Annotated in this window: 52 protein-coding genes and 1 pseudogene; 12 read left to right on the forward strand and 41 right to left on the reverse strand. The window is 66.4% G+C overall.

The window, feature by feature from the left end; all coding sequences use genetic code 11:
• The first annotated feature begins 408 nt into the window (after positions 1–408).
• Both BLA15945_RS14350 and BLA15945_RS14355 read left to right on the forward strand, forming a co-directional pair.
• Positions 409–1,569 carry a porin gene (locus BLA15945_RS14350; protein ID WP_059237216.1) on the forward strand — a complete coding sequence of 387 codons (1,161 nt, stop codon included), beginning with the start codon at positions 409–411 and terminating at the stop codon, positions 1,567–1,569.
• 392 nt (positions 1,570–1,961) lie between these two features.
• The gene (locus BLA15945_RS14355) at positions 1,962–2,435 is read left to right on the forward strand and encodes a VOC family protein (RefSeq protein WP_174992717.1); all 474 of its coding nucleotides are present in this window, start codon (positions 1,962–1,964) and stop codon (positions 2,433–2,435) included.
• A 150-nt stretch (positions 2,436–2,585) separates the two neighbouring features.
• Here BLA15945_RS14355 and BLA15945_RS14360 read toward each other — a convergent pair whose 3' ends face one another.
• On the reverse strand, positions 2,586–3,377 hold the full coding sequence (locus BLA15945_RS14360) for an AadA family aminoglycoside 3''-O-nucleotidyltransferase (protein WP_174992718.1): 792 nt from the start codon (positions 3,375–3,377) through the stop codon (positions 2,586–2,588).
• A gap of 307 nt (positions 3,378–3,684) precedes the next feature.
• Positions 3,685–4,134 carry an HU family DNA-binding protein gene (locus BLA15945_RS14365; RefSeq protein WP_011548077.1) on the reverse strand — a complete coding sequence of 150 codons (450 nt, stop codon included), beginning with the start codon at positions 4,132–4,134 and terminating at the stop codon, positions 3,685–3,687.
• 267 nt (positions 4,135–4,401) lie between these two features.
• Here BLA15945_RS14365 and BLA15945_RS14370 point away from each other — a divergent pair, with 267 nt between their 5' ends.
• On the forward strand, positions 4,402–5,520 hold the full coding sequence (locus tag BLA15945_RS14370; RefSeq protein WP_174992719.1) for an acyltransferase family protein: 1,119 nt from the start codon (positions 4,402–4,404) through the stop codon (positions 5,518–5,520).
• 380 nt (positions 5,521–5,900) lie between these two features.
• Here the strand turns inward: BLA15945_RS14370 and galU are convergent, their stop codons facing one another.
• A complete protein-coding gene (gene galU / locus BLA15945_RS14375) occupies positions 5,901–6,788 on the reverse strand; it encodes a UTP--glucose-1-phosphate uridylyltransferase GalU (protein WP_034185830.1) in 888 nt (295 codons plus the stop codon).
• Between the two features lie 230 nt (positions 6,789–7,018).
• Entirely contained in the window at positions 7,019–7,312 is a 294-nt protein-coding gene (locus BLA15945_RS14380; protein ID WP_174992685.1) for a hypothetical protein, read from the reverse strand.
• 68 nt (positions 7,313–7,380) lie between these two features.
• Between BLA15945_RS14380 and BLA15945_RS14385 the strand changes: the two genes are divergently transcribed.
• Positions 7,381–8,556: an acyltransferase family protein gene (locus BLA15945_RS14385; protein ID WP_174992720.1), complete on the forward strand. Its 1,176-nt coding sequence runs from the start codon at positions 7,381–7,383 to the stop codon at positions 8,554–8,556.
• Between the two features lie 364 nt (positions 8,557–8,920).
• Here the strand turns inward: BLA15945_RS14385 and BLA15945_RS14390 are convergent, their stop codons facing one another.
• The 3 genes from BLA15945_RS14390 to BLA15945_RS14400 are packed head-to-tail and all read right to left on the reverse strand — an operon-like array spanning position 8,921 to position 15,085.
• Positions 8,921–11,383, reverse strand: coding sequence for a glycosyltransferase family 4 protein (locus BLA15945_RS14390; protein ID WP_174992721.1), 2,463 nt, complete (start codon positions 11,381–11,383; stop codon positions 8,921–8,923).
• Complete coding sequence (locus BLA15945_RS14395; protein WP_059237223.1) at positions 11,380–12,846, reverse strand: flippase; 1,467 nt, start codon at positions 12,844–12,846, stop codon at positions 11,380–11,382. Before BLA15945_RS14395 ends, BLA15945_RS14390 begins: the two co-directional genes overlap by 4 nt.
• Before the next feature lie 46 nt (positions 12,847–12,892).
• Positions 12,893–15,085: an NHL repeat-containing protein gene (locus BLA15945_RS14400; protein WP_174992790.1), complete on the reverse strand. Its 2,193-nt coding sequence runs from the start codon at positions 15,083–15,085 to the stop codon at positions 12,893–12,895.
• Positions 15,086–15,553: 468 nt separating this feature from the next.
• On the opposite strand from BLA15945_RS14400, the gene BLA15945_RS14405 reads away from it, so the two are divergent.
• The 3 genes and pseudogenes from BLA15945_RS14405 to BLA15945_RS14415 form a co-directional block, all read left to right on the forward strand.
• Positions 15,554–16,618: an acyltransferase family protein gene (locus BLA15945_RS14405; protein WP_059237225.1), complete on the forward strand. Its 1,065-nt coding sequence runs from the start codon at positions 15,554–15,556 to the stop codon at positions 16,616–16,618.
• Between the two features lie 36 nt (positions 16,619–16,654).
• Positions 16,655–17,701 carry a GDP-mannose 4,6-dehydratase gene (gene gmd / locus BLA15945_RS14410; protein ID WP_059237226.1) on the forward strand — a complete coding sequence of 349 codons (1,047 nt, stop codon included), beginning with the start codon at positions 16,655–16,657 and terminating at the stop codon, positions 17,699–17,701.
• Positions 17,688–18,647 (forward strand): annotated as a pseudogene (locus tag BLA15945_RS14415) (NAD-dependent epimerase/dehydratase family protein); the annotation flags it as partial. The gene gmd and the pseudogene BLA15945_RS14415, both read left to right, overlap by 14 nt.
• Before the next feature lie 132 nt (positions 18,648–18,779).
• Here BLA15945_RS14415 and BLA15945_RS14420 read toward each other — a convergent pair.
• The 13 genes from BLA15945_RS14420 to BLA15945_RS14480 all read right to left on the reverse strand — a co-directional run bounded on the left by BLA15945_RS14420 (position 18,780) and on the right by BLA15945_RS14480 (position 32,952).
• A complete protein-coding gene (locus BLA15945_RS14420) occupies positions 18,780–19,970 on the reverse strand; it encodes an O-succinylhomoserine sulfhydrylase (RefSeq protein WP_059237227.1) in 1,191 nt (396 codons plus the stop codon).
• Between the two features lie 246 nt (positions 19,971–20,216).
• Positions 20,217–21,749 carry an amidophosphoribosyltransferase gene (purF, locus tag BLA15945_RS14425; RefSeq protein ID WP_059237228.1) on the reverse strand — a complete coding sequence of 511 codons (1,533 nt, stop codon included), beginning with the start codon at positions 21,747–21,749 and terminating at the stop codon, positions 20,217–20,219.
• 51 nt (positions 21,750–21,800) lie between these two features.
• A complete protein-coding gene (locus BLA15945_RS14430; RefSeq protein ID WP_027782633.1) occupies positions 21,801–22,295 on the reverse strand; it encodes a CvpA family protein in 495 nt (164 codons plus the stop codon).
• Between the two features lie 6 nt (positions 22,296–22,301).
• Complete coding sequence (locus BLA15945_RS14435) at positions 22,302–23,141, reverse strand: SPOR domain-containing protein (RefSeq protein ID WP_174992723.1); 840 nt, start codon at positions 23,139–23,141, stop codon at positions 22,302–22,304.
• A 29-nt stretch (positions 23,142–23,170) separates the two neighbouring features.
• Positions 23,171–24,481 (reverse strand): bifunctional tetrahydrofolate synthase/dihydrofolate synthase, encoded by a 1,311-nt coding sequence (gene folC / locus BLA15945_RS14440; RefSeq protein ID WP_059237230.1) that lies wholly within the window; start codon positions 24,479–24,481, stop codon positions 23,171–23,173.
• Positions 24,482–24,581: 100 nt separating this feature from the next.
• A complete protein-coding gene (accD, locus tag BLA15945_RS14445) occupies positions 24,582–25,454 on the reverse strand; it encodes an acetyl-CoA carboxylase, carboxyltransferase subunit beta (protein ID WP_059237231.1) in 873 nt (290 codons plus the stop codon).
• Between the two features lie 62 nt (positions 25,455–25,516).
• Positions 25,517–26,332 carry a tryptophan synthase subunit alpha gene (trpA, locus tag BLA15945_RS14450; protein ID WP_174992724.1) on the reverse strand — a complete coding sequence of 272 codons (816 nt, stop codon included), beginning with the start codon at positions 26,330–26,332 and terminating at the stop codon, positions 25,517–25,519.
• A gap of 90 nt (positions 26,333–26,422) precedes the next feature.
• Positions 26,423–27,274 carry a DNA-methyltransferase gene (locus tag BLA15945_RS14455; RefSeq protein ID WP_059237233.1) on the reverse strand — a complete coding sequence of 284 codons (852 nt, stop codon included), beginning with the start codon at positions 27,272–27,274 and terminating at the stop codon, positions 26,423–26,425.
• 9 nt (positions 27,275–27,283) lie between these two features.
• Positions 27,284–28,477 carry a tryptophan synthase subunit beta gene (gene trpB, locus BLA15945_RS14460; protein WP_059237234.1) on the reverse strand — a complete coding sequence of 398 codons (1,194 nt, stop codon included), beginning with the start codon at positions 28,475–28,477 and terminating at the stop codon, positions 27,284–27,286.
• Positions 28,478–28,531: 54 nt separating this feature from the next.
• On the reverse strand, positions 28,532–29,233 hold the full coding sequence (locus tag BLA15945_RS14465; protein WP_059237235.1) for a phosphoribosylanthranilate isomerase: 702 nt from the start codon (positions 29,231–29,233) through the stop codon (positions 28,532–28,534).
• Complete coding sequence (truA, locus tag BLA15945_RS14470) at positions 29,230–30,045, reverse strand: tRNA pseudouridine(38-40) synthase TruA (protein ID WP_059237236.1); 816 nt, start codon at positions 30,043–30,045, stop codon at positions 29,230–29,232. The genes BLA15945_RS14465 and truA overlap by 4 nt, the downstream gene beginning before the upstream one ends.
• Complete coding sequence (locus tag BLA15945_RS14475) at positions 30,042–32,153, reverse strand: FimV/HubP family polar landmark protein (protein ID WP_174992725.1); 2,112 nt, start codon at positions 32,151–32,153, stop codon at positions 30,042–30,044. The genes truA and BLA15945_RS14475 overlap by 4 nt, the downstream gene beginning before the upstream one ends.
• Positions 32,154–32,754: 601 nt before the next feature.
• Positions 32,755–32,952: a hypothetical protein gene (locus BLA15945_RS14480; protein WP_155627210.1), complete on the reverse strand. Its 198-nt coding sequence runs from the start codon at positions 32,950–32,952 to the stop codon at positions 32,755–32,757.
• A gap of 26 nt (positions 32,953–32,978) precedes the next feature.
• On the opposite strand from BLA15945_RS14480, the gene flgE reads away from it, so the two are divergent.
• Positions 32,979–34,223 (forward strand): flagellar hook protein FlgE, encoded by a 1,245-nt coding sequence (gene flgE, locus BLA15945_RS14485; protein WP_059237238.1) that lies wholly within the window; start codon positions 32,979–32,981, stop codon positions 34,221–34,223.
• Between the two features lie 98 nt (positions 34,224–34,321).
• Here the strand turns inward: flgE and asd are convergent, their stop codons facing one another.
• The 8 genes from asd to BLA15945_RS14525 form a co-directional block, all read right to left on the reverse strand.
• Complete coding sequence (asd, locus tag BLA15945_RS14490; RefSeq protein ID WP_059237239.1) at positions 34,322–35,443, reverse strand: aspartate-semialdehyde dehydrogenase; 1,122 nt, start codon at positions 35,441–35,443, stop codon at positions 34,322–34,324.
• A gap of 85 nt (positions 35,444–35,528) precedes the next feature.
• Positions 35,529–35,648: a hypothetical protein gene (locus BLA15945_RS14495; protein ID WP_006756675.1), complete on the reverse strand. Its 120-nt coding sequence runs from the start codon at positions 35,646–35,648 to the stop codon at positions 35,529–35,531.
• 110 nt (positions 35,649–35,758) lie between these two features.
• Positions 35,759–36,826, reverse strand: coding sequence for a 3-isopropylmalate dehydrogenase (gene leuB / locus BLA15945_RS14500; RefSeq protein ID WP_174992726.1), 1,068 nt, complete (start codon positions 36,824–36,826; stop codon positions 35,759–35,761).
• A gap of 79 nt (positions 36,827–36,905) precedes the next feature.
• Positions 36,906–37,556, reverse strand: a complete 651-nt coding sequence (gene leuD, locus BLA15945_RS14505; protein ID WP_059237241.1) for a 3-isopropylmalate dehydratase small subunit — start codon at positions 37,554–37,556, stop codon at positions 36,906–36,908.
• Between the two features lie 67 nt (positions 37,557–37,623).
• Positions 37,624–37,770, reverse strand: coding sequence for an entericidin A/B family lipoprotein (locus BLA15945_RS14510; RefSeq protein WP_059237242.1), 147 nt, complete (start codon positions 37,768–37,770; stop codon positions 37,624–37,626).
• A gap of 3 nt (positions 37,771–37,773) precedes the next feature.
• Entirely contained in the window at positions 37,774–39,183 is a 1,410-nt protein-coding gene (gene leuC, locus BLA15945_RS14515) for a 3-isopropylmalate dehydratase large subunit (protein ID WP_059237243.1), read from the reverse strand.
• Positions 39,184–39,417: 234 nt separating this feature from the next.
• Complete coding sequence (locus BLA15945_RS14520) at positions 39,418–40,176, reverse strand: Tat pathway signal protein (RefSeq protein ID WP_174992727.1); 759 nt, start codon at positions 40,174–40,176, stop codon at positions 39,418–39,420.
• A 32-nt stretch (positions 40,177–40,208) separates the two neighbouring features.
• Entirely contained in the window at positions 40,209–41,030 is an 822-nt protein-coding gene (locus tag BLA15945_RS14525) for a hypothetical protein (RefSeq protein WP_174992728.1), read from the reverse strand.
• A 366-nt stretch (positions 41,031–41,396) separates the two neighbouring features.
• Between BLA15945_RS14525 and BLA15945_RS14530 the strand changes: the two genes are divergently transcribed.
• Both BLA15945_RS14530 and BLA15945_RS14535 read left to right on the forward strand, forming a co-directional pair.
• Positions 41,397–41,717 carry a cupin domain-containing protein gene (locus tag BLA15945_RS14530; protein ID WP_174992729.1) on the forward strand — a complete coding sequence of 107 codons (321 nt, stop codon included), beginning with the start codon at positions 41,397–41,399 and terminating at the stop codon, positions 41,715–41,717.
• A 121-nt stretch (positions 41,718–41,838) separates the two neighbouring features.
• Positions 41,839–42,564, forward strand: coding sequence for a glutathione S-transferase (locus BLA15945_RS14535; protein ID WP_174992730.1), 726 nt, complete (start codon positions 41,839–41,841; stop codon positions 42,562–42,564).
• Positions 42,565–42,585: 21 nt separating this feature from the next.
• Here the strand turns inward: BLA15945_RS14535 and BLA15945_RS14540 are convergent, their stop codons facing one another.
• Together BLA15945_RS14540 and BLA15945_RS14545 are read right to left on the reverse strand one after the other, a co-directional pair.
• Positions 42,586–42,984, reverse strand: coding sequence for a hypothetical protein (locus tag BLA15945_RS14540; protein WP_059237248.1), 399 nt, complete (start codon positions 42,982–42,984; stop codon positions 42,586–42,588).
• A gap of 15 nt (positions 42,985–42,999) precedes the next feature.
• Positions 43,000–44,385 (reverse strand): MFS transporter, encoded by a 1,386-nt coding sequence (locus BLA15945_RS14545; RefSeq protein ID WP_174992731.1) that lies wholly within the window; start codon positions 44,383–44,385, stop codon positions 43,000–43,002.
• Positions 44,386–44,586: 201 nt separating this feature from the next.
• On the opposite strand from BLA15945_RS14545, the gene BLA15945_RS14550 reads away from it, so the two are divergent.
• Positions 44,587–45,501: a LysR family transcriptional regulator gene (locus tag BLA15945_RS14550; protein ID WP_059237250.1), complete on the forward strand. Its 915-nt coding sequence runs from the start codon at positions 44,587–44,589 to the stop codon at positions 45,499–45,501.
• 94 nt (positions 45,502–45,595) lie between these two features.
• On the opposite strand, the gene BLA15945_RS14555 is transcribed toward BLA15945_RS14550, so the two are convergent.
• The 5 genes from BLA15945_RS14555 to BLA15945_RS14575 all read right to left on the reverse strand — a co-directional run bounded on the left by BLA15945_RS14555 (position 45,596) and on the right by BLA15945_RS14575 (position 50,512).
• Entirely contained in the window at positions 45,596–47,128 is a 1,533-nt protein-coding gene (locus tag BLA15945_RS14555; protein WP_174992732.1) for an amino acid permease, read from the reverse strand.
• Positions 47,129–47,230: 102 nt separating this feature from the next.
• On the reverse strand, positions 47,231–47,695 hold the full coding sequence (locus BLA15945_RS14560) for an Lrp/AsnC family transcriptional regulator (protein ID WP_049028515.1): 465 nt from the start codon (positions 47,693–47,695) through the stop codon (positions 47,231–47,233).
• Positions 47,696–47,793: 98 nt separating this feature from the next.
• Positions 47,794–48,552, reverse strand: coding sequence for a dimethylarginine dimethylaminohydrolase family protein (locus BLA15945_RS14565; RefSeq protein WP_059240762.1), 759 nt, complete (start codon positions 48,550–48,552; stop codon positions 47,794–47,796).
• Between the two features lie 209 nt (positions 48,553–48,761).
• The gene (locus BLA15945_RS14570) at positions 48,762–50,012 is read right to left on the reverse strand and encodes a DUF1479 domain-containing protein (protein ID WP_174992733.1); all 1,251 of its coding nucleotides are present in this window, start codon (positions 50,010–50,012) and stop codon (positions 48,762–48,764) included.
• A 110-nt stretch (positions 50,013–50,122) separates the two neighbouring features.
• Entirely contained in the window at positions 50,123–50,512 is a 390-nt protein-coding gene (locus BLA15945_RS14575; RefSeq protein ID WP_059237253.1) for a VOC family protein, read from the reverse strand.
• A 73-nt stretch (positions 50,513–50,585) separates the two neighbouring features.
• On the opposite strand from BLA15945_RS14575, the gene BLA15945_RS14580 reads away from it, so the two are divergent.
• Positions 50,586–51,551: a helix-turn-helix domain-containing protein gene (locus tag BLA15945_RS14580; protein ID WP_059237254.1), complete on the forward strand. Its 966-nt coding sequence runs from the start codon at positions 50,586–50,588 to the stop codon at positions 51,549–51,551.
• Positions 51,552–51,642: 91 nt separating this feature from the next.
• On the opposite strand, the gene gltA is transcribed toward BLA15945_RS14580, so the two are convergent.
• The 6 genes from gltA to sdhC form a co-directional block, all read right to left on the reverse strand.
• A complete protein-coding gene (gene gltA / locus BLA15945_RS14585) occupies positions 51,643–52,944 on the reverse strand; it encodes a citrate synthase (RefSeq protein ID WP_048250513.1) in 1,302 nt (433 codons plus the stop codon).
• Between the two features lie 66 nt (positions 52,945–53,010).
• Positions 53,011–53,283 (reverse strand): FAD assembly factor SdhE, encoded by a 273-nt coding sequence (locus BLA15945_RS14590; protein WP_011355742.1) that lies wholly within the window; start codon positions 53,281–53,283, stop codon positions 53,011–53,013.
• An 11-nt stretch (positions 53,284–53,294) separates the two neighbouring features.
• Entirely contained in the window at positions 53,295–53,996 is a 702-nt protein-coding gene (locus tag BLA15945_RS14595; RefSeq protein ID WP_059237255.1) for a succinate dehydrogenase iron-sulfur subunit, read from the reverse strand.
• Between the two features lie 21 nt (positions 53,997–54,017).
• Positions 54,018–55,793: a succinate dehydrogenase flavoprotein subunit gene (gene sdhA / locus BLA15945_RS14600; protein WP_059237256.1), complete on the reverse strand. Its 1,776-nt coding sequence runs from the start codon at positions 55,791–55,793 to the stop codon at positions 54,018–54,020.
• 3 nt (positions 55,794–55,796) lie between these two features.
• Entirely contained in the window at positions 55,797–56,165 is a 369-nt protein-coding gene (sdhD, locus tag BLA15945_RS14605) for a succinate dehydrogenase, hydrophobic membrane anchor protein (RefSeq protein WP_011355745.1), read from the reverse strand.
• Positions 56,166–56,169: 4 nt separating this feature from the next.
• A complete protein-coding gene (gene sdhC, locus BLA15945_RS14610) occupies positions 56,170–56,586 on the reverse strand; it encodes a succinate dehydrogenase, cytochrome b556 subunit (protein WP_034185792.1) in 417 nt (138 codons plus the stop codon).
• Positions 56,587–56,609: the final 23 nt, after the last annotated feature.

Raw genomic sequence — 56,609 nt, forward strand, 5'->3', positions numbered from 1 at the left:
CCGCAAAACGGCTGCGCATCGCGCTTTCGCACACCCGGCACATCCGCCCGCCCCTTTGCAACCCCGCTGTCCGCCGCGCATTCGCGCGGCGTTGACGCGCTCTTTACACGCCGGCGCGCTCACACCCGCAAACGCAAACGTTTGCACACCCTCGTTTCCCTGCTCAAACCGGTCGAAACAGGAGGGTTGCCGCGTTGCGCACCAACTACCGAAACAATCGCACCGCAGCAATTGTCAACTATTTCATAAATGGAAACAGACACTGATGTGCTTGATATATATGGACTTTTTCACGCTGTTACCTTTTCGAGACACTTTATTTTTTAAGCTTTCTTGCGTGTATGGCACTGAGCTATTCTCCAATCCGCAACAAATAACGATGAATCATTTGCGTGGAGAAACTCAACGATGAAGAAGCTTGCTCTCTCGACCCTCTCGCTCGCCCTGCTGGGCGCCGCTGGCGCTGCCCACGCTCAATCGAGCGTGACGCTGTACGGCGTGATCGACACGTCGATTGCCTATGTTCACGGCAATAACGGCCAAGGCAACAACGCGTGGCAAATGCTGTCGGGCAACCTGCAAGGCAGCCGCTTCGGCCTGAAAGGCGCAGAAGACCTCGGCGGTGGCCTGAAGGCGATCTTCCAGTTGGAAAACGGTTTTGATCCGGGCACCGGCCACCTGAACCAGGGCGGTCGCATGTTCGGCCGTCAGGCATTCGTCGGCCTCGAAAGCAACCAGTACGGCACGCTGACGCTCGGCCGCCAGTACGACCCGCTGGTCGACCTGGTCCAGGCAGTCACGGCAGACAACTACTTCGGCAGCACGTTCGCAACGCCGGGCGACGTCGACAACAACGACAACTCGCTGCGCGTCAGCAACGCGATCAAGTACACCTCGCCGGTGTTCGCAGGCTTCCAGGCTGAAGGCATGTACGCCCTCGGCGGCGTGGCAGGCAAGACGGGCGCAGGCCAGACCTGGTCGGTCGCGGCTGCATACAACAACGGCCCGGTCGGCGTTGCTGCAGGCTACTTCTACGCGAACAACCCGTCGCCGACGACCGCTGGCCTGCGCGGCGGCTGGGGCTCGACGACGTCGGACAACATCGTCGACGGCCCGATCAACGCAGCTTACGTGACGGCGAAGTCGATCGCGATCGCACAAGTTGCTGGTCAGTACGTGATCGGCCCGGTGACGCTCGGCCTCGGCTACAGCAACGCACAGTACAAGCCGGACGCAGCCTCGGGCTTCAGCTCGACCCAGAAGTACAACACGGGCCGCGCGTTCGCGACGTACCAGATCACGCCGCCGCTGCTGCTGGGCCTCGGCTACTCGTACACGAAGGCTAGCGGCAACACGGACGCCAAGTACCATCAGGTTTCGCTGGGCGCGGACTACTCGCTGTCGAAGCGCACGGACGTCTACCTGGTCGGCGCCTATCAGCACGCAAGCGGCACGCAGCTGAACGCAGACGGCACGACGTCGGCAGCGCAAGCTTCGATCGGCTCGTACGGCATCGCCGGCACGAAGTCGCAAGAGCTGGTCGCTCTCGGCCTGCGCCACAAGTTCTAAGAAGTACGTTTCCGGCGTGCATGGCGTCTCCGACGCCTTGCCGCCGATCTGGAAAGCCAGTCCCGGTTTCGGCCGCGGCTGGCTTTTTTTTCGTCCCCCCGGCAGACAGGCCGGCACGCCCTGCGCGGGTCGCCGCGCAAAAACCGGCCCCCGCATACGTCGGCCAGCCGCCAGCGGCACCAGGCGGCTGCTAGGCACCCGAAACACCGTTTCCGGAAGCGCGGGCAGCTCGCCATTTCTCCGCACGACGACTACCATCCGCACTGCCGGCGTCGACCGGCTCGTCCGGTACGACGATTGTTTGCCCCGCGTGTCGATTTCGGCAGGCGTCGTCCGTCGTATCGAAGGCGGCACATGATTTGCCGCGGTCCCATACAGACAGGAGATTCGTCATGACGATTCAGAAGATCACGCCTTTTCTCTGGTATTCGACGGAAGCCGAAGAAGCAGCGGCCTTCTATGCAGGCATCTTTCCGGATTCGCGCATCGTGCGCGTCACGGCCGTGCCGGGCACTGACGGCACGCGGATGGTCGAGTTCGAACTGTTCGGGCAACCGTTCTTTGCCATGAGCCACGCGCGCACGGAGTCGTTCAACCACGCGATCTCGCTGCTGGTCAGTTGCGCCGACCAGGCGGAACTCGACCGCTACTGGAACGCCCTGCTCGACAACGGCGGCATGGCCGACGCCTGCGGCTGGCTGAGGGACCGTTATGGCGTGTCGTGGCAGATCGTTCCGGAAGCGCTCATCCCGATGATGACCGACCGCGACCCGGTCAAGGCGGCGCGCGTGGCGGCGGCGATGATGCAGATGATCAAGTTCGACGACGCCGCGCTGAAGGCGGCCTTTGCAGGCACGGCGGACTGACGAAACGCGCCGGGCTGCGCCGGCGTGACGCCGCACCGGGCGCCGACGGCCACCCGGCTCGACGGTTTGCGCGTGCAGCCGCATCGCAAGCGTTCACGATTCCCGGCGAGCCGGCCCGCACACCGGCTGCGTGCATCGCGACGCAAGCGGCTACGCCGACAGCATCGCCTCGACGGTCCGCCGTGCGTAGCCGATGAATGCGGCAAGCGGTTCGCCCGACAGGATTGCCGCGCCCGCTTCGCCACCGAGATAGGCGTCGCGCGCAGCCGCCGCAACCGGCCGGTGCGCGTGCGGCAAGCGCTCCAGCACCCATGCCGCTGCAACGTCCTTGGGCGCGATCCTGCCGGTCGCGGCGCTGTACCAGATGCGCGCGAGCGCAAGCACCACGTTGCACTCGTCGCCGCGCCAGTCCGGTTCGGCCTCCCACTGCGCAACGGTCGCGAGCAGCGCGGCGACGAAATCGCGTGCGGGTACCGGCTCGAACAACACGGCCGCGGGCGGCCCGGCCAACGCGACACAGTGCTGTCGCGCCGTCGTCAGCAAAATCGCCAGATCGTGATCGACGCGCGCCGGTTCGACGATGCCGGCTTCGAGGTCGCGGCGCAGCCATTCGCCGAACTGCAGTTCGCGTCGCGCCGGATGGCGCCACGGCACCACGTCATCGTGTGCGACGACGGTGACCTCCAGCGCGCGCATGCCGCCGGTACAACCGGGCGGCGCCGATGCAGCGAGCAGATCGCGCATCAACGCACGTCGCACTGTTTCGGCGGGCCGTGCCGCCGCCGTCACCAGCAAATCGATGTCGCTGCGCGGTTTCAATCCGCCGTCGAGCGCCGAGCCGAACAGGTGGATGGCTTCCAGCGTCGCGCCGAGATGCCGCTCGATCGCGGCGCGTGCGGCCGCGACCTGTACGGCGATTTCGTCCGGGATGCATTCAGTCACGACGGCGGGCCTTGCGATGCGCGCGCAACGGGTATCGCGGGAGCAACGCGTGCAACGGTTGCGGCGGGACAGCCTCCCGAGCAACCGCGGTTTGCAATTCGCCGTTCGGCATGACGCAGGTGCGGCTGCGACCGGCGATGCGTCGCGCATCGCGCATCGTGCGTCGTGCTGCACATCCCCGCCGCGCCGCAGATTCGCGGCCGCGCGATTTGCGCAGCGCAATAAAAATCCCCGCACGCTTTCGCGTACGGGGATCGCAGGACACTGCAACCGCTGCCGACATGCATTCGGCAGCCGTTGCGCAGCATTACGCTGCCGCGTCCTTCAGCTTCTTCAGCGCACGTGCCTTCACGCGCACGCTGGCCGGCTTCGCCGGGAACCAGCGCTCTTCGCCCGTGAACGGATCCTTGCCGAAGCGCTTCTTCTTCGCCGGCACGACTTGCGCCGTGATCTTCAGCAGACCCGGCAGCGTGAATTCGCCTGCGCCCTTCTTGTGGACCGAGCCCAGCACGACGTTCTCGAGTGCGACGAGCACTGCCTTGACCGCCTTCACTTCGACAGCTGCGCGCTCAGCGATGTGCGTTGCGAGCGATGCCTTCGTGAATTTGTCCTTCAGCGGCGTCGGAGCAGCCGGTGCTGCCTTCGCGACAGCCTTCTTGGCCACTACTTTCTTCGCCGGCGCAGCCTTTTTGGCAGCCACTTTCTTGGTGGCCGGTGCGGCAGCCTTCTTGGCCACCTTTTTTGCGGAAGTCGCCATGTTTCTCCTACCAGGTGTGGTCGTTGGATACACGAAGCGTGCAACGCGCGCGCTTCAACGCCGGATTCTACAAGCGCCTTGACGCTTCGTGCAGTACTTTTATGCGTTTTCGCGGGGTTTCCCGCAGGTTTTGTTGCACACGACCGACTTCATCGACGCTCGAGCATCAAAAAACGCCTTTACGTATACGTCCAAACGAGCCCGAACGCGAATTACGTTCGATATTTGCGCACCTATACTGGGCTCGCTCAATGCCCGGATGCCTCCATGCGCGAAGCCAGATACGTCAAAGGACTCGACGGCCTGCGAGCCCTCGCCGTCATCCTCGTTTTCCTGTCCCACAAGGGCCACGTCCTTGCCGTCGACGTCGGCAAGCTTGGTGTGTGGACGTTTTTCCTCATCAGCGGATTCCTGATCGTCGGCGAGCTGCATCGCAACCGCCAGGCCGTCGAGTGCGGCACCATGACGCGCCGCCACGCGTTCGCGCTGTTCCTCGCGAAGCGCGCGCTGCGGATCTTTCCCGTGTACTACCTGCTGCTCGCCGCGCTCGCGATCGCGCACGCGCTGTTCTACCAGCGCGGCGTCAACCTCGGGCTCGCGTGGCACGCGGCGTTCCTGTCGAATTACTGGATCGGCGTCGTGAAGGACGGCTGGCCGGGCTCCACCTCGCACTTCTGGAGCCTCGCCGTTGAACAGCAGTTCTATCTGATCGCCCCGCTCGCGCTGCTCGCGGTGCCTGCTGCGCGACACGTCGCGCTCGGTATCGCGGCCGTCGCGCTGTGCGCGGTCGCGCATCTCGCGCTCTACCTGTCGGATGCGTCGCCGGTGCTGATCTACGCGTTTTCGCCGTGGAATTTCGCACTGATCGCGCTCGGCGGCGTCGGTGCGATGGCGCTTGCCGACCGCGGCGCGGCCGCCGTGCGCCGTGTTCCACCCGGCTGGCTCGGCGCGGCAGGCGTCGTGTTCTTCCTCGCGCTGCCCGCGTGCACGACGTTGCCGGACGCAGTCGCGGGGCTCGCGGACCTCGGCCTGTCCGCGTCGCTCGGCGCGCTGATGCTGTGGATCGTCAGCGAACCCGACCATCCCGTCGTCGCGCTGCTCGACCGGGGCCCGCTCGTCTATCTCGGCACGATCAGCTACGGCTTCTACCTGTTCCACAACCTGATTCCGACGCGCTTCGGCGTGCTGCCCGCGTCCTTCGCGCACGTGCCGATGCCGGAAATCGTCCGCGACGCGCTGCCCGAAATGCTGCAATTCGCGCTGGCCGTGCTGCTCGCGCACTTGTCCTGGCGCTATCTCGAAAAGCGGCTGCTCGACTTCAAGAAGCCGATCGCCGCGATGCTCGCCCGGCACTTCACTGCGCAACCGAGCGCGTCGCCGCGCTGAGCGTCGCGCGGACGCGCACAAGAGCGCGGAAGGAAACAACACGCCCCGTCACGCCCGGGAGCCGATCCCGGCGATGCGCACCGCGTACTCGCGCGCCTCCGGCGAACCCGGATCCAGCGCGCGCATCGACGTGCATCGCGCCGGCGAACTCGCCGAGCCGCTTGCCCGGACGGACGCTTCGGCACCGGTTTCAGGCGCGGCGCCCTACTTCGCCGGCGCACTCCGCTGCGCACGCAGCACCGCCCGCCACCCGAATCCGGCACGACGCGCCGGACGCACGCACCAGGATCGCGCGCCCGCACATGCAAAAAAGCCCCGGCGCCTGAGCGGCCGGGGCCAACGGAACAACCACCACCTGAAACAACGGAGCGCGCGGCTGCTTATGCGACAGCAGCCAGCGCGGGCAAGCAGGTACGCAGGTACGCCTCGAATTCGCGGCTGACTTCCGGATGCTGGAGCGCCAGCTCGACGGTTGCCTTGAGATAGCCGATCTTGCTGCCGCAGTCGAAGCGCGTGCCGAAGTAGCGATACGCGAGCACCTGCTCGTTCGCGAGCAGCGACTGGACCGCATCGGTCAGTTGCAGTTCACCACCGGCGCCCGGCTTGAGCTTGCGCAGATGATCGAAGATCGTCGGCATGAACACGTAGCGGCCGACCACGCCGAGATTCGACGGCGCGTCCTCGGGCGCCGGCTTCTCGATGATGCCCGACAGCTTGATGACGTCCTCTTCCCATTCACGGCCTTCTACGACGCCGTACGAGCGGCTGTCCTCGCGTGCGATCGTTTCGACGCCGATCACCGAGCTGTGATAGTGGTCGAACACGTCGACGAGTTGCTTGAGCACCGGCTGTTCGCCGTGCAGCAGGTCGTCGGCGAGGATCACCGCGAACGGCTCGCCGTGCACGAGCTTCTCCGCGCACAGCACCGCATGGCCGAGACCGAGCGCTTCCGGCTGGCGCACGTAGAAGCAGTTGACGTTGCTCGGCTTGATGCCGCGCACGAGTTCCAGCAGCTTTTCCTTGCCGCGCGCCTCGAGTTCGGCCTCGATCTCGTACGACTTGTCGAAGTGATCTTCGATCGCGCGCTTGCTGCGCCCGGTGACGAAGATCATCTCGGTGATACCGGCGTTGATCGCTTCCTCGACCGCGTACTGAATCAGCGGCTTGTCGACGACGGGCAACATCTCCTTCGGGCTCGCCTTCGTTGCCGGGAGGAACCGCGTGCCGAGACCGGCAACGGGGAACACGGCCTTGGTGACTTTCAACATGTTCGCATCCTGATTGCGTTGACTGCGCCGCGTCGCCCAGCGACCCGGCGCGATTGTGTTCCGAACGGCATATCGAGAATCGACGGCACTGCCAATTCCACTCCGCTCATTTTCGATATGGACTGAATGCCCAATGATCCCGGAAAAAATATAATCCTTTCAATCCGGTCGATACTGCCGGATTGCATGCCGGCGCAGAAACAAATTACCGATTCTCCGGATACAAATTCTTACGATTCAAATTCCTCGATATAGGGCACGCCGCCCCGCTCGAGGCCCGGCCGAATCGGTTCGTTCTTCAGCGCCTCGCGGTACGCCGACAGCACGGCCATGACCAGCAGTACTGCAGCGCTCGCGATCCAATGCATGTCCATCTTGCCGCTCCTTGCATCAATCATCTGGAGCTTCAAACTATCAGAAAAAAATCGGCAAATAATTGAAGCCCCCCCGTGGAACCGCTTTCGGATCGCGATAAACCCATGATGTGGAATACCGATATTTCCCGGCGAGATTTTTTTATTCATTGATCGAATTCTTGCGCATTACGATTGAATGAAACTCCCCGTCAATCCGTCGCAAGGAACCGAATCGCATGCAAGCTTTCAGCGGATCGTCTCTGACCGCGCCGCCCGTCGCCGATCACAAGGAACACGTGATCGACGCGATGCGCGGTTTCGCGGCGCTGCTCGTCGCCTATTTCCACTGCCGCCAGATCGTCTGGGTCGGCATGCAGAGCTTCCATCAGGCTTACGGTCATGCACTGAACCCGGGCGTGATAGCCGGTTACCTGACCTTCCCGTTCGCGTGGGGCTCCGCCGGCGTGCCGATCTTCTTCGTGATCAGCGGCTACTGCATCCACCGCAACGCGGCGCTCAAGCTCGCGGCCAATCCTGCGTACCGTCTCGACGCGCCCAACTTCTGGGTGCGCCGGTTCGCGCGCATCTACCCGGTGCTGCTCGCCGCGCTGCTGTTCACGCTCGCGCTCGACTCGGTCAGCCTGCAGATCGAGCCCGTCAGCCACAAGATCCGCGACGTCGGCCTCCTCGCGTTCCTCGTGAACCTGTTCTCGCTGCAAGGCGTGGCCGGCTACACGTACGGGTCGAACGGCGCACTGTGGACGCTGTCGCTCGAAGTGCAGTTCTACGCGATCTACCCGCTGCTGTTCGCGCTGCGCCGCCGGATCGGCATGCCGGCCGTGGTGGCCGCGGTCGCGCTCGTCAACGTCGCGTCGGCGTGGCTGCTCGAACGGCACGACCTGCAGTTCTTCACGTCGTACTGGCTGTCCTGGACGATCGGCGCGTGGATTGCCGATGTGCGCGCGCAGCAGGCGCGCGGCACGGCCACCGTACCGTCGCGCGCGTGGTACGCCGCGGCCGCCGTGCTGCTGGCCGCCGGCTGCGGCGCGTTCCATTTCGGCCAGTACGGCGCCTTCCAGCTGTGGTCGGCCGGCTTCGCGTGCTTCCTGTACCGCGCGCTCGCCCGCCCGCCGCGCCCGACGCCGCCGCTGCGGGTGCTGAGCTGGTTCGGCGACTTCAGCTATTCGCTGTACCTGGTCCACCTGCCGCTGTTCGTCTGCCTCGGCTCGGTGCTGTTCCACTCCGAGCTGCAACTGTCGATCTGGCCGTCGTTCGCGTTCATGGCCGCCGCGATCCCGGTCGCCTACCTGTTCTACCGGATGTTCGAGCGGCCGGCGATGCTGTGGTCGGCCAGCTTCAAGCCCGCACGCCCTGCCCGCGTGGCCACGCCGGCGCCCGAACGGGCCGTCTGACGGAATTGGCCGGGTTTCGACGCCCCCGTCCGGCATTGGGCCGTGCGGGGGCTTTTTCATGGCCGGCACGCGGTTGGGTGCCGGGTTGCGCGGGATGGGGCAGCCCACGGCGGTCCGGCCGCGCTACGGCCCGCGTGGGCTGCCTCTGGCCGGTTTCCGCCGCATGACTGCCCCCGCGCGGGATGTCGCTTCACGATCGCCCTCGAAACGCGACCGGTCGATTTCGCACCTCGCACCTCTCCCGCGCCTCGCCAACCACCCCGCCCGCCACTCGCCCGCAAGCCACGCGCCCCGAAAAGCAAAGCCCCCACGCGGCTCAACACCGCATGAGGGCCCGTTTCCCGCCGGCGCGCGCCGGCTACCGCTACGACTTCTTCGCCTTCGCGGCTTTCGCCGTATCCGACAGGATCTTCTCGACCCGCTCCACGTAGGTTTCGGTCCCGAACCGGCGCACCGCGGTCGCGCGCCCGCTCGCGACGAGCCGCTCGCGCAGCGCGCCGTCGCGCTTCAGCGTAGCCAGCGCGTCGGCCAGCGCGGCGGCGTCACCCGGCTCGCAGAGCAGCCCGTTGTCGCCGTCCTCGATGATCTCGACGACACCGCCCGCGCGGGCCGCGACAACCGGCCGGCGCGCGAGCATTCCCTCGACGATCACGCGCCCGAACGGCTCCGGCGTGATCGACGTATGCGCGACGACGTCCACCGCCGTCATGCAGGCGGCCACGTCGCGCTGGAACCCGAGGAAATGCACGCGCTCGTCCATCCCGTGCCGCGCGACGTATTCGTGCAGCCGCGCCGCATAGTCGTCCTCGCCGAACAGCGGCGCGCCGACCAGCACCACGTGCATGTCGGGATGCCGCGCGGCGGCTTCCAGCAGCACGTGCTGCCCCTTCCAGCGCGCGAGACGGCTGAACGAGCCGACGAGCCACGCCGCCCCCGGCAACCCGAGGCGGGCGCGCAGCGAGGCCTGGCTGACGCCGTCCAGCGCATCGAACGGTTCGGCCGAAATACCGTTGAACACGACGTCGACGTGCTGCGGCGTGAAGCCCGTCAGCGCACGGAACGCCTGCGCGGACGCGTCGGAGTTCGCGATCACGCGCGTGACGCCGAGCCGCGCGCAGTACTTGATCGCCAGCAACTGCTTGCTGCCGAAATGGTCGGTGCTGACGATGTCGCGCAGGTGCCAGACCACCGGCTTGCGGGCGAGCCGCCCGGCGAGCGCGGCGACCACCATCGCACGCTGCGTGTTCGCGTAGATCACCTCGGCGCGGCGCGCGCGGCGCGCGACGTCGCGCACCAGCCGCACAAGCTGCTTCACCGCGCCGGGCGACACGCCGCCCTGCTTGCGCACGCCCGCGAGCGCGCCCTGCTCGACCACGTCGACACGCGCGCCGATCTCGTCGAGCGCCGCGCGGAACGGGCCGTCGTCGAACAGCAGCACGTCGGCGTTCGCGCGCATGTGCTTCATGATCTCGAGCAGCGACAGCTCGGCGCCGCCGAGCACGCCGCTCTGGTCGAGCACGAGCGTCGCCGGGCCGCGCGCGGCCGGCATCGGTGCGGCCGCGCCGCGCTGCGCGGTCGAGCCGGGCAGCGCCGCCTCCACATAGTCGAGGAAGCGCCGCCGGAACGTATCGGCGGAAAACCGCGCCGCGTTCGCGCGGCAGGCGACTGGCGTGAAACGTTGCGGCGCCCGCTCGAAATCGTCGACGGCCGCGATAACCGCGTGCGGCGTCTGTTCGTCGAAGAACAGCCCGGTCGGGTTCAGGTTCGATTGCGGATCGAGCACGGTCTCGAGCGCGCCGCCCTTGCCGTACGCGATCACCGGCGTGCCGCACGCCTGCGCCTCGACCACCGAAATCCCGAAATCCTCCTCGGCCGCGAACACGAACGCCTTCGCGCGCCGCATCCGGTCGTGCAGCACCGCGAACGGCTGATAGCCCATGATCTCGACGTTCGGGCCGGCCTTCGCGCGGATCTTCTGCATCTCGGGGCCGTCGCCGATCACGACGAGCTTGCGCTCGGGCGTGCGCGAAAACGCTTCGACGATCAGGTCGATCTTCTTGTACGGCACCATCCGCGACGCGGTCAGGTAGAAATCCTCCTTCTCCGCGTTCAGCGAAAACGCGTCGACGTCGACCGGCGGGAAGATCACCGCCGCGTCGCGGTGGTAGACCTTCTTGATGCGCCGCGCGATGAACGCGGAATTCGCGACGAAGCCGTCCACCGCATTCGCGGTGCGCGTGTCCCAGTTGCGGATGTAATGCAGGATCATCCGCGCGAGCAGCGATTTCGGCCCGTGCGTGAGATTCGACTGCTCCAGATACTGGTGCTGCAGGTCCCATGCATAGCGGATCGGCGAATGCACGTAGCTGATGTGCACCTGGTCCGGCCCCGTCAGCACGCCCTTCGCGACCGCGTGGCTGCTCGAGATCACGAGGTCGTACTCCGACACGTCGAGCTGCTCGATCGCGAGCGGCATCAGCGGCAGGTAACTGCGGTATTTGGTGCGCGCGAACGGCAGTTTCTGGATGAACGACGTCGTCACCGGCTTGCCGCGCACGAACGCGCGGTCGTCGAGAAAATCGACGAGGCTGAACAGGTCGGCGTCGGGAAAGCACGCGACGATCTGTTCGAGCACGCGCTCGGCCCCGGCATAGGTGACGAGCCAGTCGTGGACGATCGCCACGCGCAGCGCGCGCGACGGCTGCCGCGCGCCGGCCCGCTCGGCCGGCACCGGCCGGCGCAGTGCAGTGACATCGCCGGCTTCGGCCACGGCGGCATCGGCCGTGGCGAGATTCAATACGGCGTGTTCCGCCAGATCGCGATTCATACGGTTTTCCTCGCATTGAGACGGACAAACAGGTCGCGCACGAGCGCGCGCAATCCCGGCGTCATCGTGAGCGACCACGCAACATTCAGCACCAGCACGACCGCGCACATGCCGATCGACTCGCCGAGCCCCGGCCATGCCTGCGCCAGAAACAGGCTCGCGAGCAGGAAGGCGAGATGCGCGAGCATGTCGAGCACGATCGCGCGCATCCGGATCGCCGACAGATACAGCAGCACGCCGTAGTCGACGAGCGCGCGCGCCGCGACGACCACCGCCGCGCCGATCAGCCCGAAGTGATGAATGCCGAACCACAGGCCGCCGACGAAGAACGGCATCTCGACCAGCCCGGCGAATGCCGCGCGGGCCGGATTGACCTGCGACTGGATCAGGATCCGCGTGACGCTCGCCTGGCCGACGAGCCACACGCTGACCACCAGCACGCGCCCGACCGGCGCCGAATGCACGGCGAGATCGGCGCCGACCCACAGCGTGAGGAACGGCGCGAGCGCGAAGATCGCGACGATGCCAACCGGCGTGAACACGCCGTTCAGGAATTCGAGCGACTGGCGCGCGAGCGTGTCGGCATGGTCGCGGCCGACCGCCGACAGGCGCGGGAACAGCGTGCGCACGAGCGCGTTCGGCAGCATGTTCAGCCGCGTGACGAGGTTCTGCGGCACCGTGTAGTAGGTGACGAACTTCGCGCCCATGCCGGCGCCGAGCATCACGCGGTCGAGCGTGTCGGCGATCATGCTCGTCGTGCTCGCGATCAGCATCCAGCCGCCGAAGTTGAACAGCCCTTTCGCGGTGCCCCACTGCGGCGGGTCGATGCGCCGGATCCCGAGCACCTTGATGCTGGCCTGGCCGAGCATCACCGCCGCGATCAGGCGCGCGACGACGGCCGCCGCGAGCACCGTCTGCAGGTTCGGCGCGATCCACCAAGCGGCGCCGAGCGGCAGCAGCTGGAACAGGAACGTGCCGATTGTCTGGTTCGTGTTGAACACGCCGAACCGCTCGGCGCCGTTGATCGCGCCGGCGAACACCCACGACACGTTCGCGAGCGGAATCGCGAGCGCGAGCCACGGCAGCGCGAGATACACCTCGTGCTGCATCGCGGCCGACACCTTCGTGAAGTACGCGGTATAGATGAACGCGCCGAAATAGATCAGCAGCCCGCCGACGATGCCGGTGCCGAGATTCAGCCAGAACGCGCTCCAGAACACGCGCGCGCTTTCGTCGGCGTTGCCGCTCGCGAGCGCCTTCGAGATGTGGTTCTGCGCGGCCATGCTCATCCCGAGATCGAGGATCCCGAAATAGCCGATCAGCGTCCACACGAGGCTGACGACGCCATAGCGCTCGACGCCGAGCGTGTGGATATAGGCGGGCACCGTCACCAGCGACACGAAGGTCGGCAGGATCAGCCCGATGAAGTTGATCGAAACGTTCTTGAGTATGCCTTTGTCCATGCTTAAGCCTTGAGTGACGTCGACGGCGACGACGGCGCGCCGCCCGTCACGGTTTCCAGCGATACATCAGCACCTTGCCGCGCGCGTCTTCCTCGACGAACACGAGGTATTCGCCGTTCTCGCGCCGGAATGCGCTGATGCCGAACGGCACGTCGACCCAGCCGGATGCCTTGCCGACCTCGGTGCCCGGGCTCATCACGCCCACTTCCTTGCCGGTGTCCTTGTCGTACACGTGGATCTTGCCGACCGGCTCCACGGTGAAGAGGTAACGGCCCTCGACCGTGATCCCGATCAGGTCGAAGATCGGCTTCGCATCGAGCTTCCACGGCAGCGCCACCTGGTAGCGCATCACCGGCGAGCCCGTCGACCACTTGTCGAAACGGATCAGCACGCGCCCCACTTCCTTGTTGATGCCCGGCTGCGGCGGCGCGTCGGCCGTGTAGCCGGTCACGTACAGCGTGTCGGTCTGCGGCTCGTAGATCGAACGGCGCAGCTGCGTGAACGGCTGCGGCATCGGGTAGGTCGTGACCTTGTCATACGCGTAGATCGGGTTGCCGGCCTTGTCGACGCCGCCGTACTGGAAGCGATGGATGCCGCGCACGTCGCTGGTGCGCCAGATGTCGCCCTTCGTGTCGACCCACCAGCCCCAGCCGCCCGCCTTCGCCTTGCCGGTCGTGTTGATCTCGGCCTCGTCGGGATCGATCCGGCCGTTGCCGTTCGCGTCGCGCCACAGCCAGTCGCCGCCCGGCGGCTTGTTCGGCACCTTGTCGACCGGCCGCGCGCGGCCCGCGATCAGGCCCGACGGAATCGCGACCTCGCCGTCGCGCTTCGCGTCGAAGCGGTAAATCTTCAGGTGATCGGCGTACATGTCGGTCAGGTACAGGAACGTGCGGCCGTCCAGACGACGCGCGATCGGCATGCCCGGCCACTGGTCGGTGTGGAACACCGGGTCGTCCGGATACTTGAAGCGGTTCGACAGGAAGCCGACGTATTTCCAGTCCTGGCCCGGCGGCTTCGACAGGTCGAGCTCGAAGCGCTTGTTGCCCGTGTACACGCTGTTCGGCCGCGCGGGGTCGAGCCACGCGCCATCGACGAACAGCAGCCCCTGCACCTGCCAGCGCGGCTTGCCGTCCGGCGTATAGCTTTCGAGTACCGCGCCGAGCCCGGCGCCGATCGTGTCGTGGCGCGGCCCGATGCCGTTCATCGACACATAAATGTTGCCCGCGCGGTCGACGCCGACGCCCGTCAGCCCGTTGAAGCGCTGCGGCCCCGGCCGCCCCGGCACGGGACCCGCGAAGATGCCGCCGCGCTCGCCGAACGTGCCCGACTGCGCATAGCCCTTGCCGCCTTTCGAGAAAATCAGGATCTGCTGGCGCGGCCCGTTGTCCGCGACGAGCACGCGCCCTTTCGCGTCGACCGCCACGTCCACCGCATCGGTGCCCTCCGGCAGCGCCGGCGCATCGTCGAGCTTGCGGCCGTCGGCTCGCACGTGCACGAGATGCGCGGGCCCGTTCAGCGTATCGGTCAGCAGCCACAGCGTGCCGTCGCCGGCGAGCGCGATGCGGCCCGGCTCGTGCGCGCTCCACGTCCCCTTCTGCTGCATCGTCTCCGCGTCGTAGACATCCACGACGTCACGCGAAGGATTCGTCGCGAACAGCGTCTTGTCGTCGGCCGCGAGGCCGCCCACTTCCGCCTTCGCCTCGCCGACTTCCGGGCGAGCGGGGGCCGGCACCTCGTTCATCATCATGAAGCTCGCGGCCATCCGCGCGCGGCCCGCGTCGGCGCGCCCGCCCGGCGCGACCTGCGGCGACGCGCGAAACGGCGCGGGCTGCTTCATGTCGCCGATCGTGCGGCGCGAGATGCCGAACCACTGCTTGCCCTTGTCCGGCCAGATGCCGGGGGATTGCAGGTGGCCGCGCTCATTGCCGACGCCGATCGCGACATACGCGTACTTGCTGTTCACGGCGATCGCGTTGCCGCCGAGATTGCCCCAGCCGTGCGTGCCGCCGGCGAAGCCGAGCATCTTCCCGTCCTGATAGACGCTCGCCTCGGCCCCGCTCTCGTCCCACGGCGCATTCGTATACACCTTGCCGTCAGGCGTCACCGCGATCGCGCGGATGTCGATCTGCGTCCAGCTGCCGTCGCCATAGCCGAACGTGTTGCCGATCCACGACGTCGTCGCGGGCAACACCGTTTCGGCCGGTGCAGCGCTCGTCAGCAGCGCTGCGCATACCGTCATGCCAACCAGAATCAGACGTCGCAATGCGCTTCTCCAGACTTGATGCAACCGCGACCGGTATCGCAGCGGACTGCCGCCGGCGCACCCTGTCGCTAAATAGGTTTCAAACGTCGCGATGCAGGTTACAAGCAAAAATAATCACAAGAAATTTGGAAATATTTGAGGATGTTTCTGCCTGAAATATCGAACCGGAACAGGCAGTAAATCGCAGCCGGAAACGGCAATAACGACCGCCTTTTGCTCGCCGTCACGTAGAAAATGCCGCTCCGCACCGCCTGTCGCACGTGCCCGGGCGCGAACCTTTCATCTCATGACCGTAATAATCGGCATTTGAATGTTTGTCGTCGGATAAATGACGCGCGTTTTTTTACCGATTTCTTTTCCCTAGAATCAATTTCGATTCGATATCCCATTTAAAGGCATGCAATACGTACACGCATTGGCTACAGGCCGCGCAGGAGCCGGGCGATGACGGCCCGCTCGCGCCCCGCCGACCTCGCCCCGCCGCAACACGGCCGCATCGTGCAGCTCGACGGACTGCGCGCGATCGCGGTGGGCGCCGTGTTCCTGCAGCACGCGCTGAAGGCGCCGCTGTGGATGGGTGTCGACCTGTTCTTCGTGCTGAGCGGCCTGCTGATCACCGGCATCCTGCTCGATCGCAAGGCGCGCGGGCAGTCGTACTTCAGCCACTTCTACGCGCGCCGCGTGCGCCGCATCCTGCCGCCGTACGTGCTGCTGCTGGTGGTATCGACGATCCTGTTCGGCGCGAGCTGGCTGCCGCACTGGCCGTGGTTCGCATTTTTCTCGACCAACATCGGGCTGTCGCTCGGCAGCATCGGCCACGACAGCCTGAACGTGCTGTGGTCGCTCGCGGTCGAGGAGCAGTTTTATATTTTCTGGCCGTTCGTCGTGCTGTGGTGCTCGGAGCGCGCGCTGCTGTGGGTCGCCGCCGCGCTGGTCGTCGCCGCACCCGTGCTGCGCGCGATCGCGACGCCGTGGTTCGATTCGTTCTGGCCGATCTACTACCTGACGCCGTTCCGGATGGACCTGCTCGCGGCCGGCGCACTGCTCGCGATCGTGCTGCGCCGCGACCGGCGCGCGCTGGAGCCGTTCTATCCGCTCGCGATCCTCGGCGCGCTCGTATCGCTCGCGATCCTCGGCTGGCTGCACCTGTCGTTCCCGCGCTTTCGCGCCGCGAACACACCGCTGTCGAACGCGGCGCTCTACAGCATCTCGCTGCTGCTGTGCACGTCGATCGTCGTGATCGCGCTGCGCGGCCGCGGCCTCGTGCAACGCGTGCTGACCAACCCGATGCTCGTCTACGTCGGCACCGTCAGCTACACCGTCTACCTGATTCACCTGAGCGTGCTGTATGCGCTCTGGCCGCTGCACCTGAACCGCTTCGTCACGGCCGCGCTCGCACTGGCGATCACGCTCGCGTACGCGACCCTGAGCTGGTACGGCTTCGAACGACGCCTGACGCGCGGCCCCGCACGCAGCACGCTGCCGGCCGCCGCCAGCACGACTGCCTGAATTTCCCTATCTATCGATTTCGACAAGGACAACGCCATGACCCAAACTCGCAAGAAGGCCATCATCACGGGGATCACGGGACAGGACGGCGCCTACCTGACCAAGCTGCTGCTCGACAAGGGCTACCAGGTCACGGGGACTTACCGCCGCACCAGCTCGGTCAACCTGTGGCGCATCGCCGAGCTCGGCGTCAACACGCACCCGAACCTCACGCTCGTCGAACATGACCTGACGGACGCCGGCTCGAGCGTGCGGCTGCTGGAACGCACGCAGCCCGACGAGTTGTACAACCTGGCCGCGCAAAGCTTCGTCGGCGTGTCGTTCGAGCAACCGTCCACGACCGCGGACGTCACGGGCCTCGGCCCGCTGCACCTGCTCGAGGCGATCCGCGTCGTGAGCCCGAAGACGCGCTTTTACCAGGCATCGACGTCCGAGATGTTCGGCAAGGTGCAGTCGATTCCGCAGACGGAAACGACCTCGTTCTATCCGCGCAGCCCGTACGGCGTCGCGAAGCTGTTCGCGCACTGGATGACCGTGAACTACCGCGAGTCGTATGGCCTGTTCGGCAGCAGCGGGATCCTGTTCAACCACGAATCGCCGCTGCGCGGCCGCGAATTCGTCACCCGCAAGATCACGGACACCGTCGCGAAGATCAAGCTCGGCAAGGCGACGCGCCTCGAGCTCGGCAATCTCGACGCGAAACGCGACTGGGGCTTTGCACTCGAGTACGTCGAAGGGATGTGGCGGATGCTGCAGGTCGACGAACCCGACACCTACGTGCTGGCAACCAACCGGACCGAGACCGTGCGCGACTTCGTGCGGATGGCGTTCGCGGCGGCCGGCTATCAGATCGAGTGGACCGGCAAGGGTGAGCAGGAGCGCGGCCTCGATGTGGCGACGGGCAATGTGCTCGTCGAAGTGAATCCCAAGTTCTACCGCCCCGCGGAAGTCGATCTGCTGATCGGTTGCGCGGACAAGGCCAAAAGCAAGCTCGGCTGGGCGCCGGAAACGACGCTCGAACAGCTTTGCCAGATGATGGTCGAGGCGGATCTGACGCGGAACCAACACCATGACACGTTCTGATATCGAACACGCGCCGCGCCGTGCATTCGTCACGGGCCTGACGGGTTTCACCGGCCGTTACATGGCGCAGCATCTCGAAGCCGCCGGCTATGAAGTCTGGGGGACGGTCGCGCCCGGCTCGCCGCCCACCGACGATCCGGTGTTCGCGAACTGCACGCTGCTGCCGGTCGACCTGCTCGACGCGGACGCGGTGCGCGCAGCGGCCGCCGACGCCCGGCCCGACGCGGTCGTGCATCTCGCCGCACGAGCGCACGTCGCACACGACGAACCGTCGCAAACCTACGCGGTCAACGTCGTCGGCACGCGCAACCTGCTGGCCGCTCTCGCGGGTCTCGACCGCCGCCCGTCGGCCGTGCTGCTCGCGAGCAGCGCGAACATCTACGGCAACTCGACGGCCGGCGTGCTCGACGAGAACGTCCCGCCCGCCCCCGCGAACGACTACGCGATCAGCAAGCTCGCGATGGAATATGCGGCGAAGCTGTGGGCCGACCGGCTGCCGATCGTGATTGCGCGGCCGTTCAACTACACGGGTGTCGGCCAGAGCGATGCGTATCTGCTGCCGAAGCTCGTCGCACACTACGCGCGCAACGAACCGCGGATCTCGCTCGGCAATCTCGACGTGCGGCGCGATTTCTCCGACGTGCGCGACGTGACGGCTGCGTACCTGAAGCTGATCGAAACCGCGCCTGCCGGCGAGATACTCAACGTCTGCTCGGAGCGCGCGTATTCGCTGAAGGAAGTGCTGGCGATCCTGTCGCGCATCGCCGGCTACGTGATCGACGTGACGATCGATCCGCGCTTCGTGCGGCACAACGAGGTGAAGAGCCTGAGCGGGTCGCGTGACAAACTGCGGCGCGCGGTGGGCGAACTGCCCGTCACGCCGCTCGATGAAACGCTGCGATGGATGGTGAGCGCGGTGCGCAATGACCTGCCGGCGGACGCACCGCCGGCATCCGCACGCCCGCTGAACGGATCGCGCACGCGCGAAGGCGTGCGCCGCGACTATGTCGCCGATGGCGACAGGGCGTCCGTGCAGGCACGCCCCGTCGCATCGCTGTAAGGCTGCCTGCCGGCGCGCTCAGCCTTCAAGACCGCGTGCGAGATCGTTGCGGACGTCGTTCGCGTGCTCGAGGCCGACCGCGAGGCGGATCAGCCCTTCGGTGATTCCGGCTGCCGCGCGCGCTTCCGGCGTGATACGGCCGTGCGTCGTGGTGGCCGGATGCGTGATCGTCGTGCGCGTGTCGCCGAGGTTGCCGGTGATCGACACGAGCTTCGTGCCGTCGATCACGCGCCATGCGTTCGCGCGCTGCTGCTCGGGCGTGTCGCCCTTCAGCTCGAACGACACGATCGCGCCGCCCGCCTTCTGCTGGCGCTTCGCGAGCTCATGCTGCGGGTGCGATTCGAGGCCCGGATAGAACACGCGCGCAACGGCCGGATGCGAATCGAGCCAGCGCGCGATTTCCAGCGCATTCGCCGATTGCTTCTCGACCCGCAGCGACAGCGTCTCCATCCCCTTCAGCAGCACCCACGCGTTGAAGGCCGACAGTGTCGGGCCCGCGCTGCGCACGAACGGGAACACCTTGCCCATGATGAATTCCTTCGTGCCGACCAGCGCGCCGCCGAGCACGCGGCCCTGCCCGTCGAGGAATTTCGTCGCCGAGTGCATCACGACATCCGCGCCGAGCTTCAGCGGCTGCTGCAGCACCGGGCTGCAGAAACAGTTGTCGACGACGAACAGCGCGTTCGCGGCCTTCGCGATCTTGCCGATCGCCTCGATGTCGGCGAGTTCGGTCAGCGGGTTCGACGGCGTCTCGAGGAAGAACATCTTCGTTTCCGGCCGCACCGCTTCCTGCCACGCGTTCAGGTCGGTCGGGTCGACGAAGGTCGTCGTGATCCCGAACTTGCTGAAGATCTGCGAGAACATCCCGAGCGTCGAGCCGAACAGGCTGCGCGAGCTGACGAGGTGGTCGCCTGCCTGCAGCGCGGACATCACGACCGACATGATCGCGGCCATCCCCGACGCCGTCGCGATGCACGCCTCGCCGCCCTCGAGCGCCGCGAGACGCTCCTGGAACATGGTGACGGTCGGGTTCGTGAAGCGCGAATAGGTGAAGTAGTCTTCCGAGTTCGCGAAGCGCTCGGCCGCGTCGGCCGCGCTCGAGAAGCAGAAGCTCGACGTGAGGAACAGCGCTTCCGAGTGCTCGTTGAAGTCGCTGCGCAGCGTGCCTGCGCGCACGGCAAGCGTGTCGAAGTTGAGGGAGTCGTCCATGTTCCGTTTTCCGTATCCGATGGCCACGCGCGTCGCGCAGGCCAGACAAAACCAGGCCCAAAAACAAAAAGCCCGCTATGCGTCTGCATCAGCGGGCTTCGGTGCGGTACGACAGCGATCGACTCGGGCCGGCTGTCGCCGGCCTTCGCTTTAGCTGTTTTGGGAAGTCGCCCCGCGTCCGCAAGCTGATATCAAATCGACGCAAGGCCACATCCTATCACGCTTCGCCGGAAGCGTGCGCCGGTGTCACTCGACCGACAACTGCAGGTTCATCTGCGAACGCTCGGTGTCGCCGGCGGTGTCCCGATCGGCCTGCGACGCCGGCGCGAGACGCGCGCGCTCGATCGCATCGAGATACTCGGGCGTCACGTCGCCGGTGATGTAGTTGCCGTCGAAGCACGACGCCTCGAAGCGCTCGAGCTTCGGGTTGATGTCGCGCACCGCGCGGCGCAGGTCGTCGACGTCCTGATAGATCAGGTGGTCGGCGCCGATCATCTTCGCGACTTCTTCGTCGGTGCGGCCGTGTGCGACCAGCTCGCCGCGCGTCGGCATGTCGATGCCGTACACGTTCGGGAACTTCACGGGCGGCGCGGCCGACGCGAAGATCACCGACTTCGCGCCCGCATCGCGCGCCATCTGCACGATTTCATGCGAGGTCGTGCCGCGCACGATCGAGTCGTCGACGATCAGGACGTTCTTGTCCTTGAACTCGATGCTCATCGCGTTGAGCTTCTGGCGCACCGACTTCTTGCGCACGGCCTGCCCCGGCATGATGAACGTACGGCCGACGTAGCGGTTCTTGAAGAAGCCCTCGCGATACTCGACGCCGAGCTTCGCGGCGACCTGCATCGCGGCCGGGCGCGACGAATCGGGAATCGGCATCACGACGTCGATCGGCACGTTCGGCAGCTCGCGCTTGATCTTCTCGGCGAGATAGTCGCCCATGCGCAGGCGCACGTTGTAGACGGGCACGCCGTCGAGGCACGAATCCGGACGCGCGAGGTACACGTATTCGAACATGCACGGGTTCAGCGTCGGCTGCTCCGCGCACTGCTGGCTGTGGAAGTTGCCGGCCGGATCGATGAAGATCGCTTCACCCGGCTGCACGTCACGCACGAATTCGAAACCGATGCCTTCGACGGCCACCGACTCCGACGCGACCATCCACTCGGTGCCGTGTTCCGTTTCGAGCTTGCCGATGCACAGCGGGCGGATGCCGAACGGATCGCGGAACGCGAGCAGGCCGTAGCCGGCGATCAGCGACACGATCGCGTACGAACCCTGCAGGCGGCGATGCACGCCCGAGACCGCCTTGAACACCGACGCCGGATCGAGCTCGAGGCCCGTCGTCGACAGCTGCAGTTCGTGCGCGAACACGTTGAGCAGCACTTCGCTGTCGGAATTGGTGTTGATGTGCCGGCGGTCGATCCGGAACATCTCGTCCTTCAGTTGCTGCCAGTTCGTCAGGTTGCCGTTGTGCGCGAGGATGATCCCGAACGGCGCGTTCACGTAGAACGGCTGCGCCTCGGCTTCGCTCGACGCCGAACCGGCCGTCGGGTAGCGCACCTGGCCGATGCCGTAGGTGCCGGGCAGGCTGCGCATGTTGCGCGTGCGGAACACGTCGCGCACCATGCCGTTCGCCTTGTACATGTGGAAATTGCTGCCGTCCGCCGTCGCGATGCCCGCCGCGTCCTGACCGCGATGCTGCAGCAGCAGCAGGCTGTCATAGATCAGCTGATTGACCGGGGATTGGGAGATAACACCTACGATGCCGCACATGGCATGTCCTTCAAGATGACAAAATCGGTTCCGTCCTGCCCGGCCGCGTCGTCACACGCGTACGTACTGGGCCATGCCGTCGGGCAGGAGCTGCTTCAGCTCGTGCACGCCCTGTTCGGCGAAAGGACGCAAGAGCGCATTGCGCCAGAAATCCTGTTTGGGCAGTTCGGTCAGCCCGGCCGCCGCGACCAGCAGCACCACCAGCACACAGCCGCGGACGAGCCCGAACATCATGCCCAGCGAGCGGTCTACGCCGCCCAGGCCACTCGCCTGCGCGATCCGCGACAGCAACGCGTTTGCGACACCGGCGACCAGCACGACGCCGATCACGAGCAGCGCGAAGGCGATCACCCATTGCGTCAGCGCACCGCCCGGCCAGTTCGCCGGAATGTACGGCACGACCAGCCCGACGTAGCGGCCCGCGATCACGATCGCCGCGATCCAGCCGATCAGCCCGAATATCTCCGACACGAAGCCGCGCCACGCACCGCGCAGCGCCGACAACACGATCACCGCCAATACAGCGTAGTCGAAAGCCGTCAGCATCGTGCGTTATTGCGTCAGACCGGCTTCGCGCACCTTCGCGATCGCGGCGGAGGCCGCCGAGCGATCCGCGAACGGGCCGGCACGCAACAGTGTAGCCGTGCTGCCGTCTGCCTGCTTGCGATGCTCGACATATGCGGGCACACCCGCCGATTTCAATTTGGTCGCCCACGAACGGGCCGTCGCGTCATCCTTGAACGACCCGAGCTGCACCGCGAAGCGCGCACCGGCCGGCGAGGCCGGCGACGATGCGTCGCCGCTGTCCGGGCTCGCGGCGTCGGCATTCGCGACGGTGGCGGGCGCGGGTTTCGGCGCAGCCGGTTTCGCCGCGGGGGCGGCCGGCTTCGGCGCGGGCTTCGGCGGCGTCACGCTCGCGGTGGTCGTCGTATCGGGTTTCGCGGCCGGCTTGGCTGCGGGCGCCGGCACAGGTGCCGGTGCGGCCACAACGGCCGTATCGGATGCCGGCGGCTCGTCATGCGCGACGCCGGCCTGCACGTCGGACGCATCGTCGTCGCGCGGCGCGACCGCCTGGTGCGCGGGCCGGTTCGGGATGTCGATCGCGATGTCGTCCGTGACCGGCTTCGGGTGCGAATCGAGCACCATCGGCAGCACGATCACGGCCGCCACGACGAGCGCGATCGCACCCACGAGGCGACGGCGTGCGCGTTGCTTTTCTGGAAGGGTCGGATCGAGGAGCAGCGCGTCCGATTCCGGACGCTCGGTGCGGCGCGAGCGGCGCTCGACGCGTTCAGTGGTGCGCTCCGTGCGCACGTTCCGGGAGGTCCCGGTGCGACCGCCGCGCCGCGGGGGCGCGTCGTCGTCTTTTTTGCCGAACGAGAAAATTCCCATGAATGGCTGAGTCCGAAACTGCCCGTCAGTCAGTGTTGCTGCGATTTACGGTAGGCCAGCACGCCGGCAACCGTATGGAAACTGCCGAAAACCACGATTCTATCATTCTCGGATGCTCTTTTTAGTGCATCGCGAAACGCTTCTGCCGGCGACGCGTAACGCGTCACGCTCGAATCGGGCCCCTCCTCCACGCCTGCCTTGCGCAGCGCGGCTTCGAGCTGCTCCGCGGAGGCCGCGCGCGGCAGCGGCAGGTCGGTCACGCACCAGTGGTCGATCTCGCCCTTCAGGTGCTGCAGCACGCCGTCGATGTCCTTGTCGTGCATCGCGCCGAACACCGCGTACGTGTACGGGAAGAAGCCCATGTTGCCGAGGTTCTGCTCGAGCACGGCCGACGCATGCGGGTTGTGCGCGACGTCGAGCACGATCGCCGGCTTGCCGGGCAGCACCTGGAAGCGCCCCGGCAGCTCGACGTTCGCGAGCCCGAGCCGGATGTCCTGCGCGGACACCGGCAGCACCGGGCGCAACGCCTCGAGCGCGGCGAGCGCGGCCGACGCATTGATCAGCTGATTCGCGCCGCGCAGCGCCGGGTATGCGAGCGCCGGATAGCGCTTCTCGCGGCCGAGGTAGCTCCACTGCTGGCGCTCCGCGCCTGCCTGCGCCTCGTAGCGGAAATCGCGGCCGACCAGCCACAGGTCGGCGCCGATCGCTTCGGCGTGGTCGATCAGCGTTTGCGGCGCGGCCGGATCGCCGCAGATTGCCGGCTTGCCCGCGCGGAAGATCCCGGCCTTCTCGAACGCGATCTTCTCGCGCGTGTCGCCGAGGTATTCGGTGTGGTCGATGTCGATGCTCGTGACGATCGCGCAATCGGTATCGATGATGTTGACCGCATCGAGCCGGCCGCCGAGGCCGACTTCGAGGATCACCGCGTCGAGCCCGCGCGACGCGAACAGGTGCATGATCGCGAGCGTCGTGAATTCGAAATACGTGAGCGACACGGGCTCGGGCAGCGACGTGCGCGCGGCTTCGACCGCCTCGAAATGCGGCAGCAGTTCGTCATCGGTGACGTTCTGGCCGTTCACGCGTGCGCGCTCGTTGAATTCGAGCAGGTGCGGCGACGTATGGCAGCCGACCTTGTAGCCCGCGCGCACGAGGATCGTCTCGAGGAACGCACAGGTCGAGCCCTTGCCGTTCGTGCCGCCGACGGTGATGACGGGGCATGCGAATTCAAGCTGCAGCGCCGCCTTGACCTGCCCGATGCGGGTCAGGCCCATGTCGATGCCGACCGGGTGCGCGCGTTCGAGATGCGAAAGCCACGCGTCGAGAGTGGGAAAAGTGCTCATCGGATCAAATCTGGATCGGTACCGCCACTACGCCAAAAAACGAAGCGCGCCGCCTGACGCTGAAGCCAGGCGACGCGCAGAGTTCACAACCTTGCGCCGGTCAAGCCAGCGCGTCGGCCGGCTGTCGCTGCAGCAGCGCGAGCAATTGCGCGATTTCGTCGCGCATCCTGCGGCGGTCGACGATCATGTCGATCGCGCCCGTCTTCAGCAGGAATTCGGCGCGCTGGAAGCCTTCCGGCAGCTTTTCACGCACCGTCTGCTCGATCACGCGCGGGCCGGCGAAGCCGATCAGCGCCTTCGGCTCGGCGATCACGACGTCGCCGAGGAACGCAAAGCTCGCCGACACGCCGCCCATCGTCGGGTCGGTCAGCACCGAGATGAACGGCAGCTTCGCCTCGGCCAGCTTGGTCAGCATCGCGGTGGTCTTGGCCATCTGCAGCAGCGACAGCAGGCTTTCCTGCATCCGTGCGCCGCCCGATGCGGTGAAGCAGATGAACGGCACGTGCTGTTCCAGCGCGTTCTGCGCGCCGCGCGCGAAGCGCTCGCCGACGACCGAACCCATCGAGCCGCCCATGAACGAGAACTCGAAGCAGGCCGCGACGACGGGCAGCGTGTGGATCGCCCCGCCCATCACGACCATCGCGTCGGTCTCGCCCGTCTCGTCCATCGCTTCCTTCAGACGATCGGGGTACTTGCGGCTGTCCTTGAACTTCAGCGTGTCGACCGGCACGATTTCCTGGCCGATTTCATAGCGGCCTTCCGGATCGAGCAGCCCGTCGAGGCGTTCACGCGCGCCGATGCGCATGTGGTGATCGCACTTCGGGCATACGTGCAGGTTCGCATCCACGTCGTTGCGGTACAGCACGGCCTCGCAGGACGGGCACTTGACCCACAGGCCTTCCGGAATGCCCTTGCGGCTTTTCGGGTCGGTCTGCTTGATCTTCGGCGGCAACAGTTTGTCGAGCCAGCTCATCGTATGGTTTCCTGTTCCGTGGCGGGACGGGCCGCTTGGCCCGCCCGCTTCCTGTGTTGTGTTTATCGCGCCGTCTTGCCCGCGCCGTCCAGGGCGGCACGCAGCTCGGCGATGAAGGCCTTCAGCGCGGCGGCGGCAGCATCCGGCGCAGCGCTTTCGAGCAGCTGCACGAGGCGGCTGCCGATCACGACGGCGTCCGACACTTCGGCCACCGCGCGCGCCGTTTCGGCGTCGCGGATACCGAAGCCGACGCCCACCGGAACCGGCACGCGCGACTTGATGGCCGGGATTTTACCCGCAATGCTCGAAACATCCAGATTTCCCGCACCGGTCACCCCCTTGAGCGACACGTAATACACGTAGCCGCTCGCGATCTTGCCGACGTCGGCGATGCGTTCGTCGGTCGACGTGGGCGCGAGCAGGAAGATCGGATCGATCTGCGCGGCACGCATCTTTTCGGCGAATACGCCCGCCTCTTCCGGCGGATAGTCGACGACCAGCACGCCGTCGACGCCGGCCGCGTGCGCCTCGGCCGCGAACGCGTCGACGCCCATCCGTTCGATCGGGTTCGCATAGCCCATCAGCACGACGGGGGTTTTAGGGTCGGTCTCGCGAAAACGCTTCACGTCGGCCAGCACGCTCTTGAGCGTGACGCCGCGCGCGAGCGCGCGCTCCGACGAGCGCTGGATCACCGGGCCGTCGGCCATCGGGTCCGAGAACGGCACGCCGAGTTCGATCACGTCCGCGCCGCCGGCGGCGAGCGCGTGCATGAATTCGACGGTTTTCGCGGGATCGGGGTCGCCGGCCGTGATGAACGGGATCAGGCCCTTACGGCCTTGTTCGGCGAGCGCGGCGAAGGTTTGCTGAATACGGGACATGGCAATTTTCCTGTGTCGATCCGGAGTTGGCGCTTCAGCGCTTACTCCGGACCCATACAAAGTTAGAGTTCGGCGATGCGGCGGCGCGATTCACGCGCACGCCGGCGCAGCGAGCGCGTTCACGCGCTCGTGCGCGATCGCACAATAACTTTCGTTGATCTCGTAGCCGACGAAGTTGCGCCCCTGCCGTGCGCAGGCCACCGCGGTCGTGCCGCTGCCCATGAACGGATCGAGCACGCGGCCGCCCGGCGGGCAGCTTGCGAGCACCATCCGCTCGATGATTTCCAGCGGCTTCTGGGTCGGATGATCGACGCGCTCCGCGTGCTGCCGGTGCAGGCGCGAGACCGACCAGACGTCCTTCGGGTTGTAGCCCATCTCCAGCCACTTGCTGCCTTCGAACAGCTTGCGCGAGCGGGCCTTCTTCGTATCGGCGTCGTACGGGATGCGGACCGGATCGAGATCGAAGTAATACGCCTTGGAAACCGCGAAAAAGCCGATGTTGTCGTGCACCGACGTGAAACGGCGCGTCGTGCCGCCCATGCTCGGCACGCGCCGGTCCCAGATGATCTCGTTGACCATCGTGAGCTTCGTCTTCAGGAAACTGAAGATTTCCGGCGCGTACTGCCACGTGCAGAAGATGTACATCGACCCGCTCGGCTTCAGCTTCGGAATCGCGAGCTCGAGCCACTCGCGCGTCCACGCGAGGAAATCGTCGCCCGAACGCTTGTCCGAGTCGTTGCCGTAGTCCTTGCCGAGCCCGTACGGCGGATCGGCGACGATCAGGTCGATCGACGCATCCGGCAGGTGCGCGGCATCGGTCAGGAAATCGCGGTTATGCAGTTCGATCCCGGACGGCAGCGCGCGCGGCACCGCGACGGCGGGCTGAACCGCCTCCGCCTCGCTCGCGGCACCGCCGCCCGGTTCTTCGATCAGGTCACGCATCGGTCGGGGTCAGAGGTCGATACCCGATCGCTCGGCGACCGTGTGCATGTCCTTGTCGCCACGGCCCGACAGGTTGACGAGCAGGATCTTGTCCTTCGGCAACGTCGGCGCGAGCTTCACGCCATACGCGATCGCGTGGCTCGACTCGAGCGCGGGAATGATCCCTTCGATCCGGCAGCAATCGTGGAATGCCTTCAGCGCTTCGTCGTCGGTGATCGGCACGTACTGCGCGCGGCCGCTGTCCTTCAGCCATGCGTGTTCGGGGCCGACGCCCGGATAGTCGAGACCTGCCGACACCGAATGCGTCTCGATGATCTGGCCGTTGTCGTCCTGCAGCAGGTACGTGCGGTTGCCGTGCAGCACGCCCGGGCTGCCGGCGATCAGCGATGCCGCGTGATGGCCGGTGTCGAGGCCGTCGCCGGCCGCTTCGACGCCGATCAGCTGCACCGACGTGTCGTCGATGTACGGATAGAAGATGCCCATTGCATTCGAGCCGCCGCCGACGCAGGCGATCACCGCGTCGGGCTGCCGGCCCGCGAGTTCAGGCATCTGCACCTTGCACTCGTCGCCGATCACGCGCTGGAAGTCGCGCACCATCATCGGGTACGGGTGCGGGCCCGCCACCGTGCCGATGATGTAGAACGTGCTTTCGATGTTCGTGACCCAGTCGCGCATCGCCTCGTTCAGCGCATCCTTCAGCGTGCGCGAGCCCGACTCGACCGGCACGACCGTCGCGCCGAGCAGCTTCATCCGGTACACGTTCGCGGCCTGCCGGCGCACGTCTTCGGCGCCCATGTAGACGATGCACTCCATCCCGAAGCGCGCGCAGATCGTCGCGGTTGCAACGCCGTGCTGGCCGGCGCCCGTTTCCGCGATCACGCGCTTCTTGCCCATGCGCTTCGCGAGCAGCGCCTGGCCGATCACGTTGTTGATCTTGTGCGCGCCCGTGTGGTTCAGGTCTTCGCGCTTCAGGTAGATCTGCGCGCCGCCCAGCATCTCGCTCCAGCGCTGCGCGTGATAGATCGGCGACGGACGGCCGACGAAATACTTCAGTTCGCGCTCGTACTCGGCGACGAAATCGGGGTCGTTCTGGAATTTTTCATACGCCGCGCGCAGTTCGTCCAGCGCGTGAATCAGCGTCTCGGCGACGAACACGCCGCCATACGGGCCGAAATGGCCGCGATCATCAGGAAGGTTGTACATGGTGTCTCTCTCGATCGGTCGGCGCGCCCCGCTTGTCAGGCCGCACCGCTTGCATCACCGGGCGTCCGCTTCGCGCACCGCGCGTACGAACGCCGCCATCCGGGCGTGGTCCTTCACGCCCTTTGCGCCCTCCACTTCGATGCCACTCGAGACATCGACAGCAAACGGACGCAGCTGGCGGATCGCATCACCGACGTTTTGCGCGCTCAAGCCACCACTCAAAACGGCCCGATGCGCGAGCTCTGCGGGAATAAGAGACCAATCGAAGACCTTGCCGCTACCGCCGTAATCCGGCACCAGGGTGTCGAACAGGAGGCCGCGCGCTTTCGAATAATGAAGTGCCGATTCTACCAAATCGGACGGCTGCGTCGAGGGGCCGACGCGCACCGCGCGCAGCCACGGCAGCCGTGCCGCGCGACCGAGCGCATCGCACTGCCCGGGTGTCTCGTCGCCGTGGAACTGCAGCACCGTCAGCGGCACGTCGCGCACGACGGCCTCGATCTCGGCTTCGGTCGCATTCACGAACAGCCCGACCACCGACACGAACGGCGGCGCGAGGCTCGCCAGCTCGGCCGCCTGCGCGATGGTCACCGCCCGCGGGCTCTTCGGATAGAACACGAGGCCGATCGCGTCGGCGCCGAGCGCCGCCGCGTGCAGCACGTCCTCGGGACGCGACAGCCCGCACAGCTTGATGCGCGTGCGCGGCGCCAGGCCGGTCGCGGCGGAAGTCGGGGAAGACACGGCGTGATCCGTCATGATTGAGGGTCCAGATCGGCCCAGACGCTGCTCCACGGCACGCTGCCGAGCTGCGCGGGCGGGACGGCGAATTCCGCCGGGTAGCCGACGTGGGCGAGGTACAGCCCGTCGGCCATGAAAGTGGGCGCCGCGAGATTGCGGTCGCGCCCGGCCAGCACGTCGGCGAGCCAGTCGGCCGGATAGCGGCCGCGCCCGACCGCGACGAGACAGCCCATCAGGTTGCGCACCATGTGATGCAGGAACGCGTTGGCGCGGAAGCGGAAATGGATGAAATGCCCGTCGCGCCGCACGTCGATCCGATACAGGTGTTTGACCGGTGTCTTCGACTGGCATTCCGACGACCGGAACGACGAGAAGTCGTGCTCGCCGATCAGGTGCGCGGCGGCGGCGCGCATCGCATCGTCGTCGAGCGGCGTGTGGATCCAGCCCGCACGACCGGCCAGCATCGGCGAGCGCACGGGATGCACGTACAGCGCGTAGTAATAGGTGCGCTCGAATGCCGAGAACCGGGCGTGGAACGTGTCCGGCATCGGCTTCGCCCATTGCACCGACACGGTCGACGGCAGGAACGCGTTGGTGCCGCGCACCCACGAGAACACCTCACGGTCGAGGTCGGTGTCGAAGTGCACGACTTGCCCGAGCCCGTGCACGCCGGTGTCGGTCCGCCCGGCCACCGTCGTGTGCAGCGGCACCCGCGCGAACTCGGCCAGTGCATGTTCGAGCCGGTCCTGTACGGTCTTGCCGTGCGGCTGCGCCTGCCAGCCGCAAAACGCCGCACCGTCGTACTGGACACCCAGCGCGATCCGCTTCACGCCTCGTCCGCCAGTTTCGCGAGCAGCGCACGCGCGTCGTCGCGCGTCGCGGTGTCGTTCGCGTCGACCACTTCCTGCAGCAGCGTCCGCGCGCCGGACAGGTCGCCCAGTTCGACGTACTCCGACGCGAGATCGAGCTTGTTGCGCGCAATGCGGGCGAGCTCGTCCGGCGTGAGCGCAGGCAGCGCGGCGCCCGGCGCGGACGGCAGGTCGAGATCGAAATCGAGCTTCAACGCGCCGAACTGCGCGCCGCCGAGCGGCGGCAGCGACGACGTCGCGAGCGGGCTGCCCGCGTGGCCGGCAGGCGTCGCCGCGTCCGGATCCCAGTCGAACTCGTCGTCCTGATCGGCCGGATGTTCCAGGGCCGCATCGTTCGAGCCAATCGGCAGGTGCTGGGCGGATTGACCGTTAGTTGCAATTTTCTCGGCGTCGAACTGCCCTGCCCGCGCGGACAGCTCGTCCGGCGTCAACGCCGGTTCGTCCATCGCGCGCGGCGGCAGCGGCATGTCGAGACTGTTGAGCGCGCTGATCGCGTTCTGCATCAGCGTCGCGTGCTGCGCTTCGGTCACGGAAGGCGTGGCGGGTACGGCGCTCCGCTCGGCCTGCTCGGCCTGCTTGTCCACGGCAGCGGCTTGTTCTGCCTGATCCGCGTCATGCGGCGCCGAAGCCGGAACCGCCTCGTTCGCAGGCGATACCGCAGCGTGGGCAGACGGCAAGTCGAGCGGCTCGTCGTGCGTCGTCACTTCGGACGCAGGCGATACATCCGCCGCAGGCGGCTCGATCGTCTCGGCTGCTGCGGCAGTCGCCGCGGCGAGGTTCATGTCGGAAGCCGCGTCGCGCGCGACCGGCATTTCGGGCTGGATCGGCAGTTCGCGTTCGACGGGCGGCGCGGCTTCCGCAGCCGCGGCGCCACCCGTTGCAACAGCGGCAACCGCCGCCCCCTCATCACCCGATTGCCGGCCTTTCCGGCGCTTGCGCCACGCAAAGCCGGCCGCGAGGACGATCACGGCCGCACCGGCCACGGCGGCCGGGCGCCAGTCCATCTGCTCGGTACGGCGGGCGGGCGTCGCAACCGGGGCGACAGGAGCGGCCGGCTGCGCAGAAGCCGATGCCGGTTGCGGCGCGCTGGCGGCCGCACCCGACGCGGCTTCGCCTGCCGTCGATGCAGCGGCCGGCGCACCCGTGTCGTTCGCGGCCGGACGCGGTGCGGCGGGCACCGGCGCGGGCGCAGGCGCGACGCCGGTCGTCGTAGCCTGCTTGCCGATGCCGTGCTTCTGCAACTCCATCAGCACACGATTCTTCAGCGCCAGCAATTGCTGCAGGCTCGACGGGCGCGGTTGCGACGCGCCCGTGGCAGGCGCCGCGCCGGCCGGTTCGTGCACACCCGAAACCTGGCTGCCCGGCATCGACTGAACCGCGGCCTCGCTCGCGGACGACGGCGCCGACTGAATCGCACCGCTCCAGACATGCGGCCCGCTTGCACCCGCGGCAGGCGCCGCCGGCGTGCTTTCGACGGCCGATGCACCATGCGCGGCCGAGACGCCGATCGAAGCCGACGCCCCCGCAGCCGTCGCAACACTCGCACCGCTCACCGGCGCCGCATGCACGGCCGGCACCGGCGGCGCGGACTGCACGGCCGAGCCGGGATGCGGCGCGGATGCGCCATGCTGCGCGAGCGCCGCCCCGCCCGATGCGGCGGCGGGTGCGGAAGCGGCCTCCGCGCCGGAGGCAGCGGCGGCGCCAGCCGGCACGAGCGCCGCGCCGGTCGCGTCGAGCGCGGGCACGGTCAGCGTCGCGCCGACTTTCAGGCGGCTCGCGTCGCGCTTCATGAACGCCTGCGGATTGGCGTCGAACAGTGCGCGACCGGCGCGCGCGAGCACGCCGGGATCGTGCGATTGCGTCGCCGCTTTCGCGATGTCGTTCAGCGACTGGCCAGGCTGGACCGTCACGGTAAGCGGTGCGGCGGCGCCGGCAGCGGAGGACGCCGGCAGTTCGCCGGCGCCGGCCGCCCAGGCCGATGCAGCTGCGCCGAGCGCCAGGATCGCCAGCGCGCCACGCACGGCGCGCGACAGACGGGACTGACGCGGAAACAAGGAAATTCGGGACATCGTTGGCTCTATCGCCGCGCGCGGGCGCGGCTCGGATTCGCGGTTGGAAGCGTCAATAAAGTTGCCGCAGAAATGCAAAAGCGTCGCGCGGAACGCGACGCTTTCGGCGGGTCTGTGCGTCGTAACCGCGTAGTTTACTTCACGCGCTCACGTTCGGGCCGAATTCCTCGCCGGCAGGTGCAACCGGCGCGATCAGGCGTCCGGGCCGCCCGGTCCGCACGCGGCATGCCGCATGCCGCAGCCTGTGCACCGGATCGGCCTGATCGCGCCCGCATCCATTGCCGGAAGCCGTCGCGGCAGCATCGCCCGCCGGCCCGGACGACGCGGCTTGCCGGCGTTCACCGCACATCGGCCGGAGGGCCAGGGCGGCAGAATCGGGACGCGTTCGCTCAACAATTCGCGCCGCCTGCCGTTAATGGATTAACAGCCGGAAATCAAAAAAATCCCGACCGGCCGCCAATTTCATTCCAATCCATTTCAATTCACCGATAAGAAGGCAATTCTCCTCTCTTATCGGCGAAATGAAGATTTCCCCCGCTAAACCCCCGCCCCATAAGGCTTTCAGCCGATACCACACGACCCTTTGCTCATACAGAAGCGGTCATTTCTTCACCAATTCAATTACATTACACAAAATTACACAGATCAAATAATTGCCGTCGCTAGGATCGTCTTCAAACAGGAATCGGCACATTTCGACCTTCGTGCCTGCACATGCCGGAAAGGCGGGAGCACGATCGGCCGGGCTGATGCCGTGAAGTGCCAGAGGGTCATCGCGCAGTCGCACGACTGCATTCACTCACCAGCTCGTTACGGGGATCGAACATGGGCTATCAGCAGGGTTTGAGCGGGTTGGCCGGCGCGTCGAGCAATCTCGACGTGATCGGCAACAACATCGCGAATGCAAACACGGTTGGCTTCAAGCAGGGGCGCGCGCACTTCGCCGACATGTACGCGAATTCAGTCGCGACGTCGGTCAACACGCAGATCGGCATCGGCACACACCTCGCATCGGTGGAACAGAATTTCAGCCAGGGGTCGATCAATTCGACGAAGTCGTCGCTCGACGTTGCCATCAACGGCAACGGCTTCTTCCAGATGTCGAACAACGGCGTGACCACCTACTCGCGCGACGGCACGTTCCACCGCGACAAGAACGGCGCCATCGTCGACGCGCAAGGCCGCAACCTGATGGGCTATGCGGCAGGCGCGGGCGGCGTGATCAACACCGCGCAGACCGTGCCGCTGCAGGCGCCGACCAACAACATCGCGCCGCGCGCGACGAACAAGATCACCGGCCAGTTCAACCTGAACTCGCAGGACAAGGTGCCGGCCAAGACGCCGTTCAACGCGAGCGACAACACCACGTACAACTACAACTCGTCGATCCAGGTCTACGACACGCTCGGCGGCTCGCAGCAGGTCACGATGTACTTCGCGAAGAGTGCTGCCGGCACGTGGCAGGCCTACGCGGGCGTGCAGGGCCAGACGCCGACCAACCTCGGCACCGTCACGTTCGACGCGTCGGGCCGGATCAGCTCGACGACGTCGGCCGCGACCGGCCAGCCGACGCCGAGCCTCGGCCAGTTCGCGTTCTCGATCCCGAACACGACGGGCGGCGCGAACCCGCAGAACCTGACGCTCGACCTCGGCGGCACCACGCAGTACGGCGGCAAGGACGGCGTGACCAACCTCGCGCAGGATGGCTTCGCGAGCGGCACGCTGACGACGTTCTCGATCGGCACCGACGGCAAGCTGACCGGCAACTACTCGAACGGCCAGAGCGCGGTGCTCGGCCTGATCGCGCTCGCGAACTTCAACAATCCGAACGGGCTCGTGAACATCGGCGGCAACCAGTATGCGGAAAGTGCCGCATCGGGCGTCCCGCAGATCTCCGCGCCGGGCAGCACGAATCACGGCACGCTGCAGGGCAGCGCGCAGGAAAACTCGAACGTCAACCTGACGACCGAGCTCGTGAACCTGATCACTGCGCAGCGCAATTACCAGGCCAACGCGCAGACGATCAAGACCCAGCAGGCGGTCGACCAGACGCTGCTGAACCTGCGCTGATCCACGCATGAAAACGCGCCGCGCCAGCCTCGAATCTCGAGGCCGGCGCGGCGCGTCGTCATGTGCCGCCCGGCCCGCAGGCCGGGCCGGCAGCGTACTTACTTGTCGAGCAGGATGCGCAGCATGCGGCGCAGCGGCTCGGCCGCGCCCCACAGCAGCTGGTCGCCGACCGTGAACGCCGACAGGTACTCGCCGCCCATCGCGAGCTTGCGCAGGCGGCCGACCGGCACCGTCAGCGTGCCCGTGATCTTCGCCGGCGACAGGTCGCGCATCGACGCTTCACGCTCGTTCGGCACGACCTTCACCCAGTCGTTCGCCGACGCGAGGATGCCGTTGATCTCGTCGAGCGGCACGTCCTTCTTCAGCTTGATCGTCAGCGCCTGCGAGTGGCAACGCATTGCGCCGATCCGCACGCACAGCCCGTCGACCGGGATCGAACCCGGCTCGCCCATCGCCGGCTTGCCGAGGATCTTGTTGGTTTCCGCGCCGCCCTTCCACTCTTCCTTCGACATCCCGTTGCCGAGATCCTTGTCGATCCACGGAATCAGCGAGCCGGCCAGCGGCACGCCGAAGTGGCTCGTCGGCATCGCATCGCTGTTCATCGCGGCCAGCACGCGGCGGTCGATGTCGAGGATCGCGGAAGCCGGATCGGCAAGCTGTTCCTGCACCGCGCCGTTCAGCGCGCCCATCTGCGACAGCAGCTCGCGCATGTTCTGCGCGCCGGCGCCCGATGCGGCCTGGTAGGTCATCGCCGTCATCCAGTCGACCAGGTTCTCGCGGAACAGGCCGCCGAGCGCCATCAGCATCAGGCTGACCGTGCAGTTGCCGCCGACGAAGTTCTTCGTGCCCTTGACGAGCGCGTCCTTGATCACGTCGAGGTTGACCGGATCGAGGATGATCACCGCGTCATCCTTCATCCGCAGCGACGATGCCGCGTCGATCCAGTAGCCGTTCCAGCCGGCCGCGCGCAGCTTCGGGAACACGTCGTTCGTGTAGTCGCCGCCCTGGCACGTGATGATCACGTCGCACTTCTTCAGCTCGTCGACGTTGGTCGCGTCCTTGAGCGTAGTCTCGTTTTTCGCGAACGACGGCGCTTTGCCGCCCGTGTTGCTGGTGCTGAAAAACACCGGTTCGATCAGGTCGAAATCGCCCTCTTCCTGCATGCGCTGCATCAGGACGCTGCCGACCATGCCGCGCCAACCTACGAGACCTACGTTCATGACTAACCCTTTGCTTTGAATGGAGCTTCCCCGCCATTTCCGTCCCCGCGTGACCGCGCGGGGAAACAGGCGGGCACGACGGCGATCAGCGTTTAATGATCGTTTTCGTGGTAATGGTTTTCGTGATGACGATGGCGCGCGCACCCGCACGGGCAGTGTTGCCGTGGAGTTTCAGGACCGGGGAGATCAGGGAAATCAGCGCCATCGTTCGAGTCTACACAAAGCCGGTGGCCCGCACAACGGCCAACCGTGGGCGAACCGGCCGATTTTCGCGGCCCGTTCGCGCCCTTTCTACACTATCGGTGCCGCATCGCGTTACAGCGCCGCGACCACCGCGTCACCCATCGCCGTCGTGCCGACCTGCCGGCAGCCCGGCGTGGCGATGTCGCCCGTACGGTAACCCTGCTCGAGCACCGTTTTCACCGCGCGCTCGATACGATCGGCCTGCTCCGCACGATTCAGCGAGTAGCGCAGCATCATCGCAGCCGACAGGATCGTTGCGAGCGGGTTGGCAATGCCCTTGCCCGCGATGTCCGGCGCCGAACCGTGCGACGGCTCGTACAGACCCTTGTTGTTCTTGTCGAGCGACGCCGACGGCAGCATGCCGATCGACCCCGTCAGCATCGACGCTTCGTCCGACAGGATGTCGCCGAACATGTTGCCCGTGACGATCACGTCGAACTGCTTCGGCGCCTTCGCGAGCTGCATCGCCGCGTTGTCGACGTACATGTGCGACAGCTCGACGTCCGCGTATTCCTTCGACACGTCGATCATGATGTCGCGCCAGAACTGCGACGTTTCGAGCACGTTCGCCTTGTCGACCGACAGCAGCTTCTTCGCGCGCTTGCGGGCGGCCTGGAACGCGACGTGCGCGATGCGGCGCACTTCCGGTTCCGAGTAGCGCATCGTGTCGAAGCCTTCGCGCTCGCCCGCGAACGGGCCGTCCGGTGCAGCGCGCACGCCGCGCGGCTGGCCGAAGTAGATGTCGCCGTTCAGTTCGCGCACGATCAGGATGTCGAGGCCCGCGACGAGCTCGGCTTTGAGCGGCGACGCATCGACGAGCTGCGGATAGCAGATCGCCGGGCGGAAGTTCGCGAACAGCTCGAGATGCTTGCGCAGCCCGAGGATCGCCTGCTCGGGGCGCAGCGCGCGCTCGAGCGAGTCGTACTTCCAGTCGCCGACCGCGCCGAACAGGATCGCGTCGGCTTCCTTTGCGAGCGCCAGCGTCGCGTCGGGCAGCGGATGGCCGCTCGCCTCGTAGCCCGCGCCGCCGACCGGCGCCTGTTCGAGTTCGAACGTCTCGTCGAGTGCGTTCAGCACCTTCACGGCTTCATTGACGATTTCCGGACCGATGCCGTCGCCGGGCAGCACTGCAATCTTCATGCGAAATTCCTGACTGGGTAGGTGGTTATGGAGGCAGGCCGGCGAACGCGCCGCCGGCGCGCCCGCCCGAAAGGCACGATCAGCCGACCAGCTTGGTGTTGAGCCACGGCTGCTTGACGAGCCGCTCGGCTTCGAACTGGCGGATCTTGTCCGCGTGGCGCAGCGTGAGGCCGATGTCGTCGAAGCCGTTCAGCAGGCAGTACTTGCGGAACGCGGCGATCTCGAACGGATACTCGCGGCCGTCACCCGAACGCACGACCTGTGCGTCGAGGTCGATCGTCAGTTGAAAGCCGTTGAACGCAACCGTCTCGTTGAACAGGTGATCGACCTGCTGCTCGGTCAGCACGATCGGCAGCAGACCGTTCTTGTAGCAGTTGTTGAAGAAGATGTCCGCGAAGCTCGGCGCGATGATCGCGCGGAAGCCGTACTGCTGCAGCGCCCATGGCGCGTGCTCGCGCGAGCTGCCGCAACCGAAGTTCTTGCGTGCGATCAGCACCGACGCGCCCTGGTAACGCGGCTGGTTCAGCACGAAGTCGGGATTCAGCGGGCGCTTCGAGTTGTCCTGGCCCGGCTCGCCGTGATCGAGGTAACGCCATTCGTCGAACGCATTCGGACCGAAGCCCGTGCGCTTGATCGACTTCAGGAACTGCTTCGGGATGATCGCGTCGGTGTCCACGTTCTCGCGATCGAGCGGCGCCACGACGCCGGTATGTACAGTGAATTTTTCCATGATCCGTCTATCCGGTTGAAGGGCCGGCACGCGGCCGGCACACATCGACAAATTCTCGGTGGCAGTGTCAGTCCGCGGCGCGCTGAAGCGCGTTGCCCGCGGCGTTGACGTCCTCGCCGAAGCCTCGGACGGTATTGCAGCCCGCGAGGCCGAAGCCCAGCCCCGCCAGCGCCAGCGCGGCAACCAGCCGCGCGATGACCTTCGATACCGTCACGCGTTACCCCAGCTGGCGAATGTCGACGAAGTGGCCTTCGATCGCCGCGGCTGCCGCCATCGCGGGGCTCACGAGGTGCGTGCGGCCGCCCGCGCCCTGCCGGCCCTCGAAGTTGCGGTTCGACGTCGACGCGCAACGCTCGCCCGGATCGAGCCGGTCGGCGTTCATCGCGAGGCACATCGAGCAGCCCGGTTCGCGCCATTCGAAGCCGGCGTCCGTGAACACCTTGTCGAGCCCTTCGCGCTCGGCCTGCGCCTTCACGAGGCCCGAACCCGGCACGACCATCGCGAGCCGCACGTTCGATGCGATGCGACGGTTCAGCTTCTTCACGACGTACGCGGCCGCGCGGATATCTTCGATCCGTGCGTTCGTGCACGAGCCGATGAAGATCTTGTCGACCTTGATCGATTCGATCGGCGTGTTCGGCTCGAGCGCCATGTACGCCAGCGCGCGCTCCATCGCGTCGCGCTTGACCGGATCCTTCTCGCGCTCGGGATCGGGCACGCGACCGTCGATCGACGTGACCATTTCCGGCGACGTGCCCCACGTGACCTGCGGGACGATCTCGGCTGCATTCAGCTCGACCACGCGGTCGAACTGCGCGCCGTCGTCCGACTTGAACTGGCGCCAGTATTCGACGGCCTGGTCCCATTCCGCGCCGGTCGGCACGAACGGACGGCCCAACAGGTAATCGATCGTCGTGTCGTCGACGGCGACCATGCCCGCGCGCGCGCCGGCTTCGATCGCCATGTTGCAGACGGTCATGCGGCCTTCCATCGTCAGCGCGCGGATCGTCGAGCCGCCGAATTCGATTGCGTAGCCCGTGCCGCCTGCCGTGCCGATCTTGCCGATGATCGCGAGCACGATGTCCTTCGCGGTACAGCCGCGCGGCAGTGCGCCCTCGACCTTCACGAGCATGTTCTTGCTCTTCTTCTGCAGCAAGGTTTGGGTGGCGAGCACGTGCTCGACTTCCGACGTGCCGATGCCGTGCGCGAGCGCGCCGAACGCGCCGTGCGTCGACGTGTGCGAATCGCCGCACACGATCGTCATGCCCGGCAGCGTCGCGCCCTGCTCCGGCCCGATGATGTGGACGATGCCCTGGCGCACGTCGTTCATCTTGAACTGCGTGATGCCGAACGCATCGCAGTTCGCGTCGAGCGTATCGACCTGCAGCTTCGAGACGGGATCGGCGATGCCGTGGCTGCGGTCCGTCGTCGGCACGTTGTGGTCCGACACGGCCAGGTTCGCGCTGATGCGCCATACCGGACGCTGCGCGATCTTCAGCCCTTCGAACGCCTGCGGGCTCGTGACTTCGTGCAGCAGCTGACGGTCGATATAGAGCAGGGTCGTGCCGTCTTCCTCGGTGTGGACCACGTGGGTGTTCCACAGTTTGTCGTAGAGAGTCTGTGCCATGGGTATGCGGGGTCGTTGTGACTACAAGCCTTGCGGATGGAGTCGATTATGCCACGCAGTGCGCGTCGCGGCGCAGGCCGGACGCGAAAAAACCCATTAAAAACAGTGGTTTGGCTGGTAGTGCCAATACCTGTATCGGCATTACCCGGCAAAACGGGGCACGCACGATCCGGCGGGCGGCGATCGCGCAAACGCGTCGCCCGGATCCCGCGCCGTGCCCCGCGGCCGGCGGCGTCAGCCGTTCGGGTACTCGCGGTTGATCAGGTCGAGCCGCAGCATCGCGAGCTGCATGCCGGCGTTGCTCAGCAGGTAGAGATCGCGCCGCCGCATGGCCGGCATCTGCGCGGCCGTATCGTAGAGCGACGGCAGCGCGAAGGCAGCCGGCACCGCCGCCTGCATCCCCGCCGCATTCGACACGCGCACGGCGAGCGACGCCTGATCCAGATGCGTGACGACGCCGACCTTGCCGGGCGCCGAGGCCGAGCCGGCCTGTTTGACGATCGCGGCGGCGACGCCGTCGGGCGTCGGTATCGGGCTGCCGGCGGCCACGGCAGGTGTCGCGATCGACGTCACGCCGGCCGTCAGGCCGTATTTCGATGCGAGCACGCTCGCGATCTCCTGCTGCGCGAAGACCGGCGCCGTGACCTTCTGCCGAAGCTGGAACACGGCGTCGGCAATCGCCTCGTTGACGGGACCCGGCACCGGTGCGGCGGCCGATGCGCCGGCACGACTGCCAAAGCTGAACGCGACAATCGTATTGATGGCGGCCACGGCGACGGTCGGCGGCGTCCACGAGAAAAACGTGTCGAGCAGATAGCCGGTTTCGTCGGTGGCGGTCGCGCGATCGTTCAGTTCGTTCGTCAGCTTGCCGAGCATCTGGCGCTGCAGTTCCGCATCGGAAACGGGGGCATCGCTCGCGAAAGCGGGCACCGCGGCGGCGCACGATGCGGCGAGCAAGGAAGTGGAAGCCAGGAAATGGCGGCGGTTCGTCATGGTCACGGAATTCGAATGGGAAACGGAAGGCATCAGCCCTTCGGGAACGCCTGCATCGTCGCGGTCATCGCGCGCGTCAGCATCTGCGCATACATGTCGTGCACGAGGTAGAGGCTGCGGTTGCGCGTCCACGGCTGGCCCGACTGCGGGTCGTACGTCGTCGGCAGCGGCACCTCGGCAACCGCAGCCGCCTTCATGCCCGCCTGCTGCGACGTCTGGATGCAGCGCTTCGCGTGATCGCGATGGCCGACCACCGCGACGGTGCCCATCGCCGTCGCGCCGCCCGCGCGTGACACGGCCACGGCCGCGACGCCCGCCGTGCTCAGGTACACGATCGAGCCGTCGTTCGCGATCACCGGTTCGACCGACGACAGCACGTCGGCGCCCATCCCGTATTTCGACACGAGGAAACGCGCGATTTCCCACTGCGCATAGACCTTGACGGGCTTCAGCTGACGGATGCGGTACACGGCATCCGCGAGCGCTTCGTTCACGGGCCCCGGATCGGGCAGCGCCGACTGGTTGCCGCCGGTGCTCGACGTGTTGCCGCTCGCCGCGTTCGGACGGTTGCCGAAGCTGTATGCGACGATCGCGCCGATCTGCGCGGCCGGCACCGTCGGCAGGTCCCACGTGAAGCCGACGTCGGTCAGCGCCGGTACGATCGCGTTGACCGTCGCCGCATCGCCGAGCTGGGCGTTCAGTTTCGCGGACATTTGCGCGGCGAGCGCGCTGTCGGCGATCGGCACCGGCGTGACGTCGTCGCCCCCGCATGCGCTCAGCAGTGACGAGGCCACGACGGCTGGCGCGGCGGCGAGGAATTTTCTTCGGGACGAAGCCGGGGAATGCTGACTCATGAGCACGATACGCAATGATGCGAATGACGACCGTGCCTGAGGACAGGCAGGGTCAACGCCATTCGCAGGGGTCAAGGGGAAAGGCAATCGGGCAACCGCGCGCGAACCGGAATCGCGGTGCGCCACCGATCGACGAAGCGCGATCCTAGGCGGCGTTGGTTAAATTGCGGTGAAAGCGTCGGCTGAATCCGCTCGATCGCCGCGCCGTTTCGCCGGCGGACGATTTTGTTTCACATGCGGTGAGCGAGCCGCCTGCCTGTTTCGCCGGTGGAGCGCTCGCGACAGGCACGGGGTTTCGATGTCGCGACACCCGCGCTACGATGGCGCAACACACGTCCCCACGATCCGGACCCGGAGCCCACCACGATGAAGCTCGGCCTGAACGAATCGCTCGCGCGCCTCGACGACGAAGGCTCGCTGTTCACGACACTGTTTCGCCACGGCACGCTCGACGTCGAGCTGTACCGGCCGCGCGTCGAGGACCTGCAGACGCCGCACTCGCGCGACGAGGTCTACGTGATCGCGACCGGCACGTCGCGCTTCGTCGTCGACGGCCGCGAATGCGACGTCGCGGCCGGTGACACGCTATTCGTCCCCGCCTGCGCGGCGCATCGCTTCGTCGGCTTCTCCGACGATTTCTCGACCTGGGTGTTCTTCTACGGCCCGGAAGGCGGCGAGCGCGCGTGACGCACGATGCGCGCGGCGCTTTTCCTGCGATCGCCTAGACTGTCTATTCGCAACGGGCGGCGCACGGCCGCCCGGTCGTCACGATGCCGGCAGCATCCGGTTCAACGAACAGGAAGACAGCATGCGATATGCACTCTATTACTGGCCCGAGATCCAGGGTCGCGGCGAGTACGTGCGGCTCGCGCTGGAGGCAGCCGAGGCCGACTATGTCGACGTCGCGCGCGAGTCGGGGCGCGGGATGGGCGTACCGGCAATGATGCGCATGATGAACGGCACGCAGGCCGAATGCGTGCCGTTCGCGCCGCCATTCCTGAAGGCCGGCGACGTGGTCGTCGGGCAAACGGCGAACATCCTGCTGTTTCTCGGCGCACGGCTCGGGCTCGCGCCCGACGACGAGGCCGGCCGCCTGTGGGTACACCAGCTCCAGTTGACCGTCGCCGACTTCGTCACCGAGATCCACGACACGCATCACCCGATCGCCAGCGGCCTGTACTACGAGGACCAGAAGGCGGAAGCGGCCGAGCGCGCGGCCGATTTCCTCGAGAACCGGCTACCGAAATTCCTCGGTTACTTCGATCGCGTGCTCGGACAGAATCCGCACAGGAGCGGCTATATCGCGGGCAGTGCGCTGAGCTATGCGGACCTGTCGATATTCCAGATCGTCGAGGGCCTGCGCTATGCGTTTCCGAAAGCGATGAAGCGCGCGGAGCGGAACATCCCGGCGCTCGTTGCGCTGCATGATCGCGTCGCGCAGCATCCGCCCGTCGCGCGCTATCTCGAATCGGAACGCCGCATCCCGTTCAACGACATGGGGATCTTCCGGCACTATCCGGAGTTGGACGCATAGCGGCGCGGCGAGCGCTCGGGCTTATGCGGCGACCGCTGTCTCGTGCAGATGACGCCACGCGATCAAGCCATCGGCCTCGCGCCGGAACATGGCCGTCGAGCGCCGCACCGTGCGCCGCCCTTCTCCGTCGGTTTGCGTCTCGCGATAGCCGATCGCCGCGCCGTCGGACCACACGGCAAGCGCGCGCAATTCGTCGATGCCGATCACCAGCCCGGGACGCGCGCCGTGCCCATGTGAAAACAGCGCATCGACGCCTGCGTAATCGAGCACCGTGCCCGACATCGTTATCATCGAAAATTCCGGTGAAAAGCGCGCCATCAGCGTCGCGAGCCGCTCGCGGCCCGCACGGCCGGACAGCCAGCATTCGATGTCGGCGACGGTATCGACGACTTCCTTGAAAAACGGATTCGGCAGATTCATACGGCTCTCAGGTTCTCAATAGTGGGATGAAACGGGTTGCGCGACCGGCGCGCGGTGCCCGGGCAGCCGGGCGATCAGGCCGAGCGGCAGCAACGTCAGCAGCGCCGCCAGCCCGAAGCACCACCGGTACGGCGCGAGCGGCGGGCCGCCCGCATCGAACGCCAGCAACGCGTTGAGCGCGCTGCCAAGCACGGCCACGCCGATGCAAAAGCTCAATTGGCGATTGATGTTCCACAGCGCACTCGCGTCGCCCATCCGCTCCGCCGGCACCCCGGTGAACGCCGCGCTTTGCGACGTGCTCGTGCACAGGCTCGCGCCGTACCCCATCGCGACGAACGCCACGATACGCACGGCTTCGACGCTCGCCCACGGCGTCGCGAGCAGCGCGATGCCGACACAATCGATCGCGATCCCGCACACGAACAGCGGCTTCGCGCCATGGCGAGGAAAACAGCGGCGTGTCGTCGCGATCGCGAAGAACGCCGCGATTGCCCACGGCAGCATCAGCGCGCCGGCATGCGCGGCGCTCAACCCGAGCGCGTTCTGCAGGTAGAGCGACGCGACGAGATTGACGCCCGTGAAGATGCCCGGCACGCACAGATAGACCGCGACACCAGTGCGCAGCAACGGTTGCGCGAGCAGGCTCAGGTCGAGCACCGGCGACGCGGCACGACGCGCATGCCACACGTAACCGGTACCGGCGGTCACCGCGATCGCCAGCATCGCAAGCGGAAAGGCCGCGCCGCCGGGCTGCCCCGCCGCGGTCAGCCCGAGCAGCAACGCGACGAGCGCCGCGGCGCTCAGGCCAAGCCCCGGCAGGTCCAGACGCGGCGGCCGCCCGTGCGCACCGGCGCGCGGCAGCCAGGCACACGCAAGCGCGCAGGTCGCGGCTGCAACCGGCACCATCGCGAAGAAAATCGCGCGCCACGACCCGCGATCGACGATCGCACCGCCGATCGCGGGCGACAGTGCCGGCACGAGCAGCGCGACCATCATCACGATCGACGTGAGCCGAGCGTGCGCGTGCGGCGGATACGCTCGATAGGTCATCGTCTGTCCGACCGGAATCAGCAGCCCGCCGCCGAGCCCCTGGACCAGCCGCGATGCCAGCAGCGCTTCAATTGACGGTGCCGCGCCGACGGCGGCGCTGCCGAGCGCGAACAGCAGCAACGACGCGACGAATACGCGACGCTCGCCGCAGCGGCGCGCCAGCCACGTGCCGAACGGAATCACGACGGTCAGGCCGAGCACGTACATGTTGCCGACCCACGCGAGCTGCGCGACCGACGCGTGCAGTTCGCGCTGCAGTGCCGGATAGGCGGCGTTCAGCATGAACATGTTCGCGAGATCGATCGCGAATCCGAGCAGGTAGACGACGGCAATTCTGGAACGGTCTGGCATGGTGCGGCCGGGACATCACGAAACGCCGCAGTGTAGAAGCCGGCAACCGCATCCGTAAGCGGCCGGATTCGACCAGTCCGGTCGAAAAATTTTGACAATCGGCGCGCGCCCGGGCAGCCCGATGCATGACGCTCCGCACGCGACCGCACATTCGGGTACCCTTCGAGCGATCCCACGCACAGACAGGACCCACGACTCGACATGGTGAGCCTCGATCGTTTCGTCGTGTTCCGTGCCGTCGTCGAAGCCGGCTCGTTCACGGCCGCCGCGACTGCACTGAACCAGGCCCGCGCGGCCGTCAGCTTCAACATCAAGCAGCTCGAGGCGGAGCTCGGCGTCACGCTGCTCACGCGGACGACCCGGCGCGTCGAGCTGACCGATGCCGGCGAGCGCTTCTACCAGCGCTGCCTGCGCGTGCTCGACGAAGCCGAAGGCGCGATCGACGACGCGCGCGGCGAACATGGCGGGATGGAAGGCATCCTGCGCGTGACGTCGACGGTCGAATATGCGGCACGCGTACTCGCACCGGCGCTGCATGCGTTTACCGCGCGTCATCCCGCGTTGCGCGTGCGGCTCGACACGCATACGTCGCAGGCCGATCTCGTGCGCGACCGCTTCGACGTCGCGATCCGGCTCGGACGCCACGAGCATTTTCGCGACCTCCCCTATCGCGGCATCTGTCTCGCCACCTACGACGTGCTTCCCGTGATGGCGCCCGGGCTGCCTGCGCGGGCCGGCGTGCCGCAACCGGCATCGCCTGACGATCTGGCGCGCCTGCCGCAGCTCGGGCACAGCCGGCTCGAGCGGATCGCCGAATGGGCACTCACCGACCGCGCAGGCCGCGAGCATGCATTCCGGCCTCGCACGAAGCCCCACATCGTCGTCGACAACGCATCGGTCTTGCGTGAACTCGCGCGGCAAGGCAGTGGCGTCGCGCTGCTGCCCGAATGGCTCGTACACGACGATCTCGAAAGCGGTGCACTGGTCGACGCGCTGCCCGCGTACCGGTTTCCGCAACAGAACGTCTATGCGCTGTACGTCGCGACACGGCACGTGCCGCAGAAAGTGCGCGCGTGGGTCGATTTCATGAAGGCGCAGTTGAAGCCCGCGCGCTGAGCGCGCCATTCGCGCGTCGCCGCCCGGGGGCCTGAAGCAATGCCGGCCGCGCAATGCGGCCGGCTCCCGTTACAGCGCTGTCACCCGCGGGCAGTCAGTGCGGCTGCCCGTGCTGCCCGGCCGCTGCGTCGACGGCCTCGACCGAGCGCGTCAGCCACGGCCCGATGTCCATCTCCTCATAGCGCACGAGCCGGCTCTTGCGCACGCGGCGATACGCCCACCAGATCGCGACGAACAGCGGAATCCACACATAGATCGACAGCACTTCCATCCAGTCGACGCGGGCCGCGAAGAACGCCTGGTAATCCTGGCCGAGCGAAATCACGATGCAGATCGCGATCGCGAACAGCGGCCCGAACGGGAACCACTTCGCGCGGTACGGCAGCTGGTCGAGCCGGTAGCCCTGCTTCAGGAAGCCCTTGCGGAACCGGTAATGGCAGACCGCGATCCCGAGCCACGCGATGAATCCCGTGATGCCGACCGTATTCAGCAGCCACAGATAGATACTCTGATTGTTGGTCAGCGACGTGAGGAAGCACAGCCCGCCGACCGCCATCGTCGCGTACAGCGCGTTGCGCGGCACGCCGCCCGGCGACAGCGTCGCGAACATCGCCGGCGCGCGTCCTTCCGCTGCGAGGTTGTACAGCATCCGCGTCGCCGCATAGGTGCCGGAATTGCCGGCCGACAGCACGGCCGTCAGGATCACCAGGTTCATCGCACCGGCGGCAAGCGGAAAGCCCGCGTGGCTGAACACCAGCGTGAACGGGCTCACGCCGATGTCGGTCACGTCGCTCTTCAGCAGGTTCGGGTCGGTGTACGGCACGAGCAGGCCGATCACGAAGATCGCGAGCACGTAGAACAGCATGATCCGCCAGAAGATCTGCTTCACCGCGCGCGGGATCGTCTTGCGCGGGTTTTCCGATTCGCCGGCCGTGATCCCGACCAGCTCGGTGCCGAGGAACGAGAAGCCCGCGATCAGCGCGACGCTCATCATCGCGTGCACGCCGCCGACGAACGGCGCGTCGCCCGTCGTGAAGTTGCGCCAGCCGACCGGATGCCCGGTGCCGAGCACGCCGGCCGCGATCAGCAGCCCGGCCGCGACGAACGCGATCACGGTGACGACCTTGATCAGCGAGAACCAGTATTCCGATTCACCAAAGCCGCGCACCGACAGCGTATTGAGCAGGAAGATCAGCACGAGAAAGCCCGCGCCCCACCACACGCCCGGCACCGACGGAAACCAGTAGCGCATCACGATCTGTGCGGCGACCAGTTCGATCGCGATCGTCACGGCCCAGCTGTACCAGTAGGTCCAGCCAAGCGCGACGCCGAAGCCTTCGTCGACGTACTTCTCGCCGTAGATCGCGAACGAGCCCGACACCGGCATCAGCGCCGCCATCTCGCCGAGCCCGGTGACGACGAAGTAGACCATGATCCCGATCGCGAGATACGCGGCGATCGCACCGCCCGGCCCCGCCTGCGCGACCGACGCGCCCGACGCGACGAACAGCCCCGTGCCGATCGAGCCGCCGATCGCGATCATCGCGATGTGGCGGCCCTGCAGACGGCGCTTGAGCGCCGTCCCGGACGGCGCGGCCGTCTCCGCTGCCGCTTGCATAGCATCCATAGTGTTCACCCTGATTGGATCCGGGTCAGCCAATTCGATTCGGAATGCAAATCGATTGCCCGGGTCATTCGCCTCGGAACCGGCCCTGTCCGGCCGGTTGTCTCACACGACGCTGCGCTTGATTGCCTGCAGTTCGGCCGTCGTCACGATCTTCTCGATCCGGAATCGCGGGCTTTCCAGCCACACGTTCGCGATGCGCCGGTACTCGTCGAGATCCTCGCACGCGAGTCGCACCAGAAAATCGAACGTGCCGCTGACGAGCCAGCAATCGAGCACGGCCGGATTCGCGCGCATTTCGTCCTCGAACGGCGCCTGCGAACGCCCGTGGTCGGCCAGCACGATCTGCGCGATCACGACGATCGGCTTGGTCGCGCGCGGCGCCTTGATCACCGCGCGGTAGCCTTCGATCACGCCGAGCGCCTCGAGCCGCTCCACGCGCGCCTGGCAGGGCCGCGGCGTGAGGTTCACGCGCTCCGACAGCTTCCGGTAGGAAATCCGCCCGTCGGTACGCAGGATGTCGAGGATCCGGAGATCGATCTTGTCGAGCTGCATCTTCTTGTCGGTCATCCGCGTTCGCTCCGGTCGGATCGTGGCTGGTGCGCGGAACGTCTCCATTTCCGCGCGGGGGCCACATTATCCGGCCGAAGCGGCCGCGCGCCAATCGGCTAGAACCGCAGCGACAGGCAGGTCAGGCCGCCGTCCATCTTGCGGAACTCGCTCGTATCGATCACGTGCAGCGGCAACCCGAGCGGCGCGATCGCGTCATGGACGCGCGGATAACCGGCCGGCGTGATCAGCGTGCCGTTCACGCGCAGCGTGTTGCCCGCGTATTCGTCGGCAGCGGAGATCGCGATCCGGCGATAGTCGGCGAATGCCGGATGCGCGGCCAGCGCCTCGGTCACGAGCAGCGTGTCGTCGCCGAGCGCGTTGACGACCGACTTCAGGTGCAGGCCGGCGCCGACCGGCACCGCGACGACCGAGTAGCCATAGCGTGACACCAGCGCGTCGAACGCGGCGATGCCTTCGGCATCGGTGCGGCCCGTCAGGCCGATGAAGAAGCGCTTGCCGACCAGCATCACGTCGCCGCCGTCGAGACGGCCGTCCTGCATCGGCAGCAGGTCGCGGTGCGCGGCGAGCGCCGCTTCGATATGCACCGTCTCGCCGCGCCGTGCAGGTGCGCCGGGGCGCGTGATCACCGCGAATTCAGGCGTCACGACCGCAACGTCCTCGACGAAATGCGAATCGGGGAATCCGTCCAGCGGCGGCAGCTCGGTCAGCTCGACGCCGAGTGCGCGCAGCGCGTCGCAATACGCGTGGAACTGCGTGAGCGTCTTGTCGTAGTCGGGCGCGCCGAGTTCGGCGGTGGTCAGGCCCGCGCCGCAGGACGGTGCGGGACGGCGAACGATCGCTTGCGTGAATTGCATCGACTCCTCCATGGTCTGCGCCGCACCCGTGCGGCGCACGGGCCAGCGGCGTTGTGTCCGGACCATTATCGGAAGCCAAATTGCGCAATTCGTGTCGATTTCGGCTGCGCTGACAGCCGATTGCGTCGAATTGCGCACGGCACGCAGCGGATTCGGCAGACGGCCGTTCATCGCATCGCGAACGGCCGTCTGCGCAGTGGGCGGGGCCGTTACGCGCCCGGCCCGAACCCCAGCTGCGAGCGCCCGGGCGCCGTCAGGTCGCCCTCCTCGCCACGCCCGTCGAATTCGACCTCGAAATGATCGGCCGGGAAATCGGGCGGGCTCTCGCCGCGCAGGAACGCGGATCGCTGGCGCTGCAGGTACGCCGCGTTCTTCGCACAGCCCGGTGCGGCCGCGATGTACATCACGTTGCTGTCGCCGCTGCCGCGGTGCGCATCCTCGACCGCATGCACGACGTCGCCGTGCCAGAACACCGCGTCGCCCGGTTCCATGTGCGGGATCGGCACCAGCGCGTCGAGCAGCAGCGCGTGCCATTCGGGCCGGATCGACAGCGCGCGGCCGGGACGCGCGCCGCACAGGTCGTCGTCGGCGACATCGTCCTGCAGCGCGCGCAGCACGACGTACGCCATCGCGTTCGCGACCGGGATCAACTGCAGCGTGCCGTCGCCGGGCCCCTGCGGCGTCAGCGCGGTCCAGCCCTGGAACGTGCGGAACATCGAACACACGGCCGGCGACGGAATCTCCTCGACGTCAGCGCGGAACGCCGCATCGAACGGATCGTAGTCGCGCCAGCGGCCGGCCAGCACGTGACGGTAGACCTGCCGGAAGTTCGCACCGAGCCAGCGCTCGACGGAGCCGCCGTCGACGTGCGGCGACAGCCCGAGCGACGTCGAACCGGGCGGCCGGCGGCGGATCCGGTCCGCATAGGCAGGCACCTGGTCGGGATCGAAATGCGTGTGCGTGGCGTCCGCATGCCGCCACAAACGGTTCAGGAACACACGCGCCTGCGTCAGTGCCGGCGACTGGCGCGCGGCCACCTGCGGCTTCGACCAGTAAACGCCGTAGATCTGCGGCTTGCCCGATGCGAGATTGCCGAAATAGCGGTCTTCCGCACGCGCATTCAACCGGTCGGCAAAGCGGTTCGCGTCCAGATACGCGCCAATCTCGTCGTTCCAGTCGTCCGCCTGCCGTACATCGAACACGCCGCGAATCACGACCGCGCCATGCGTACGGATCGCGGCAATCGCGCGCGGATCGACCGTCCCGCCCGCGATATCCGCGAACGGCACGACCGGAATCACGTCTTGGCCGTGCGCCTGCGCGCGGCGGATCGCGTCGACCTGCCGCGCGATGTCGCCCGCCAGTTCGCGGAACGTGGCCGCATAACCGGGCAGGTCGGCGCGCAGCGCCCGTTTCGCCGTCCGGATCGCGGCGGGCAGATCGTCGATCGTCAGTTGCATCGTGGTCTCCTCGCTGAAGCGTGTCGTGATGTGCTGTCAGCGTAAGGCCGGCACATGGCCGCCATTGCCACTATCCGGTCAACTATCGATACAATTCTGACAACCGCGCGTTACGCCGGACGATGACAGACCACGCAAAGCTTGTTGCCGTCCGGATCGCGGAAATAGGCGCCGTAGTAGTCGCGGTGATAGTCCGGCCGCAGGCCCGGCGGCCCTTCGCAGGAGCCGCCATGCCGCAGCGCGAGCGCGTGGCAGCGGTCGACGTGCGCACGGGTCGGCGCAGCGAACGCGATCGTATGGCCATTGCCCGGTTCGGGCGCGCGGCCGTCGAGCGGTTTGCCGAAGAAGAACAGCGGCCGGTCGGCATCGGCCGGCATCCAGCCCGACCACCCGTCCGGCTCGCGGAATTTCAGGCGCAGCCCGAGTGCGGCGAACAGCGGTGCGTAGAAATCGTAGGCGCGCGTCGTATCGCTGACGCCCACGCAGACATGTGAAAACATGGCATCGCTCCGTGGTAACGATCGCGCTCACGATCATGCCACGACACGCTGCCCACCCCCATCGGAGGCCGCGATGAAACCGCAGTACGAGCACGTGACGTTCGCGCCCGGCTGTTCGATCCGCGTCTATCACCGCCAGCTCGCGCGCATCCCGTTCGAATGGCACCGCCACCCCGAGTACGAACTGACGCTGACGCTCAACAGCCGCGGCCAGCGCTTCATCGGCGATCACGTCGCGCGCTACGCGGACGACGATCTCGTGCTCGTGCCGCCCAACCTGCCGCATACGTGGTCGTCGAACGCACGGATCGATCGCGAGGCGCCCGAAGTCGCGCTCGTCGTCTGGTTCGACGGCGACTGGGTGCGGCGGCTGGCCGATTGCTGCCCCGAATACGCGCCGCTGCGCTCGCTGCTGCGACGCGCGGCGCCAGGCCTGCGTTTCGACGTGGCAGCCGCCCGCGCGATGCGTGCGCGGCTGCCGCAATTGCTCGATCCATTACCGCGCGCACGGCTCGCGGCTGCGCTCGATACACTCGCCGATCTCGCGGAAGCCGGCGGCGAGCCGCTCGCCACCGCGCAGGCGTATGACCGGCCTGACGGCACGAGACCTTCCGTCGATACGGCCGCGCCCGAAGCCGAACGCCTCGACCGCGTGCTCGACGCGATCGACCGGCGCTTTCACGAACCGCTGCGCATCGACGCGCTCGCCGCTGCCGCGCACATGTCCGAACGCACGCTGCAGCGCCTGTTCGTCCGGCACCTCGGTGAAAGCGTCGGCCGCTACGTGCAGCGGTTGCGGCTCGCGCACGCGTGCCGCCACCTGGTTGGCACCGACTGGCCGATCGCGACAGTGGCCGCGCGCTGCGGCATTCCGAATGCCGCGAACTTCAACCGCCAGTTCCTCGCCGCACGCGGGATGACGCCGGGTGCGTACCGGCAGTTCTTCGAGCAGCACGGCCACGCCCCCGACGACGACGCGCCGTCACTCGACACACGTCCGCCATCGCTGGAGCGCCGCGCCGATCCGGCGCGCAAATGAAAACACCCCGACGGGATGACCCGTCGGGGTGTCGTGGCGTTGCGTTTCGCCCAACGCGAGCGGCCTGCCGGCCGTTCGCGCCGCACACGACTTAACGTGCGCTGATCGGCTTCGCTTCGCGCGGCGAATCGCCGATGAACAGCTGGCGCGGACGGCCGATCTTCTGTTCCGGATCGGCAATCATTTCGTTCCACTGTGCGATCCAGCCGACCGTACGTGCCATCGCGAAGATACACGTGAACATCGACGTCGGGATGCCCAGCGCGCGCTGGACGATGCCCGAGTAGAAGTCGACGTTCGGGTACAGCTTGCGCGACACGAAGTATTCGTCTTCCAGCGCGATCTTCTCGAGCTGCATCGCGAGCTTGAACAGCGGGTCGTCGTGCAGGCCCAGTTCGTTCAGCACTTCGTAGCACGTTTCGCGCATCAGCTTCGCACGCGGATCGTAGTTCTTGTACACGCGGTGGCCGAAGCCCATCAGCTTCACGCCCGAATTCTTGTCCTTCACCTGCTTGATGAATTCGGGGATGTTGTCCGGCGAACCGATCTGCTCGAGCATGTTCAGCGCGGCTTCGTTCGCACCACCGTGCGCCGGGCCCCACAGACACGCGATACCGGCAGCGATACACGCGAACGGGTTCGCGCCCGACGAGCCGGCCAGACGGACGGTCGACGTCGATGCGTTCTGCTCGTGGTCGGCGTGCAGGATCAGGATGCGGTCGAGTGCGCGGACGAGCACGTCGTTGACCTTGTACTCTTCGCACGGGTTCGAGAACATCATGTGCATGAAGTTCGCGCTGTACGACAGCGAGTTCTTCGGATACACGAACGGCTGGCCGATGCTGTACTTGTACGCCATCGCGACGAGCGTCGGCAGCTTCGCGATCATGCGGATCGCCGACACTTCACGGTGACGCGGATCGTTGATGTCGAGCGAGTCGTGGTAGAACGCGGACAGCGCGCCGACTGCGGCGACCAGGATCGCCATCGGGTGCGCGTCGCGGCGGAAGCCACGGAAGAAGAAGTGCATCTGCTCGTGCACCATCGTGTGCTTCGTGACGGTGTCGACGAATTCCTTCTTCTGCGCTGCGTTCGGCAGTTCACCCTTCAGCAGCAGGTAGCAGCTTTCGAGGAAGTCCGCGTTTTGCGCGAGGTTGTCGATCGGGTAACCGCGGTACAGCAGCTCGCCCTTGTCGCCGTCGATGTACGTGATCGCCGAATTGCAAGCCGCCGTCGACATGAAGCCCGGGTCATACGTGAACTTGCCGGTCTGGCCGTACAGCTTGCGGATGTCGATTACGTCCGGGCCCATCGTGCCCTTGTAGATCGGCAGTTCGACGCTCGGCGAGTTGTCGCTGAACGATAGCGTGGCTTTAACATCAGACGGAGTCATGGCACATCCTCAATCGAAATAAAGAAACGGGATTCGATAACGGGCACAGCGTGTCACACCTTGGCGTTACACGTTGCGCAGCATCTCCAACAGCCGGTGAATGTCCGGGCTGTCTAGGTCGCCTTCTGGTTCCTTGCGCGCGAGGAGCAAGTCCATCAGGTCGTTGTCGCTCAGATCGAGCAGGCGCGACAACGCGCCTACGTCTGCATCGGTGAGGTCATGCTCGTATCTGCTGAAGAAACGCTCGAAGATGATGTCGTTTTCCAGCAGACCCCGCCGCGCGCGCCAGCGGAGGCGCGCGCGACGGTGCGGGTCGGATTGATGCGAATCGTCGCTCATTGCACCCGGCCTTAAACCGCGCGGCGGACCATCAGTTCCTTGATCTTGCCGATCGCCTTCGTCGGGTTCAGGCCCTTCGGGCAAACGTCGACGCAGTTCATGATCGTGTGGCAACGGAACAGACGGTACGGGTCTTCCAGGTTGTCGAGACGCTCGCCGGTGGCGGTGTCGCGGCTGTCCGCGATGAAGCGGTAAGCCTGCAGCAGGCCGGCCGGGCCGACGAACTTGTCCGGGTTCCACCAGAAGCTCGGGCACGACGTCGAGCAGCTCGCACACAGAATGCACTCGTACACGCCGTCGAGCTCGTCGCGCTCTTCCGGCGACTGGAGGCGTTCCTTCTCCGGCGGCGGCGCGTCGTTGATCAGGTACGGCTTGATCGAGTGGTACTGGTTGAAGAAGTGCGTCATGTCGACGATCAGGTCGCGCACGACGGGCAGGCCCGGCAGCGGACGCAGCACGATCTTCTGCGGCAGGTCGTTCAGGTTCGTCAGACACGCGAGACCGTTCTTGCCGTTGATGTTCATCGCGTCCGAACCGCACACGCCTTCACGGCACGAACGGCGGAACGACAGCGTCTCGTCCAGTGCCTTCAGCTTCACCAGTGCGTCGAGCAGCATGCGCTCATGCTGGATGTCGAGCTCGTACGTCTGCATGCGCGGCGCTGCGTCCTTGTCCGGATCGTAGCGGTAGACTTCAAAAATGCGTTTTGCCATTTCGGATTCCTTTGACTCGGCTTAGAACGTGCGCGGCTTCGGCGGCACGGATTCGACCGTCAGCGGCTTCATTTGAACCGGCTTGTAGTCGAGGCGATCGCCTTCGCTGTACCACAGCGTGTGGCGCAGCCAGTTTTCGTCGTCGCGATGTTCGTAGTCGCTGTGTGCGTGCGCGCCGCGGCTTTCCTTGCGCGCTTCCGCCGACACCATCGTGGCGCGGGCCACTTCGATCAGGTTCTCCAGCTCGAGCGCTTCGACGCGCGCGGTGTTGAACACCTTCGACTTGTCCTTCAGGTGGATGTTTTCCACGCGCGCAGCCAGGCCGGCCATCTGATCGACGCCTTCCTTCAGCAGCGCCGACGTGCGGAACACGCCTGCGTGTTTCTGCATCGTCGCGCGGATGTCGTTCGCGACATCCTGCGTGTACTCACCCGACGTCGACTTGTCGAGCTTCGCGAGGCGCGCCAGCGAGAATTCGCCTGCATCGGCCGGCAGCGGCTTGTGTTCCTTCTGGTTCTTCACGTGCTCGACGATGTGGTTGCCGGCCGCGCGGCCGAACACCACGAGGTCCAGCAGCGAGTTCGTGCCGAGGCGGTTCGCGCCGTGCACGGACACGCACGAGCACTCGCCCACTGCGTAGAAGCCGTTGACCGGTTCCTTGTGATCGCGCGACGTGCCGACGACCTGACCGTGGATGTTGGTCGGGATGCCGCCCATCTGGTAGTGGATCGTCGGGACGACCGGGATCGGTTCCTTGATCGCGTCGACGTTCGCGAACTTCAGCGCGATTTCGCGGATCGACGGCAGACGCTTCATGATCGTCTCGGCGCCGATGTGCGACAGGTCGAGCAGCACGTGATCCTTGTTCGGACCGACGCCGCGACCTTCCTTGATTTCCTGGTCCATCGAACGCGACACGAAGTCACGCGGCGCCAGATCCTTCAGCGTCGGCGCGTAGCGCTCCATGAAACGCTCGCCGTTCGCGTTGCGCAGGATACCGCCTTCGCCGCGCACGCCTTCGGTGATCAGCACGCCCGCGCCGGCCACGCCGGTCGGGTGGAACTGCCAGAACTCCATGTCCTGCAGCGCGATGCCCGAACGCGCAGCCATGCCGAGGCCGTCGCCGGTGTTGATGAACGCGTTGGTCGACGCCGCGAAGATCCGGCCTGCGCCGCCCGTCGCGAACAGCGTCGTCTTGCCTTCCATGATGTAGACGTCACCCGTCTCCATCTCGAGGGCCGTCACGCCGAGCACGTCGCCATCCGCGTCGCGGATCAGGTCGAGCGCCATCCATTCGACGAAGAACTGCGTCTTCGCTTCGACGTTCTGCTGGTACAGCGTGTGCAGCAGCGCGTGACCGGTACGGTCGGCGGCCGCGCAAGCGCGCTGGACCGGCTTCTCGCCGTAGTTTGCGGTGTGGCCGCCGAACGGGCGCTGGTAGATCGTGCCGTCCGCGTTACGGTCGAACGGCATGCCGAAGTGCTCGAGTTCGTACACGACGTTCGGCGCTTCACGGCACATGAATTCGATCGCGTCCTGGTCGCCGAGCCAGTCGGAGCCCTTGATCGTGTCGTAGAAGTGGAAGTGCCAGTTGTCTTCGCTCATGTTGCCGAGCGATGCACCGATACCGCCCTGCGCGGCCACCGTGTGCGAACGCGTCGGGAACACCTTCGACAGCACGCCGACCGACAGGCCCGCGCGCGACAGTTGCAGCGCTGCGCGCAAGCCGGAGCCGCCCGCGCCGACGATCACCACGTCGAACTTGCGGCGCGGGAGATTAGATTTGATTGCAGCCATTCTTTACACTCTCCAGAGAATCTGCGCGGCGTAGCCCGCACATGCGAGCAGCCAGACGATGGTCAGCGATTGCAGCAGCAGGCGCACACCGACGGGCTTCACGTAGTCCATCCAGATGTCTCGCACGCCGACCCATGCGTGGTAGAAGAGGGAAAGCAGCATCACGAAGGTGGCAAGCTTCATCCATTGCGCGGCGAAGATCGATGCCCAGCCTTCGTACGAGAAATCGTGCGCGCCGAAGAACAGGACGAGCAGAATGACCGTGTAGACCGCCATGATCGTGGCGGTGATGCGTTGCGCAAGCCAGTCGCGCAGGCCGTAGTGAGCGCCGACGACGAGGCGCTTCGAGCCGATTCGGTTATTGGCTGCCATTTTCTTAGAATGCTCCGAACAGTTTGAGTGCCATGGCGATCGTCAGGGCGATCGAGACGACAAAGACGACGACTGCCGTCCGCTTGCCGCCTTCCTTCGTGACGGCGTCGTGGTTGACGTCCATCAGCAGGTGGCGAATGCCGGCGCAGAAATGGTGGAAGAAGGCCCACGACAGTGCGAGGACGATCAGCTTGACGATGATGTTGGAGAGGAAAGCCTTGAAGACTTCGAAGCTGAGCTCGGACGTCAGGCTCTGGTCGAAGAGGAACAGCAGGAACGGCAGGAACAAGAACAGCAGCGCGCCGCTGACTCGATGGAGAATCGACAATATCGCTGCCAGCGGCATGCGATATTTCATCGTGATATCGCCGAATCCGATGTTCCGGTATTCCGGCCTCGGCTTTCTTACTGCATCAGTCATGCTAGACCCCTACTATGTTGTCA

The sequence above is a fragment of the Burkholderia arboris genome (assembly GCF_902499125.1).
Lineage (GTDB): Bacteria > Pseudomonadota > Gammaproteobacteria > Burkholderiales > Burkholderiaceae > Burkholderia > Burkholderia arboris.

Excerpts from the sequence above, each read along its gene's own strand:
- BLA15945_RS14430 (WP_027782633.1), bottom strand. The coding sequence starts at position 22,295 with ATGCTGACGGCTTTCGACTACGCTGTATTGGCGGTGATCGTGTTGTCG.
- flgE (WP_059237238.1), top strand. The coding sequence starts at position 32,979 with ATGGGCTATCAGCAGGGTTTGAGCGGGTTGGCCGGCGCGTCGAGCAAT.
- BLA15945_RS14555 (WP_174992732.1), bottom strand. The coding sequence starts at position 47,128 with ATGGATGCTATGCAAGCGGCAGCGGAGACGGCCGCGCCGTCCGGGACG.
- BLA15945_RS14465 (WP_059237235.1), bottom strand. The coding sequence starts at position 29,233 with ATGACGGATCACGCCGTGTCTTCCCCGACTTCCGCCGCGACCGGCCTG.
- BLA15945_RS14560 (WP_049028515.1), bottom strand. The coding sequence starts at position 47,695 with ATGACCGACAAGAAGATGCAGCTCGACAAGATCGATCTCCGGATCCTC.
- BLA15945_RS14590 (WP_011355742.1), bottom strand. The coding sequence starts at position 53,283 with ATGAGCGACGATTCGCATCAATCCGACCCGCACCGTCGCGCGCGCCTC.
- BLA15945_RS14455 (WP_059237233.1), bottom strand. The coding sequence starts at position 27,274 with ATGCGTGACCTGATCGAAGAACCGGGCGGCGGTGCCGCGAGCGAGGCG.
- BLA15945_RS14355 (WP_174992717.1), top strand. The coding sequence starts at position 1,962 with ATGACGATTCAGAAGATCACGCCTTTTCTCTGGTATTCGACGGAAGCC.
- asd (WP_059237239.1), bottom strand. The coding sequence starts at position 35,443 with ATGAACGTAGGTCTCGTAGGTTGGCGCGGCATGGTCGGCAGCGTCCTG.
- BLA15945_RS14380 (WP_174992685.1), bottom strand. The coding sequence starts at position 7,312 with ATGAATAAAAAAATCTCGCCGGGAAATATCGGTATTCCACATCATGGG.
- folC (WP_059237230.1), bottom strand. The coding sequence starts at position 24,481 with ATGAGCACTTTTCCCACTCTCGACGCGTGGCTTTCGCATCTCGAACGC.
- BLA15945_RS14530 (WP_174992729.1), top strand. The coding sequence starts at position 41,397 with ATGAAGCTCGGCCTGAACGAATCGCTCGCGCGCCTCGACGACGAAGGC.
- trpB (WP_059237234.1), bottom strand. The coding sequence starts at position 28,477 with ATGTACAACCTTCCTGATGATCGCGGCCATTTCGGCCCGTATGGCGGC.
- BLA15945_RS14580 (WP_059237254.1), top strand. The coding sequence starts at position 50,586 with ATGAAACCGCAGTACGAGCACGTGACGTTCGCGCCCGGCTGTTCGATC.
- BLA15945_RS14535 (WP_174992730.1), top strand. The coding sequence starts at position 41,839 with ATGCGATATGCACTCTATTACTGGCCCGAGATCCAGGGTCGCGGCGAG.
- BLA15945_RS14540 (WP_059237248.1), bottom strand. The coding sequence starts at position 42,984 with ATGAATCTGCCGAATCCGTTTTTCAAGGAAGTCGTCGATACCGTCGCC.
- sdhA (WP_059237256.1), bottom strand. The coding sequence starts at position 55,793 with ATGGCTGCAATCAAATCTAATCTCCCGCGCCGCAAGTTCGACGTGGTG.
- BLA15945_RS14550 (WP_059237250.1), top strand. The coding sequence starts at position 44,587 with ATGGTGAGCCTCGATCGTTTCGTCGTGTTCCGTGCCGTCGTCGAAGCC.
- leuB (WP_174992726.1), bottom strand. The coding sequence starts at position 36,826 with ATGAAGATTGCAGTGCTGCCCGGCGACGGCATCGGTCCGGAAATCGTC.
- BLA15945_RS14570 (WP_174992733.1), bottom strand. The coding sequence starts at position 50,012 with ATGCAACTGACGATCGACGATCTGCCCGCCGCGATCCGGACGGCGAAA.
- leuC (WP_059237243.1), bottom strand. The coding sequence starts at position 39,183 with ATGGCACAGACTCTCTACGACAAACTGTGGAACACCCACGTGGTCCAC.
- BLA15945_RS14390 (WP_174992721.1), bottom strand. The coding sequence starts at position 11,383 with ATGAATCGCGATCTGGCGGAACACGCCGTATTGAATCTCGCCACGGCC.
- BLA15945_RS14595 (WP_059237255.1), bottom strand. The coding sequence starts at position 53,996 with ATGGCAAAACGCATTTTTGAAGTCTACCGCTACGATCCGGACAAGGAC.
- BLA15945_RS14405 (WP_059237225.1), top strand. The coding sequence starts at position 15,554 with ATGACGGCCCGCTCGCGCCCCGCCGACCTCGCCCCGCCGCAACACGGC.
- BLA15945_RS14545 (WP_174992731.1), bottom strand. The coding sequence starts at position 44,385 with ATGCCAGACCGTTCCAGAATTGCCGTCGTCTACCTGCTCGGATTCGCG.
- BLA15945_RS14525 (WP_174992728.1), bottom strand. The coding sequence starts at position 41,030 with ATGAGTCAGCATTCCCCGGCTTCGTCCCGAAGAAAATTCCTCGCCGCC.
- trpA (WP_174992724.1), bottom strand. The coding sequence starts at position 26,332 with ATGTCCCGTATTCAGCAAACCTTCGCCGCGCTCGCCGAACAAGGCCGT.
- BLA15945_RS14420 (WP_059237227.1), bottom strand. The coding sequence starts at position 19,970 with ATGGACGACTCCCTCAACTTCGACACGCTTGCCGTGCGCGCAGGCACG.
- galU (WP_034185830.1), bottom strand. The coding sequence starts at position 6,788 with ATGTTGAAAGTCACCAAGGCCGTGTTCCCCGTTGCCGGTCTCGGCACG.
- accD (WP_059237231.1), bottom strand. The coding sequence starts at position 25,454 with ATGAGCTGGCTCGACAAACTGTTGCCGCCGAAGATCAAGCAGACCGAC.
- BLA15945_RS14370 (WP_174992719.1), top strand. The coding sequence starts at position 4,402 with ATGCGCGAAGCCAGATACGTCAAAGGACTCGACGGCCTGCGAGCCCTC.
- purF (WP_059237228.1), bottom strand. The coding sequence starts at position 21,749 with ATGTGCGGCATCGTAGGTGTTATCTCCCAATCCCCGGTCAATCAGCTG.
- BLA15945_RS14365 (WP_011548077.1), bottom strand. The coding sequence starts at position 4,134 with ATGGCGACTTCCGCAAAAAAGGTGGCCAAGAAGGCTGCCGCACCGGCC.
- leuD (WP_059237241.1), bottom strand. The coding sequence starts at position 37,556 with ATGGAAAAATTCACTGTACATACCGGCGTCGTGGCGCCGCTCGATCGC.
- BLA15945_RS14475 (WP_174992725.1), bottom strand. The coding sequence starts at position 32,153 with ATGTCCCGAATTTCCTTGTTTCCGCGTCAGTCCCGTCTGTCGCGCGCC.
- sdhC (WP_034185792.1), bottom strand. The coding sequence starts at position 56,586 with ATGACTGATGCAGTAAGAAAGCCGAGGCCGGAATACCGGAACATCGGA.
- BLA15945_RS14385 (WP_174992720.1), top strand. The coding sequence starts at position 7,381 with ATGCAAGCTTTCAGCGGATCGTCTCTGACCGCGCCGCCCGTCGCCGAT.
- BLA15945_RS14520 (WP_174992727.1), bottom strand. The coding sequence starts at position 40,176 with ATGACGAACCGCCGCCATTTCCTGGCTTCCACTTCCTTGCTCGCCGCA.
- BLA15945_RS14395 (WP_059237223.1), bottom strand. The coding sequence starts at position 12,846 with ATGGACAAAGGCATACTCAAGAACGTTTCGATCAACTTCATCGGGCTG.
- BLA15945_RS14350 (WP_059237216.1), top strand. The coding sequence starts at position 409 with ATGAAGAAGCTTGCTCTCTCGACCCTCTCGCTCGCCCTGCTGGGCGCC.
- gmd (WP_059237226.1), top strand. The coding sequence starts at position 16,655 with ATGACCCAAACTCGCAAGAAGGCCATCATCACGGGGATCACGGGACAG.
- BLA15945_RS14400 (WP_174992790.1), bottom strand. The coding sequence starts at position 15,085 with ATGACGGTATGCGCAGCGCTGCTGACGAGCGCTGCACCGGCCGAAACG.
- BLA15945_RS14435 (WP_174992723.1), bottom strand. The coding sequence starts at position 23,141 with ATGGGAATTTTCTCGTTCGGCAAAAAAGACGACGACGCGCCCCCGCGG.
- sdhD (WP_011355745.1), bottom strand. The coding sequence starts at position 56,165 with ATGGCAGCCAATAACCGAATCGGCTCGAAGCGCCTCGTCGTCGGCGCT.
- BLA15945_RS14575 (WP_059237253.1), bottom strand. The coding sequence starts at position 50,512 with ATGTTTTCACATGTCTGCGTGGGCGTCAGCGATACGACGCGCGCCTAC.
- BLA15945_RS14565 (WP_059240762.1), bottom strand. The coding sequence starts at position 48,552 with ATGCAATTCACGCAAGCGATCGTTCGCCGTCCCGCACCGTCCTGCGGC.
- gltA (WP_048250513.1), bottom strand. The coding sequence starts at position 52,944 with ATGACTCCGTCTGATGTTAAAGCCACGCTATCGTTCAGCGACAACTCG.
- BLA15945_RS14495 (WP_006756675.1), bottom strand. The coding sequence starts at position 35,648 with ATGGCGCTGATTTCCCTGATCTCCCCGGTCCTGAAACTCCACGGCAAC.